This is a genomic window from Arthrobacter sp. Y3224198 (assembly GCF_059090025.1).
This window is the reverse complement of record NZ_JBNHFG010000006.1, coordinates 57672-114170: the sequence shown is the minus strand read 5'-3', so window position 1 is coordinate 114170 and position 56499 is coordinate 57672. Positions and strand designations below refer to the sequence as shown.

The window sequence follows — 56499 nt, the reverse complement described above, 5'->3', positions numbered from 1 at the left end:
GCCCTTGTGGCAACGGTGCAGGAACGACGGCGTGACCACCTGGACCGGTCCGAAACTCACCGGCACCTGGATGCACTGGAACCGACCCAGGCGGGATATCAGCCGCACTCCGCCCAGCGGCGCCAGGACCCGCAGCAGGGCCGTCAGCACGGTTCCGGCGGAACTGGCCGTGGGCCTGCCCAGGCGGCGCAGGGTGCGAAGCCGGCGCAGATCGGAGAAGGAGGCCACCAGCACACGGTCATGGGCCAGGTGTTTTTCAATCAGGGCGGCGAGCAGCTTCGATCCGGGAGCGTCCTTGACGTCCACGTTCAGCCGCATGTCGGGCCATTCCTTCAGCAGTTCCTCAAAGGTGGGGATCCGCTCCGAACCGGCCACCAGGACCTCATTCAGTTCCCGGCTGGAGAGTTGGCTGATTTTCCCCACGGTCCCGCCGGAAATCCGGTCCACCGTTTCGTCATGGAAAGCCATCAGGACGCCGTCGCGGCTGGTGCGGACGTCCGTTTCCAGATAGCTGATGCCCAGATCGGCTGCGGCGCGGAACGCGGCAAGCGTGTTTTCGTATCCGTCGGGGGAAAAGCCGCGGTGCGCCAGTGCGATCGGCTCGCCCCCTGCGCCGGACTGCGGATTGTCACGGGGCGCACGGAAATACGGATAGGTTGCGTTCACGCTGGTACTTTATCCAACCCGTGGCCTGCACTGCTCCCGCAAAGCGCCGCGGGCCGGGCCGGCGGTCCTAGAATGGCAGAACCCTGACCCGGCGGCTGCCGGTCTGATGGAGGTCCCGTGGCTGACGCTCTTCCCGCATCGCACCGCTTCGGACGGTTTGTCTACTGGCCGTTGCAGCGGTTGCGGGGCAGCGTCCGGCGATCGCCGGTTACGCTGCTTTTCGTCGTGTCTTTCTGGCTGGTCGGCGCCCTCACCTCGTCCTTGGTGACCGGTCCGGAGGGTCAACTGCAGGATTGGGCGACGGTTTCCGTCCATACCCTCGGGGTAAACCCTGCCGCCCTTGTCCTGTGCGGCCTCTGGGCCAGCGGGCCGGGCGGATATGTGGGCGGCACACTACTGGCCCTCCTGGCCGGGTTGTCCTGCGAGCGGTTGCTGGGCACGGGATGGTTCCTGTTGGCCGGTTTTGCCGGGCAAGTGGCAGGGGGGCTGCTGGCCATCGGCTTCGCGTCCCTGACCAGTGCCTCGATCGGCGACTGGTCCCGTGCCCTGGTGTCCGGGTCCTATGTTGGCCCCCTGGCCTTCATCGCCGCGGTCGTAGCCGCCGCCAGCGCCCGTGTCAGTACCCTGTGGCGCCGGCGCCTGCGGATCACCATGTTCACCCTGCTGGTATTGCTGGCCCTTTATGCCGGGAGCTTCACTGACCTGATGGTCTTGGGGGCGGCCATAACGGGTGCTTTCATGGGACCGTTCCTGGCCGGACGGCGGCCCACGCTCCCAGCACGGCTGGTTACCAGCCGGCGCGAAGCCGCTGTCCTCGTGGCGCTCGTGGTCCTTGCCTCCGCCGTCGGACCCGTTATTGCCGCGCTCAGCACCTCCGCAGTGGGTCCGCTCGCAGTGATGCGGTACCTGTTTACCAGTGTCCAGGTAAACACTTCGGATGAGTTGGCGCAGCTCTGCGACGGATCGGCAGCGGCTCGGGAGTGCACCGTGGCCCGGATCCAGCTACGCGCCGGGCCGGCCGGGTTCTTCCTGGCCGTCCTGCCGCAGGTCCTGTTGGCCACCTTCTCCGAGGGGCTGCGGCGCGGCCGCCGGTTCGCCTGGCTGGCAGCGCTGCTGTTGCAGGGCACCATGACGGTGCTTGCCACCGTCCGCATCGGCCGGGCCCTGGCCGAAGGTGAGCTTGCCCTGCTGCCCCCGGGACCGGGCATTATCGTTGCGTTGGTGCTGCCCATGCTGGTTCCCCTGGCAGTCTTTGTACTGCTGCTTTTCACCCGCAGGTTGTTCCCGGCGCGCACCCCGGACGGGACCTACCGGCGGGTGGCCGTGACTGTTGGTTCCGCCGCAGCGGTGCTGGCGTCGCTGTACCTCGGCGCCGGGCTGCTGAACCGCAACGGTTTCAGCCCGCCTGCCACCCTGGGGCTGCTCGTTGCGGACCTGCCCGGAAGGTTTCTCCCCATTTCCGAGGTGGCCTACAGCACACCTGCCCTCAACCCGGAGAATTTTCCCGCCGTCTTGGTCTACGAAGGTGTGGGCGTGCTGTTCTGGGTTCCAACCTGCCTTCTCCTGCTGCGCTCCTTCCTAGTGCCGCCGCGGAGCCTGACAGCCCGGGATGAAGAGCGGGCCCGTACGCTGTTGAAAGCCCATGGGGGAAGCACCATGGCCTGGATGACCCTCTGGCAGGGCAACACGTATTGGTTTTCCCCCACCGGCAATTCCTACGTCGCCTACCGGGTGGACAGCGGCGTGGCTGTCACAGTGGGCGACCCGGTGGGGCCGCCCGGTGAACTGCAGCAGACAGTGCAGGGTTTTGTCGAGTCCTGTACCAGCAACGGCATCACGCCCTGCTTCTACTCGGTGGGCGGAAAGGTGCGTGGATTGACCGCTGCCCTGGGTTTCTTTTCCCTGCAGGTGGCTGAGGAAACGGTGCTTCCGCTGGGCTCGCTCGCCTTCAAGGGCAAGAAATTCCAGGACATCCGCACGGCACTGAACGCTGCCCGCAAACAGGGCATCCGGGCGCAGTGGATCCGCTACCCCACCGCTCCCCCGGCCGTACGGGACCAATTGCGGGTCATTTCCGAAGAGTGGGTGGCGGACAAGAAAATGCCGGAGATGGGCTTCACCCTGGGTGGCCTGGAGGAGCTGGACGATCCCGAGGTGCGCTGCCTGCTGGCTGTTGATGACGACGGAACGGTTCATGCCGTGACGTCCTGGCTGCCCGTGTACCGGGACGGAAGGGTGACCGGTTGGACCTTGGATTTCATGCGCCGCCGCGGGTCAGGGTTCCGTCTCGGGATGGATTTCCTGATCGCGTCAGCGGCCCTGTCCCTGCAGGACGAAGGGAGCAGGTTCCTAAGCCTTTCCGGCGCACCTCTGGCCCGGACAATCAACCGGGAGACCGACGGCGGGGGTTCCCCCGTGATGGACCGGTTGCTGGATCTGCTGGGCGCCACTCTTGAGCCGGTGTACGGCTTCCGTTCGCTCCTGGCCTTCAAGTCCAAGTTCGCCCCGGAATACGTGCCCCTGTTTATGGCGTACCCGGATCCTGCGGCACTGCCGGCCATCGCCAACGCCCTGACCCGGGCATACCTTCCGGACTTGTCACTGGGACAGGGGCTTGTTCTGGCCCGCCGGATCGTGGAGCGGCCGGGATGATGTCCGTTTCGCTGGTGGACGGCGTACTTCCTGCCATCCTGCTGGTCCTGGGCGCCGTGTCCCTGGTTTGGCTGGGCGTCAACGGACGGAGCCTGGGCTGGAAGCGTTTTCTGGTCATAGTGCTGGTGGCCTGCGCCCTCACCGCACTGGTTTACCTGCTGGCGGAGTACATCTTTGATTGGTGGAACGCGTCCCTCCCCCGGCTGCTCTACCTCTTTACTGCCCTGACCATCCTGGGCCTGCAGCTGGCGCTGCTGCGCGTGCTGGCCCCCGGAATCCGGATCCGCCGGCGCGCAGCCGGCGCGGCAGCTGGAGTGCTGGTGCTGGCAGCCCTGGCCTGCACCGTGAACATTGCCTACCACCAGTACCCCACGGTGGATGCCCTGGTCAGCCCGCCCACAGCAGAGGAGGGGCCCCTGCCCATACCCACCGCGGTCCGCCCTGACCTCCCGGCGGCCTCCGAGCAGAACTGGTCGCCGCCGCCGGATATGCCGTCAAGCGGCAAGGTCTTTCAGCAGCACATTCCGGGAGGGGAATCCGGCTATGCCTCCAACCCGGCCCTGATCTACCTTCCCCCGGCCTACCTGGCCGATCCCGGTGCCGTGAACCTGCCGGTCCTGGTCCTGATCCACGGGCAGCCCGGTTCCCCCGAGGACTGGCTGGTCAGCGGCGGGCTGGCCGACATCCTCAACACGTTCGCGGCCCGCCACAACGGCCTGGCCCCCATCGTGGTGCTTCCGGACGCCAGCAACGCCGGAAACAGCAACTGGCCGCTGTGCATGGATACGGCGGTGAGCAATTCCGCCACTTACCTTGCCCGGGACCTGCCGGACTGGATCCGGGACAATCTGGGGGTGGGAACCGCGGACGCCCGGCAGTGGGCCATCGGCGGCTATTCCTACGGCGGCACCTGCGCCGTCCAGCTGGCCACCAACTACCCGGACGTGTATCCCACCTTCCTGGACATCGCCGGCGAGAACGAGCCGACCATCACTGGCGGGCACCAGAAGCTGCTGGACATCTACTTCGACGGGAACGAGGCCTCGTTCCAAAAGCAGAACGCCCTGGACCGGTTCAAGGCCATGCAGTTCCCCGGCACCGCCGGAATTGTGGTGGTCGGCCAGGACGACGATGTGTACGCCCCTGAAGGCAGGACGGTGTACGACGCCGCCAAAGCCGCCGGAGTGGACGTCCAGCTCCAGACCCTGCCGGGCGGACATTCCTGGCAGGTTTGGCGGGCCGGACTTGCCAACAACATGGACTGGCTCTGCACCCGGCTTGGGATACTGGGATCATGACCCCGGACCCCGCGCAACGCTCCGCCCCCACCGGCAGCCAACCGGGCAGCCGCCTCGTCAGCCTGCTGCATTGGATCAGCCGGACCACCTCCGCGCATGTCACGTTGCTGCTGCTACTGGCAGTGGGCCTGATTCCGGCCGTGGTGCTGACCGCGGTCTCCGCGGAGGTGTACGAATCCGTGGCAGAGGCGGACGGAATTGCCGGGCTGGACCGTCCGGTCCTGGAGTTTGCCCTGCAGTTACGCTCCCCCGGTGCAGACGCTGCCGTCACCGCGTTCACCAATCTGGCCGGCAGCATCGGGATGCCGGTCATCGCAGGGGTGGCAGTGGTGATTATGTGCCTGCGCTGGCGGTCCAGGACGCCGCTGGTCCTGACCGCGGCCGCCGCAGCAGGGTCCTTGCTGATGACAATCTCCGGGAAAGCGCTGATCGGGCGCACCCGCCCGGACCTGGCGGACGCGGTGCCGCCGTACGAGTCGTCCGCATCCTTCCCCAGCGGCCATACCCTGAATTCCATCGTGATTGCCGGGGTCCTTGCGTATCTGGTGATCCTGCACGTCCATACGCGCCGGGCCACGGCCGCCGCAGTGCTGGTCGCGGCCGCGTTCAGTCTGGCCGTCGGCCTGAGCCGGGTCTACCTGGGCCACCACTGGCTGACGGACGTGCTGGTGGCCTGGACGCTCGGGGCGGCCTGGCTGGCGGTCGTGATTACCGGGCACCAGCTTCTGAGGCGGCTGACCGGTCGAGCAGCTGTTCCAGGATCACCGCCACGCCGTCGTCGTTGAGACCGGGAGCGGTGCGGTCCGCCGCCGCCTGCGCGGCCGGGTGTCCTGAGGCCATGGCGTAGCCGCAGCCGGCCCATTCCAACATCTGGATGTCATTGGGCATGTCACCGAACGCCACCACCTCGTGAGCGGAAATGCCCTTCTGTGCGGCGTAGTCGGCGAGGGTGACCGCCTTGTTCAGCCCCGGCAGCGACATTTCCAGCAGCGGCATGCTGGGTGCCGAATGGGTGGCAGCCACCAGATCCGAGACCGCCGGTGCAACCTGGTGCAGGAAGGCATCGGGGGTGATGCCCGTGGCCCGCGCCAGGAACTTGGCCACGCCGGGATGCCCGGCCAGGGACTCGCGCAGGGATCGGGGCATTATGCCGCCGAGAATCTCGGCCGACCCGGTGTCCGCGAAACCGGGCTCGAGGTGGATGCCGTCCACGGTTTCGGCGGCAAACGTCACGGCCGGGAAGAGTCCGCGGATCACATCGGCTGCCGCAAACATCTGCTCCAGGGGCAGCAGGTTGCTGGCCAGGACTTCGTCTGAGGCAAGGTCATACGTAATTGCACCGTTGGAGCAGATGACAGTCCCCTCGTGGCCGATCCGCTTCCGCAGCGGGTCCAGCCAGCGAGGCGGGCGCCCGGTGACGAAAACAACGTCGATTCCTGCCGCCCGGCAGGCGTGGAAGGCACGCACCGTACGGTCGCTGATGCTGTTGCCGGCACCCACAATGGTGCCGTCCATGTCACTTGCTACCAGCCGCACCGGGCCACGCTGCTCCTGCATGCCTCCAGCTTACTTGGGGCCGGCGGCGGCCGGTCCGGAGCAGGTCCGGCCGCCGGCCGCCTAGTCTTCGGGGATCTCCGCCGTGCCCACCATCACGGCCCGGGCCAGTGTGTGGGTGAAGAGCGAGAAGCCGAGGGCGGCAGGGCTGGCATCGGGTGCAACGTCCAGTTCCGCCAGGTCCACGGCATGGACCACCACGTAGTAGCGGTGCTGGCCGTGTCCGGCGGGCGGTGCCGCACCCAGGAAGCCGGCAAAACCGCCGTCGTTGACCAGTTGCACCGTCCCCTTCGGCATCATGCCGGTGTTGGCCGCGTCTGCGGCCAGCCCGGTGACGGAAGCGGGGATGTTGAAAGCCGCCCAGTGCCAGAACCCGCTGGCCGTGGGCGCATCGGGGTCATACATGGTCACGGCAAAGCTGCGGGTTTCTTCCGGGAACCCGGACCAGGCCAGCTGCGGCGAGGCATCCTTGCCGCCGGGCACCCCCATTTTGCCGCTGTACTGGGCCGGCGCGAACGTCCCTCCGTTGGTGAACTCTTCACTGCTGACCGTGAATTCCGGCACCTGCGGAAGTGCGTCATAAGGGTTTCGGGTTTCCACTGCTTCTCCTCTCAGGGGGCGGGTTTCTAAACATCCCGGCCTGCGGCGGCGCCGCAGCCGGAAGCTTCAGGAGAGTTCGCTCCGGTACGGCGGGTTCGCCCCGGCGCGGGAGACGGTAACTGCGGCGGCACGGGCGGCGAAGGACAGCAGTTTCTCAACGTCGGCAACGCCGATCCGGGCCAGCTCGCTGCGCCGGGCACCGCCGTCGAGTTCGCGGTCCATCAGGCCCACCAGCAGCGCGGACATAAAAGAGTCCCCTGCCCCCACCGAATCCACCACGGTGACGGTGGGTGCGGGGACGGCGCATTCTCCGGCTGCCGCTACGGCCCAGGGGCCCTTGGAACCGTGGGTCACCACTACCAGTGACGGGCCGGAGGCGAGCCAGCGGCGGGCGGCGCTTTCGGGGGTCTCGTCGGGGTACAGCCACATCAGGTCCTCGTCGGAGGCCTTGACGACGTCGGCCAGGGCCACGAACTTCTCCGCCTGTTCCCGGGCGTAGGAAACGTCGGTGATGATCGACGGCCGGCAGTTCGGGTCGTAGGTAATGGTGGCGGAGGGCCGGGCCTGCTCCACCGCATGGAGCACATGGTCCGCGCCCGGGGACAGCATGGCCGCAATGGAACCGGTGTGCAGCATGGTGGTGCCGTCCAGCAGTGCGGGAAGGTCAAGGCCGGGCAGCTGCCATTCCAGGTCAAAGGTGTAGCGGGCACCGCCGGCCGGGTCCAGGACCGCGGTGGCGACACTGGTGGGCAGGTCATCCGCTTCGAACGCTGTGAGCACGGAGTTGGCGCGCAGGTGTTCGGCGATCATGGCACCGTAGCTGTCCGAGCCGAAACGGCCCACAAACTGCACCGGACGGCCCAGCCGGGCCACGCCCACGGCCACATTCAAGGGGCTGCCGCCCGGGTGCGAGCGCCGCGGCGCAGTGTCGCTGACCACTTCGTCCACAAGGGCTTCGCCGATAACTGTAAGCACGCTGCCAAACCTAACAGAGGGATCTGCGCGTTTCCTTAAGTAACCGGGATTCCGGCCGCTTCACAAAGCGCCTCGACGACGGCGTCCCAGGCGGCGGTGCCCGGGGTGATCATGGCGAAGTGGTCCCCCGGGATAAGGCGCAACTCCGCGGTACTGCCTGCCGCGCGGGCGGCGGCCGTCCAGCCGGCGGAGAAGGACGACGGGACGGTGGTGTCGGCGTCGCCGTGCAGCACCCACGCCGGAACCGGCAGCGGCAGCGCTGCCATGGGGTCCGCGTCCCGGTAGCGCTGCGGGTCCTGTTCCGGCGTGCAGCCGAGGAAATTCTCCACGGCATTGCTGCTCAGGCCCAGGCGGTGGGCTTCGGCCAGATCCAGTACACCGGACTGGCTCACGACACCGGTGACCGCCACGGCCGAAGGTTCAGCCTTGGCGGCCAGGACGGCGAGGTGGCCGCCCGCGGAGTGTCCCAGGAGGGTGACGCGGGACAGGTCAACGCCCTTATCCTGCGCCGCCGGGGCCAGCGCGTCGATGCCGGCCAGGACGTCCTCAAGGGAGTGCGGCCAGCCGCCACCGTTCCCGGCCCGGCGGTATTCAAGGTTCCAGCAGGCAAAGCCCCGGCCCGCGAGGTCTTCTGCCAGCGGACGGCCAAGCTCGGCGGTGTAGCCGGAGCGCCAGTATCCGCCGTGGATGATGATCACGGTTCCCCGGGACCCGATGCCCTCCGGAGGGGTCAGTTCGGCATATTGTTCGGGGTCCGGACCGTACGGAACGCGCATGGCTGGCTCTGGCATGGGGCATCCTTGCTGCTCAGGGGCTTAATCTGTTGGGGAGCCTACCGTCAGGTTTGACCTAACGGTGCCGCCAGCAAGGTGGCACCCACCGGCGGCAGGCAGGGGAAAGGGAAACAGCGTTGAGCGCGTGGGACACACTGGACGAGCGGCTGCGGCCCGCCGTCCAAGCCAGTACGGATGAATACGCCCGGGTCCGGCCCGGGCTCGAGGCCGTTACCGCAGAGATGGAAGCGCACCTGCGCAGCGTTTTTGCCGACAGCCCGGTCAAGCCGCTGTTCGTGGCTTCCCGCACCAAGACCGTGGAATCCTTCCGGGACAAAGCCTCCCGGATGCTGCCGCCGGAAAACCCGGGCGAACTGCCGTCCCTGCTGTTCCCGGACCCGCTGCGCAACCTCACGGACCTGGTGGGCGTCCGGGTGATCATGACACTGCCGCACGAGGTGGATGAGGCCGCCAACCTGATCAAGCGCCAGCGTGCCGAGTTCGACTGCCGCGGCGACCGCGAGAAGGACATCGGCTCCATTGAATCCGGCACCTACGGCTACTCCAGCCGGCACCTGATCCTGCGGACCATCCAAAATGAGACGGTCCGGGAGTTCCATAAACTGCTGGAACCGGACCAGCGGCCCAACGGCAGCTACCTGTTCGAAGTGCAGATCCGCACGGTGCTGGCCCACGCCTGGTCCGAGATTGAACATGACATCCGGTTCAAGGCCGGCGATCCGCGCGCGTGGAGCCCGTATTTCGACCGCCAGTTCACGGCCACTGCCGCCATGTTGGAGACCGTGGAGACGGCGTTTGCCGAACTGCACGAACGCTACGAAACGGTGACCGGGTTCTGGGACGAGGAGGGCGAAGGCAGTGCCCCGCTCACTCCGAACCGGATCCGGGACGTGTGGATGACCCTGCTGCCGCACGTGAACCGCAAGTCCGGCGATGACTGGGGGTGGGCGGCCGAACTGCTGGCTGCGCACGGCATGAAAACCACCATGGACCTGGCCGGGCTGCTGCAGGCCGACGCGATCACCAAGGTCAGGGCCGCCCTGGACCACCGGTACTCCCCCGGCCCGGACCGGCTCCTGGATGACCTGCTGCTGTGGCGCTTCGGCAAGGACCACATCGATCTCACAGCCGAGCCCGAAGATGCCCCGGTCAAACCCCGCCGCGAGTCCCTCGGCCGGCGCTACCGGCAGATGCAGATCTACCGGGCGCGGGAGGCAGAGGCCTAGCCCAGGGCTTTTGGCGGCGGTCCTTGCCCAAAGCGGCAAGGTGGGCAAGGCTGGGCGTCGTGGCTGGCCTTGACCTAACGGATGAGCAGGCGCGGCGTATCCGCCTGCGTTCGCATCTGCTGCAGCATTCCGACCTTGCTCCGGTCGACGTGGTGCGCCGTGCCGTGGCACTGCAGGGCCAGGACCTGCCTGCTGTCCTGCGCGCCATTGCCATCCGGTCCCGCCCCGGCACCACCGTGCAGGACGTCCGGGACGCCTTCGACCGGGGCGAGCTGGTGCGGGGGTGGCCAATGCGCGGTACCCTGTTCGCCACCACCCCGGACCATCTGACCGCCCTGTTGTTTTTCACGTCGGAACGCACGCGTTCCATGGCTGCCCGGCGGCGCAGCGAACTCGGCCTCGATGAGTCCGTGCTTCGCCGCAGCCGCTCGGTCCTGAGGGAGGCGCTGCGCGAGCGTCCGCTCCGGCGTGTGGAGGTGATGGAGCTGTGGTCCGGGGCAGGCATCAAGACCGCCGAGGGCCGCGGCTACCATCTGCTGATGCACCTGGCCGTCGAGGGCCTCGTCCACTGGGGCCGGTTTGCTCCGGCCGGTACCGAGCAGCTGCTGACCCTGACGGAAGGGCACCCGGCCGCCGACGGCGACCTGGCCGCCATCATCCGCGGCTTCGTGCTGGCGCGCGGTCCGGCCACTGAGACTGACCTGGCCTGGTGGACCAAACTGCCCAAAACCGTGGTGCGGCGGGCGGCCGCCGGCGTCGCGGACCTTGTCAAGGTGCAGGTGCAGGGACGGCCGGCGTGGCTGCTCGGGGACGCTTGGGTCAGGGACGTCCAGGCACCCTCAGGGGTGACCCTGGTGCCGGGCTTCGATGAGTGGATTCTCGGCTACGCGGACCGGTCCCTGGTGGCCGGCCCGGCTGCCTTGCAGGCGGTGGTGCCCGGCAGGAACGGCATCTTCCGGCCTGCGGTCCTCGTGGACGGCGTGGTGGTGGGCACCTGGCGCCTGGTCCGCAGCAAGGGCGCTGCGGAGCCGGTCATCGACCTGGTGCAACCGGTTCCCGCAGACACCCGCCACGCTATTGAGGACGCCGTCGGGGCCTGGCCGCACGGTTAGCCGGTCCCGGGGACGGAAATCAGGCGGAGGCGCGCAGCACCAGGCTGACCGCGGGCGGTCCGGCCTCCCCTTGAGCCTCCCCCGACGCCTCGCCGTCCGGGCCGGGCACCGGGGCGAGGGCGAGGCGCGCGAAATGCTCCCCCAACCGGCGGGCGTCCACGCTGACGGTGGTCAGCGGGGGTACGGCCAACCCCGCCAGCGGAATGTCCTCAGCGCCGATGACGGCCAGGTCGTGCGGTGCACGAAGTCCATGCACCGCCAGCCCGGACAGCACCGCGAAGGCATGGTCGTCGTCGAACGCGCAGACTGCGGTGACGGGCTGCGCCGCATCCCGCCAACCCGCGACGGCTGCCGCCGCCTCTGCCGCGTCCAGTCCCAGGTGTGCCACGGCCGGCGCGGGAAGGCCGTGCCGGGCACAGGCAGCGCTGATGGCCGCCAGACGTACCCGCACGCGCCAGGCGTACCCGGATTCGGGCGGTACGGCCACGCCGATCCGGCGGTGCCCCGCGGCCACCAGATGCTGCACCTGCAGCGTCCCGATGCCCAGGTCCGGGGCGAGCGGGTCGGCCAGCGCCTGCGGCAGGGAGGCTACCGTGATTCCGGAGCCCTGCAGGGTCTCCAGTTCACCTTCCTCGAGGGCAGTCACGAGGATCAGTGCCGCGGGGGCGAGGGACTGGACCAGGGAAACCGCCCCTCCGCGGGACGGCAGCCGGTGCGCCACCAGGCGCAGCCCGTGCTGTTCCACGTACTCCGAGGCGGCATCGATGATCATGGCCAGGGCGCGGCCCAGCGGTTCGGGCGGCAGCAGCATAAGCACCAGGTCGCTGCGCCCGCGGCGCAAGGTGCGGGCAGCGGTGGAGGGGATGTAGCCCAGGTCCCGGGCTGCCGTGAGCACGCGGTCCCGGGTGGCGGCGGAGATGCTTTGTCCGGCCCGCCCGTTCAGCACGTAGCTGACCGTGGCCCGGGAAACCCCCGCAGCCTTCGCTACGTCGCTGGAGGTGACCCTGCGTTCCACAGCACTCCTTTCCACCTTGCCCCGCCGGAGATCTCCGGTACTCTGACTTTACAGGCAACTTACACGTGTAACCCGCGAAGGGTAACGTGCGTAGACTGCCTGACATCCTGCGGTCGCGTGTACGGCCGCCTCGATCGAAAGGACCGGCCCATGGCAAACTCCGCCAACACCGCCAACTCCCCCATCACCGCCCAGAACACCGTCCAGCAGTGGCTCGACCACCCGGCCGGCGGCCCCGCCATCCGCGGCATGCTCGCCTCCGCCGGCAGCGACGAGTCCACTCTTGGCCCGGCGCTGTCCCTCAAGCTTCAGCAGCTGGTTGACCTCAGCCAGGGGCAGTTCCCCCAGGCCGCCGTGGATGAACTGGTCAAGGCTGCCAACGGCGGCGTTATGCCCGAAACCGAAGCAGCGGTCCTACCCACGGTGGCCGGCCGCTTCGAAGGCCGCACCATCATCGTGACCGGCGCCGGGTCCGGCATCGGCCGCGCCACCGCGTCCCGGATTGCCCGGGAGGGCGGCCGGGTGATCGCCGTCGACATGGCCGAAGCAAAGATCAACGAGCTTGCCGAGCAGACCGGCGAGTCCGTTGTGCCGGTCGCCGCAGACCTCACCGACGCCGCCGCTGTGGAGCGCATCATTGCCGCCACCGGCGGACAGATTGACGGACTGGCCAACGTCGCCGGGATCAATGACGATTTCTCCCCGCTGCACGAGGTCTCGGACGCCATGTGGCAGAAGATCTTCGCCGTGAACGTGGACGGCCTGATGCGCCTGACCCGCGCCGTACTGCCCACCATGCTCGAAGCCGGCAAGGGTTCGATCGTGAACATCACCTCCGAGGCCGGCCTGCGCGGCTCCGCTTCCGGTGTCGCCTACACCGCCTCCAAGCACGCCGTGGTGGGCATTACCCGCAGCACCGCTTTTATGTATGCCCGTGAAGGCATACGTGTCAACGCCGTGGCTCCGGGCGGCGTCGCCACCGGTATCCCGATGGGCGGAAAGACCTCCGAGTACGGCGAGGCCCGCCTGTCACCGGCCCGCGTGAACATCCCGGGCCTGGCTTCGGCCGAGGACCTCGCGGCCTCCATCACGTTCCTGCTCAGCGACGACGGCGTGAACATCAACGGCGCCATCCTGCCCTCCGACGGCGGCTGGTCCGCGGTCTAACCTCCGCTGCACAACGACGGCGGCGGGTGCCTTCCCCGCGGAAGGCACCGGCCGCCGTCGTTGTTTTCAGAACCGGTATACGGCCAGTTCTTCCGCCGCCTCAAACCCGTGCCGGGCGTAAAACCCCTTGGCAGCCGGGGACGGCGAGGTGACGATCCTGGCCGCGTTGATGCTCCGTGCAAACCCGACCGCTGCATCCAGCAGCGAGCCCCCAACCCCGTGGTTGCGGTGGGCGGGCAGGACGTACGCGTTGGCCAGGTAGACCCAAAGGGAGGCGGGTTTGCCGGGTTTGGGCATCCGCTCGAACACCGACAGGTTCAGCATGCCGACCAGCGTTTCATCCGCGTCGGCGACGAAGAATATCCGTGGGTTGGCGGCCAGCCAGGCGCGGAAGGCGTCCAGGAAATGCGGATCACCCGCGGTGTCCCCGCCGGCCTCGGCCGCCCACTCGGCGCGCAGCCGGGCGATGCCGGGGATGTCCGCCTGCGTGCTTTTCCGGACCGGCGCGCCCGCACTGAGGCTTACGTCCTCACTGACCATGGCGCCACCCTACAACGACGGCGGCCGGTCCCCATGAGGGGAACCGGCCGCCGTCGTCATTAAGGAACGCTAGGCTCCGGAAACCGCTGCCGCGAGCTTGTTCAGGGATTCCTCAAGGTCATCCTTGGACACCATCGGGAAGGAGACCTTCTTCAGGGTTTCCTTGTCCGTGACGTGGGACCAATCGTAGGTGAGGGTGACCTCGGTGGAGTCGGCGCCCTCGGGCTGGAGCTCCCAGACCCACTGCCAGCCCTTGGGCTCGGTGCCCGCCGGGGCCGTCTGCCAGGCCAGGATCTTGTTGTGGTCGTACCCGGTGACGTGGTTTTCCGTCTGGTAGTCGCCCATTTTCTCGTTGTGCATGTTCATGGTGAAGACCTGGCCCGAGGCCGTGATGCGGTCGGTCTTCTCATCCGAAACCACCATGCCGGAGCCGTCCAGCTCGTGGTGGCGCTCGGGGTTGGACAACAGGTTGAAAATGTCTGCTGCCGAGGCGTCGATGACCCGGGAAACTACAACACTCGTCTGATCAGTGGTCAATGAACTCTCCTTCGATGGATGGATCGTACTTTTCCACGGCGGCCGGCCGGTGAGCCGGCGCCGAAGCCTGTGCGTGCCGCGCCCGGCTGCTAGCCGGGCGTGTCCTGCTCTGCTTCCTGCAGGTTCCAGCCGGTGATGTACGGCGGATCCTGCCCCTCGTCGCGGGTGTACTGCCGGGCCCGTGCCCGCTCGTCCTGCAGATACTGCCGGAAGGACGCCTGCGTCGATCCCAGCGACGCTACCCGGTCCAGCACGTCGATGGCCAATTGGAACCGGTCAATCTGGTTCAGCATGGCCATGTCGAACGGCGTGGTGGTGGTGCCTTCCTCCTTGTAACCGCGCACATGCAGGTTGTCATGATTGGTGCGCCGGTAGGTCAACCGGTGGATCAGCCACGGATAGCCGTGATACGCAAAAATCACCGGCCGATCCTGCGTGAACAGGGTGTCGAAATCCCGGTCGGAGAGCCCGTGCGGATGCTCCCGCGGATCCTGCAGCACCATCAGGTCCACCACGTTCACCACCCGGATCTTCAGCTCGGGCAGCTGTTCCTTCAGGAGCGCCGCGGCGGCCACGGTTTCCAAGGTGGGGACGTCCCCCGCACAGGCCATCACGACGTCGGGGTCGGTCTTGGGACCCGGCCGGCCGTCTTCGCTGCCCGCGAAGTCCCAGATGCCGATGCCGCGCTCCACATGCAGCAGAGCCTGCTCCGGGTTCAGCCACACCGGAGCCGGCTGCTTGCCCGAAACCACCACGTTCACCCGGTCCCGGGTGTCCAGGATGTGTCCGGCCACGGCCAGCAGGGTGTTGGCGTCCGGCGGCAGATAGACCCGGATCACGTCGGCCTTTTTGTTCACCACGTGGTCGATGAAGCCCGGGTCCTGGTGCGAGAACCCGTTGTGGTCCTGCTGCCAGACGTGGCTGGAGAGCAGGTAGTTCAATGACGCGATGGGTTGCCGCCAGCTCAGGGACTGGCTGACCTTCAGCCACTTGGCGTGCTGGTTGAACATCGAGTCCACAATGTGCACAAACGCCTCGTAGCAGTTGAACACCCCGTGTCGGCCGGTCAGCAGGTAGCCCTCCAGCCACCCCTCGCAGAGGTGTTCGGAGAGGACTTCGGCTACGCGTCCGCTGCGGGCCAGGTGCTCGTCCAGCTCGTCGATCCGCTGCTGCCAGGTCTTGTCCGTCACGTCGTACACGGACTGCAGCCGGTTGGAGGCAGTCTCATCAGGGCCGAAAATCCGGAAATTGGCGGGGTTCTTCCGGATCACCTCCCGCAGATAGCCGCCCAGATTGAACATGGGGCTGACACGCTCCGAACCCGGGAAGTCGATCTTCACCGCATGGTCGGCGTAGTCCGGCAGGCGCAGGTCCTGCAGCAGCCGCCCGCCGTTGGCATACGGCGTCGCACTCATCCGCAGGTCACCCGGCGGGGCCAGCGCGGCCACCCCTGCCGCGAGCCGTCCCTCGGCGTCGAACAGTTCCTCCGGCCGGTAGGAACGCATCCACTCCTGCAGCTGGGACAGGTGTTCGGGTTTTTCGTGGATTTCAGCCAGCGGAACCTGGTGGGCGCGCCAGGTTCCCTCCACCGGCAGGCCGTCGACGACGCCGGGTCCGGTCCAGCCCTTGGGCGAGCGGAACACGATCATGGGCCAGCGCGGCGCGTGCTCCTCCTCGGTGTCCGCGCCGGGCACATCCGCCGCGGGGTGTTCCCCGTTGCGGTAAGGCGCCTGGATGGCGGTGATTTCGGCCAGGCAGGTCTCCAGCACGGCCGCAAAGTCCTCATGCGCCTGCTGTACCGCCGCAGGATCCTCCACGGTCACCACGTACGGCCGGTAGCCGTAGCCCTCGAGCAGTTTCAGCAACTGCTCCTCAGGCATCCGGGACAGGATGGTCGGGTTGGCGATCTTGTAGCCGTTCAGGTGCAGGATGGGCAGCACCGCCCCGTCGACTGCCGGATCCAGGAAGCTGTTGGAATGCCAGCTCGCGGCCAGCGGGCCGGTTTCCGCTTCACCGTCGCCGATCACGGTCGCGGCAATCAGGTCCGGATTGTCGAACACGGCGCCGTACGCATGCGCCAGCGAATATCCCAGCTCACCGCCCTCATGGATCGATCCCGGCGTTTCGGGAGCCGCATGGCTGGGGACCCCTCCCGGGTAGGAGAACTGGCGGAAGAGGGTCCGCAACCCGTCCTCGTCCTGGCCCACGTGGCTGTAGATCTCCGAGTAGGTCCCTTCCAGCCACGCATTGGCCACGTTCGCCGGTCCGCCGTGGCCGGGGCCGGTGATGAACAGGACCTTGCGCTGCTGTTCGCGGATCAGCCGGTTCAAGTGCGCGTAGATGAAGTTCAGGCCCGGTGTCGTACCCCAGTGGCCCAACAGCCGGGCCTTGACGTCCGAACCGTCCAGGTCCCGGCGCAGCAGCGGGTTGTCGCGCAGGTAGATCTGCCCCACGGAGAGGTAATTGGCCGCCCGCCACCAGGCGTCGACGCCGGAGAGGTCGCCGTCGGGGTGCGGTTCCGTGCCGGGGATTCGTTCGGTTCCGGCGGTGCTGCTTTCAGTCATCGTGCGGTCCTTTCACGGGTGCGGCGGCGCCGTGGCTACACGGTCTCCACCACGACGTCGGAGGGTTTCTTGTCCGGTCGGAGGCCGCGCCACACGGGGTGGCGCAGTTTTCCGCTGCCGGTGCGTTCGGAGAAGGTCACTTCGCCCACCAGCGCCGGCCGGACCCACTGGGCATCGGAGGCGTCGGCACTGGGCACATCGTTCAGCGGCGGGGTCTTGCGGGACATTTTCTTCAGCCGCGGGCCGATCAGCGCCAGGTCCTTTTCGCTCAGGCCCGACCCCACGCGGCCGATATACCTCAGGTCCACCCCGTCGGGGATGGCCACCAGGAGGGAACCCACCTTGTTCTGCCGGTTGCCCTGCCCGGGCCGCCAGCCCACCACCACCACTTCCTGGGTGAGCTGGTTCTTCAGTTTCAGCCAGTTCTTCGAGCGCCGGCCGGGGGAATAGGTGCTGGACCGCCGTTTGGCCATCACGCCTTCCAGGCCCAGTTCCTTGCTGGCCGCCACGGCCTCGTCCATGCCCATGTCCAGGGCCGGCGGTACCTGCAGGTGCCCGTCCGGGGTGGCTTCCACTGCGGCTTCGAGGATTTCGCGCCGCTGCTCGTAGGTGAGGTCCGCCAGGGAATTGCCGTCCAGCCAGAGCAGGTCAAAGACCATCAGGTGCACCGGGGTGCGCTGCGCGGCGGCGGCGATCTCGCGCGGCTTGGTCAGGTGCATCCTCGGCTGCAGCATCCCGAAGTCCGGCCGGCCCGCCTTGTTCAGTGCCACGATTTCCGCATCCAGCACGGCCCGTTCACCGTTCAGGTGGGCGCTGAGGTCCTGCAGTTCCGGATAGGCGGCGGTCATGTCGTTGCCGTTGCGGCTGATCAGCCGGGTGCCTTCTTCGGTGATGGTGACGACGGCGCGGACGCCGTCCCACTTCATCTCGAAGGCCCACTCGTCGTCGTTATTGATCTCCGCCCGCGTGCCCAGGGTGGCGAGCATCGGCTCCACGGCAGGCACGGAGGCATCATCCGGGTCGCCACCGGACGAAGCGTCCACTGCGGTGGCTGATGTGCGGGACGCAGCCGCTACGGCGGCTTGGGGGGTTGACGGCTTTTCCTGCGCCTTGCCTGAGCGTTTTCCATTTGCCCCGGCCGGAGCACCCGGTTCGTCCCCGGCATCCGGTGTGCCCTTTTCACCGGGTTTGGGCTGATCCTTCATCAGGTGGATCAGCCAGTTGTTGTTGCCCTTGTCGCCGCCGGAGCCGGTGTGGATCAGCGCGTAGCGCCGGTCCGCGGCGCCGTCCCGGGCCAGGCCGCCGTCGGGCTGGCCGTGCAGCACGGCGATGACTTCCTTGCCTTCACGCCATTTCTCCCGCTCGTAGGTGCCGTGGTCCCAGATGGTGACGCCGCCGCCGCCATATTCCCCTTTGGGAATATGTCCTTCGAATTTGCCGTACTCCAGCGGGTGGTCCTCGGTCTGCACGGCCAGGTTGTTTTTGCCGGAGGTCGACGGCGGCCCCTTGGGCAGCGCCCAGGAAACCAGCACGCCGTCGTGCTCCAGACGGAAGTCCCAGTGCAGCCGGCGGGCATGGTGTTCCTGGATGACAAAGGAATTGCCCTCGGACGGGACGGAGGGTTCCTCCGGCACCGGTTCGGGCGTTTTCCCGGCGTCGCGCATGCTCCGGTATTTGGTCAGCCGGTCGGCGGACGCATCCCCGGCGTCGGAGCCGCCGGTGTCTTCCATGGCTTCCTCCAGTGCTTCTTCCTCGAAGGCTCCGCTCTCCATGCCCGCCAGCGGGTCGGCCCCGCCGCGGACGCGTTCGAGGACCTGTTCATAGTCCAGCTGGGACAGGTCCGGGTCCTCCAGCTCCTCCCACGTCCGGGGGGCGGCCACCAAAGGGGTGAACCGGCCGCGCAGTGAATAGGGGCAGATGGTGGTTTTGTTGCCGTTGTTCTGGCTCCAGTCCACCAGGACCTTGCCCTTGCGGAGCGTTTTCTTCATGTCGCTGACCACCAGGTCGGGATGGTCGGCCTCCAGTGCACGGGCAAGCTCGTGGGCTACGGCGTTGATGTCGTCGGAACTCTGGCTGCCGTCCAGCGCCGCGTACAGGTGGATCCCCTTCGAGCCGCTGGTCACGGGCCGGGCGTCCAATCCCATGTCGCCCAGAATGGCACGGGCCAGGCGCGCAACCTCAGCGCACTGTGCCAGGCCCACGCCGTCGCCCGGGTCCAGGTCCAGCACCATCCGGTCCGCATTGCCGATTTTCCCGCGCGGGCCGAACTGCCACTGCGGTACGTGGATCTCCAGGGCGGCGGACTGCGCCAGCCAGGTCAGGGTGGCCAGATCATTGACCAGCGGGTAGATGTTGGTGCCGCTTTTGTGCTCGATGGGAAACCGCTTGACCCAGGACGGCGCGGAGTCCTCGATGTTCTTCTGGAAGAACACCTGCCCGGGATGCTCCGGCGTGCCGACGCCGTGCACCCAGCGTTTGCGGGTGGCCGCACGGTTGCGCGAGTGCGGCAGCATGTACTCGGCTACGGCGGCGTAATAGGAAATGACATCCGCCTTGGTGGTCCCGGTTTCCGGATACAGCACCTTGTCCAGATTGGTCAGGCGGAGCCGGTGACCCTCCACGCTGACCGTTTCCTGCTTTTTCCCTCCGCCTGTCGCCATGCCCCCTAGTCTTACCGGGATGCCGGGCAAATGCCAGTATTTCATCAGGGGGCTTATCATTCTTCGGCCGGTTCGGCCGGGTTTCGCGCAGAGCGTCCGGCAGCCCTGACCGCAGGCCGCCCCCCGTGTGTATGTTGGGAAAATGACTGATCGCCAGCATGTCCTGGTCACCGGCGCCACCGGCTATATCGGCGGCCGCCTGGTTCCGCTGCTGCTAGAGGACGGGCACCGGGTCCGGGTCCTGGCCCGGTCGCCGGAAAAGCTCTCCGACGTCCCGTGGGCGGGCGACGTCGAAGTGGTCAAGGGTGATCTGTCGGACCGGGATTCTGCGGCCGCTGCCTTCGAGGGCATCGACACCCTGTACTTCCTGGTGCATTCGATGGCCTCCGGCAAGGGCTTCAGCAACCAGGAATCTGCCATTGCGCACATCGTCGCGGACGCCGCGGCTGAGGCCGGCGTGCAGCGGATTGTCTATCTTGGCGGGCTGCACCCGGATGAAGGCGAGCTTTCGCCGCACATGAAGTCCCGGACCGAAGTGGGGCGGATCCTGCTGGAAGGCAAGGTGCCCGCCGTGGTCTTCCAGGCCGGCGTCGTCATCGGTTCCGGTTCCGCATCCTTCGAAATGATCCGGCACCTGACCGAGACACTGCCGGTGATGCCGGCGCCCAGCTGGGTGCGCCGCCGGATCGAACCGATCGCCGTGCGGGACGTACTGCATTACCTGGTCCGGGCCGTGGACATCCCGGCCGGCGTGAACCGTACCTTCGACATCGGTTCCCGTGAGGTGCTGACCTACGCGGACATCATGAACGGTTATGCCGAAGAAGCGGGGCTGCGGCGCCGGCGCATCTACGCCCTGCCACTTCCGGCACCCCGGCTGGCCGGCCTGTGGGTGGCCCTGGTGACGCCGATTCCCCGGTCCATGTCACTGCCCCTGGTCGAGTCCCTGCAGCACGACGCCGTGGCCAAGGAACACGATATTGACCGGTACGTGCCGCTGCCGGACGGCGGTCTGACGGGCTACCACGACGCCGTCCGGCGTGCCCTGGGCAAGGAAAAGCGCGGCGAGGTGGAAACCACGTGGGCCAACGCGTCGGCGTCGTCCGATCTGGCGTCGGACCCGTTGCCGAGCGACCCTGATTGGGCCGGCCAGACGGTGTACGTGGATTCCCGGCAGCGGCAGGCCGCCGTGGATCCGGCGGCGGTGTGGCAGGTGATTGAAGGCGTGGGCGGGCGCAACGGCTGGTATTCGCTGCCCATGGCCTGGGCCATCCGCGGAGTGCTGGACAAAACCGTGGGCGGGGCGGGCCTGACCCGCGGCCGCCGCAACCCCACCACACTGTTCACCGGAGACGTGGTGGACTGGTGGCGGGTGGAACTGCTGGAGCGCGGCACCCTGCTGCGGCTGCGGGCCGAGATGCGGGTGCCCGGCAAGGCCTGGCTGGAGATGCGGGTGGATCCCGACGGCCGGGGCGGCAGCCTCTACCGCCAGCGGGCCATTTACTTCCCCAAGGGGCTGCCCGGAAGAATGTACTGGTGGCTCATTGCACCCTTCCACGGGCTGATCTTCCCGTCCATGGCCAGGAACATCACCCGTCAGGCTGCACGGCTGGCCGGGCCGGCCTAGGTTCCGGCCCGGCTTTGGCCGCAGTTCCATAACGCAGGAACCTGCCGGGGGCGGCATCGAATATCATCGGTAGGACAATGGGCACCGGCGACGCCGGCCTGCTTGATTGGTGCCGCCGCTGCGTCCGGGCAGACTGACGGCTTTTACTATGAGGGGACCGCCACGTGCAGGATCGCGACGTGCAGGAAAAGAAGAGCCGTAAGTGGATGGTGGCCGTCGCGGTCGCCGGTGTGCTGGTAGTCGGAGGCGGCATTGGGGCGGCATATGCCGGCGGCCTGCTGGGCGGGGCAGACGCCGAAAGTCCTTCGGCGCCATCCGCATCCGCATCCCCTTCCGTGAGCGCGGCACCGGTTTCCATCACCGCGACGCCGGCTGACGGAGCCGTGGAGGTCAATCCCGCCGTGATGCCCACCGTGACGGCGACCAACGCCACCATCAAGTCCGTCAGCCTCGCACCGGCCACGGGCGGCGACGACGTGCCGGGCGTTTTCTCCGGCGACAAGACCACCTGGACCGCCGATGCGCCGCTGTCCTTCAACACGAGCTACGCCATGAAGGTGGTGCTCACCGACCAGGCGGGCAAGGAAACCACCAAGTCGCAGAGCTTTGACACGGTGAAGCCGGCCAACGAAGCCAATGCGTTTATGTACCCGCAGAACGCCGCCGTGGTGGGCGTGGGCCAGCCGATCGAAATCAACTTCAGCGAGCCGGTGACCAATAAGGACGCGGTGGAGCAGGCCATCAAGATCACCAGCACCTCCGGACAGACCGGTGCGTTCTACTGGGTCACCGACAACAAGGTCCGCTACCGCCCGGAGGCCTTCTGGGCACCCAACAGTGCCATCACCGTGGATATGCAGCTGTTCGGCGTGGACTTCGGCAACGGCATGATCGGCAACTTCAACGAAACGCGTACCTTCAACACCCACAACACCCGCCTGGCGGTGGTGGATAACATCACCAAGACCATGCAGGTGTTCATTGACGGCCAGCTGGTGCGGACGTTCCCCGTTACGCTCGGCGAACCCACCTGGCCCTCCCCCAGCGGCTACCAGGTAGTGGTCAGCCAGCATGAAAAGCTGCCGTTCCGTGCCGAAAGCATCGGCTTGAAGCCGGGCGACCCGGACTATTACGAACCGTTTGATGCCTCATGGGCCAGCCGCCTGACCAATAGCGGGGTGTTTGTCCACCAGGCGCTGGACGGTGCCGTGGGTGCCTTGGGCCGGATCAACGTCTCGCACGGCTGCGTTGGCATGTCCGCCGAGGGTGCCAAGTACTTCTTTGACACGTTCGAGCCCGGGGACGTGGTGCAGGTCCTGAACACCGAGGCCGGCCCCGTCCCGATTGATGACGGATTCAGCGACTGGAACATCCCCTGGGACCAGTACGCGGGTCAGCCCTAGGCTTCCACCCGCAGCCCCAGCTGGTCGGCCAGCAGCGGCGCCAGCTGGAGCAGCTGTCCTTCATCCACGGTGAAGCCTTTCAGCCCGGCCAAGCCGGTGATGCTGCGGAACTCCGATCCGCGCAGGTCCGCGTGCACGGCTGAACCGCCGTTGCCCAGCAGGAGGCTGCCGATCCGGCAGTCCCGGAAGGCCACACGGTTCAGCCGTGCACCGTCCAGGTCCAGTTCACCGATGATGCAGTTGGTGACCAGGACATTGGTCAGGGTGCAGCCCCGCAGGTTCAGGTAGTCAATCTTCCCGCCGTCCACCCGGACGGAGTTCCACCCGCCGCCGTACATCTCGGCCGAGCCGAGGCGCGGGTTGCTGAACTCCACGTCCCGGAAGGTGGTCCGCGGCGCACGGAACACCGGTGCGTAGAGGTTCTCCAACCGGGTTTCCAGGAAGCGGGCCGCCGTCAGGTCGGCATCGTCCAGGGATACCGATTCCAGGGAGCACTCGGAAAAGACGCTCCCATGCAGGTCAAAGCCGGCAAAGGATTCACCGGACCAGGCCATGGCTTCCTGGTGGCGTCCCGGAGCCGTTCCCGCGCCGTCGGCCAGGTCCTGCAGGCGCAACGTATCCACTACCGGCGCCTTGGTTCCCGTGCCGGTTTGTTGCCGTGGCACGTCTACGCCTTGCGCCGGCCGAAGAGGAAGTACGCAATGGGCCCGGCGAAGTTGATGCCGCAGGCCAGGGTCCACAGCCCGCGGCTCCCGTTGACCGAGTCGGCCGGACGCCGCCAGATGTCCCGCAGCGCCGCCCCGGCGAGCAGGAACTGGAGACCGGTCAGGACACCGAGGCCCTTTTTCTGACCGGTACTAAGGTCCTTCAGCTTCTTTTTCGCCATCGCCGTGCCTTCCGTCGAGCTTTTGGTTGGGCATTCAGCTTATTCCGGACTGCACTGTTGTTCCCTACCCGGACACGGAGCAGCGGCGCGCACTATCCCAGCAGTGAGTGCCGCCCCAGCCGGTGGTAGCTGCGGTTGTGGTACACCAGCGGTTCCTGGCCGGTGGTTCCCGGCAGGATTTCCAGCACGGATGCCGCGATCAGGATGGAGCCGCCCACCGGAATCCTGCCGTCGATCCGGCAGCGCAGGGCTACCGGCGCATCCTCCAGCACAGGTTCGCCGCCGGGCAGGGTCCGGGTGGGGGTGGAACCGAACCGGTCCGCACCCTGCCGCGCGAAGAGTGTGGCAAGTTCGGCGTTTTCGGCGCCGAGGAGGTGGACGACGACGGTCTCGGAGGCGGCGATGACACCTGCCGTGCCGTGCGTGGAGGCAAGGGAGAAGGAAAGGATGGGTGGTTCGGCGGAGACGGAGGAGACCGAGGAAGCGGTCAGCCCCACCGGACGGCTGCCGTCCTTGGCGGTGATGATTGCCACCCCTGCAGGGTGCGCCCTGAAGGCATCCTTGAATGCTTCCGTTACATTCCGCTCGCACAGAGCCGTATTCCGCGTCATTTGTGTCCTTCCGCAGACCAGCCCAGCGAGGGCATACCTCGACTGTAAAACCTCAACCATTGTTGAGGTCAAATCGTCAGACGTCGAAGGCCCGGGCTCCGGTGCCTTCATCGGCAGAGGCATCCTCCGGGTTCACGAAGCGGCACTCAGCCAGGGACAGGCAGCCGCAGCCGATGCAGCCGCCGAGCCGGTCACGGAGTGCCTGAAGGTGGCGGATCCGTGAGTCCAGCTCCTGGCGCCAGGCGGCGGACAAGCGCTGCCAGTCCGCCTGGTCCGGAACTCCGTCCGGGGGGAGTTCGGCGAAGGCCCGGTGGATGACCGCCAGTGGAATGCCCGCCTGCTGCGCGGCGCGGATGACGGCAACCCGGCGCAGCACCGAGCGGTCGAAGCGCCGCTGGTTGCCCTGCGTCCGGCGGCTGGAAAGCAGTCCCTGCCGTTCGTAGAAGTGCAGCGCCGAAACACTGACCCCGCTGCGTTCGGCAACCTGTCCCACGGTCAGTTCTGTGCGCTCACGGCTGCCCGGCGTAAATGCATCCCGCTCTTCCGCCGCACTGTCTTCCGGCGTGCCTTTCGCGGCTTTGTTTCTCACGGCTGGGCCTCCCTTAACTGCACCCATTATCCGTCGGCCGGCCGCCGCCGTCGTACCGTCCTGCTGCGAAGCAAAACGCTCCTCCCCTAGGACTGGCGTCCTGAGGTGGCGCATGTGAAAGTGTCCATACGCGCCGTCCCGGCCCCGTCCGGACGCCGCGGCAGAGGAGGATGCCGTGGAGCCTGTAGCCGTGGGACCGCCGGAGAAACCCGGCACCGTGGTTTTCCTGCCCGGAACCGGTCGCTCCAATCCGCAGTTGGCGGAAACGATCCGCGAACAGATCGCCGCAGTTCCCGGCCTTTCGCAATACACGGTGCTGGCCGTGGACTGGGCCGGGGAAGCAGCAGAGGACGTCAGTTCCGTTCCGGCGCTGCCGCCGCGCTACGCCGCGGAAGATCCGCCTGCCCGATCCGATGCCGCCCTGGCGCTGGCGCTGTTCGGCATGGATGTCACGGAAGGCAATCCTCTGCGGCAGGCGGCATCCGCCGGGGCCCCGCCGGCCGCACCGGAAGCCACCCTTCTGGCGCAGACCCTCCAGGACCTGGTGCTGGGCGCCCTCACCGATGCCGCTGTGCGCCACCGGATCCGCCTGACGGATGCCGCCGGGAGCTTCTTCGGCAAGATCGCGTTTTATCTGCGGCGGGGAGAATCCGCGCGTTCCGTTATCGCCGATGCACTTCCCGCTGTGGACCAGGACGCTCCCGTGGTGGTCATGGCCCACAGTCTCGGCTCGGTGGCGGCGGTTGACCTGCTGAGTTCTCCCGACGCCGGCGGCCCCCGGGTGGATCTGCTGGCCACGGTCGGCTCGCCGGCGCCCTGGTTTTATCTGCTGGATGCCCTTGCCTACCTGGGACCGGGCAGGGGCGGGGACGGCCCCAAGGTGCCCTGGCTGAACATCTGGGATGAACGGGACGTTTTTTCCTTTTGCGCTGAACGGGTCTTTGCCGGCCGCGGGGTCGCGGTCACCGACCGCGAAGCTGCCTCCAACTGTCCCTTTCCCGAGGCCCACAGCGCGTACTTCACCGACCCGCAGGTGTACCGGCTGGTCCGGGAGCATCTGCAGCAGGGGCAGCCCGGGTCTGGCAACGGCACCGAAGTTTAGTGTTCACTGGACTACATGAGAGCGATCTGGAAAGGCGCCATTGCGTTTGGGCTGGTCAACGTGCCGGTCAAGGTCTATGCCGCAACCGAGGACCACGATGTCAGCCTGCACCAGGTGCACGGCAAGGACGGCGGACGCATCCGCTACCAGCGCCGGTGCGAGATCTGCGGCGAGGTGGTGGAGTACAAGGACATCGCCAAGGCCTACGACGACGGCGAGCAGACCGTAGTGCTCACGGATGAGGATCTGGCCTCCCTTCCGGTGGAGAAAAGCCGCGAGATCGACGTGGTGGAATTCGTGCCGAGCGAGCAGGTCGATCCCATCCTGTTCGACCGCACGTACTACCTTGAGCCCGATTCCAAGTCGACCAAGTCCTACGTCCTGCTGCGCCGCACCCTTGAGGACACGGACCGAACGGCAATCGTGCAGTTCTCCCTTCGACAGAAGAGCCGGCTGGGCGCCCTGCGTGTCCGTGGCGATGTCCTGACCCTGCAGACACTGCTGTGGGAGGACGAGGTCCGGGAGGCTTCCTTCCCCTCGCTGGATGAGAAGGTCCGGATTTCCGCAAAGGAACTGGAGATGTCGTCAGCCCTGGTGGATTCCTTCAGTTCGGATTTTGATCCGTCCGGATTCACGGACGACTACCAGGAACAGCTCAAGACGCTGATCGAGGCAAAGCTGGAACAGGGCGATTCCCTCGACACCGAGGAGACATTCGGCGGAGAATCCGAGGACGAAGGCGGAAAGGTCCTGGATTTGATGGAGGCATTGCGCCGCAGCGTGGAAAAGAACCGGGACAAAAAGACCGGTTCGGGCGGCAGCTCCTCCGGAAGCGCATCGGGCAGCGCAAAATCGGGCAGCGCAAAGACCGGGACGGCGAAATCGGGCAGTGCAGACGGCGCCAAGAAGGCGCCGGCCAAATCGAAGACCTCAGCCACCAAGAGCTCCGCTAAAACCAGGAAAGGCGCCTGAAACCATGGCATCGCGCAATTTCTTCACGGATAAGTTCGGACGGCAGACCATTGTCAAAGTGCCCAACGCACCCCTGCTCGGCTGGGGAGTGTTCGGGTTGGCGTCATTGATGGCCATGAAGCCCAGGAACGCCGATCTGCTGAAAACCCTCAGCCGGAGCAGCCTGATTCTTTGGGCCTTGGGCGAAACGTTCCGCGGCGACAGCGGATTCCGTCGGAGTGTCGGCGCAGCCACCCTGCTCCGGCAGGTGACCGCCGCCTCCGGTCCGGATTCCGGATCGGCCCACGCGCACGCCCGTAAGGCGAAGGCCTAGCCCCCTTACTGGCGGTAGCCCTCTACTTCGTCCACCGGCCGCGCCTGCGCCTCGTCCGGGTCCTGCCCGGCGTCCAGTTTGGCCCGCCGCTGCCGGAGCAGGTCCCAGCACTGGTCAAGCTGTTCCTGGACCCGTTTCAGTGCAGCGGCATGATGTTCCGGGTCTGCCACCGGGTCACTGTCCCGCAGGGACTGCTCCTGCTCAACGAGTTGCTGGATCCGGTGCTGAATTTCCTCTGCGTCCATGCCCCTACGCTAACCGGGGCGGGCAGGGACTTCCAGCCCCACCGCCCGGCCCGGCCGGGTCAGGCGGACTCGTTGAAAAAGTCCTTGAGCTCCGCGTTGCTTTGCACCGGCTGGCGGTACTCGTCGGACAGCATCTGGAGGATGGCCTTTTCGTAGTCCTCATTCGTGGAAGCGAGTGCTTCCCGGGCAAACCGGACACGGAAGTTGTTGGCGAAGGCATCGGCGGCCGTTTGCGCCACGCAGTTGTGGGTGGCGACGCCGGCCAGCACCAGTGTGGAGACGTCCCAGTTCCGCAGGCGCAGCAGCACGTCGGTTCCCACGAAGGCGCTGTCCCGGGTTTTCACCAGCCGGGGCAGGTCCGCGTAGTCCAGGCCCGGAACGAATTCCGCCTGCTCGCTGCCGCTGAAAATAAAGCCCTGGTCATCATCCAGCATGCTCAGCGTCCACGTGGACTTGTCGCGCTCATGCTCGGTGCAGACCATCAGGACGGGAATGCCGGCGGACTTTGCCCAGTCGATGAGTTCATTGGTTTTTTCCACCAGGCGTTCCTGGTGCTTCTGCAGGGCTGGGCTCTCGAAATAGGCGTTCTGCATGTCTATGACCATGAGTGCAGTGGACAAACCGGGTTCCTTTCGGCGGGGCCGCCCGGTGCGGGCGGTGTCTGCAACCCAGTTTGCCAGCACCCTGCTGGCCGGGGTCAAACGGACGCCGCGCCGTCGGACCCCGCCAGGGCGGCGGCCGTGCCTAGTTCGGGATGGAACCCTCTCCGGGGTTGCCGCTGCTGCGGAACGTGCCCCGGTCCCGGTTGTCGGTCTGCCGGCCCAGGAAGATGCCCAGCAGGATCATCGCGACGGCCAGGATCACGTGAAGCCAGTTGTCCCAGGTGTTGAACGGGACAAAGTTGGCGGAGGAATCAAACGGAACCAGCAAACCGTAGAGGAAAAGCACGGCATAGAGAATGCCGGCGCCCAATAGGTAGAGCTTCGCGGAGGAATTTGTCCTGGCCATGGCCAGTCCGGCAAATCCCAGCAGCATATGGACCACGTTGTGCAGCACCGACACCTGGAACAGGCCCAGGAGCGCTGCTTCGGACGTGTACCCCGCGAAATACAGCTGCCCGTAGTTGACGGTCACCCCGGGGATGAACCCCAGGACGCCGATGGCCAGGAAGATAATCCCGAAGACAATAGCCGCTTTCTGCGCATTGGTCCGGCGTGACGAGAGTCCGCCGGAGGAGCTGTAACTGGGATAAGCCATGATTACTCCTCTGCTCCGCGGCACCGGAGACCTGGACCGCGGCGATTCGGTATCAGGACTTTAAACTGTCGCACAATTGGGGCAAGGTGGGAAGCATACTGTCTTTCCAACAGCATGAGGGGGTACCAATGAGCTTTGCGCCGAAAACGGCCATAGTGACCGGGTCCGATTCCGGTATAGGACGAGCCACCGCCGTCGCGCTGGCCAAGGCCGGGATGGATGTGGGAGTGACCTGGCATTCGGATGAGCAAGGAGCGGAGGACACCGCCCGGGAAGTACGCTCGCACGGCCGCAACGCTGTCGTGGCGCATCTGGACACTACCGATCTGCCGGGATGCGCCGGCGTGGTGGATGCCCTGGCGGAGCAGTTGGGCGGTCTGGACGTGTTCGTCAGCAACTCCGGCACCGGCGACGGGCAGAAGTTCCTTGAACTCTCCTACGATGCCTGGCGCACCACGCTGGACACCAACCTCAGCGGCGCGTTTGTGTGCCTGCAGCGGGCGGCGCAGCGCATGGTTGCCGCCGGCAACGGCGGCCGGCTGATTGCCGTCACCAGCGTCCACGAGGTCCAGCCCCGGGTCGGCGCAGCGGCCTATACCGCTTCCAAGCACGGACTCGGCGGCCTGATGAAGACCATTGCCCTGGAATTGGGCAGCTACGGGATCACCGCCAACTCCGTGGAACCGGGCGAGATCGCCACCCCCATGACAGGCCAGGAGGATTCCGACCCGCGCTCCGAAGACCGGCCCGGCATCCCGCTCGGCCGGCCAGGCAACGCCCACGAGATTGCCGACGTGGTGGCGTTCCTGGCCTCCCCGGCGTCGTCCTACGTCACCGGGGCGTCCTGGGCGGTCGACGGCGGCATGCTCCAGATGGGCCCGCAGGGCGGCTCACACATCACCTCATCTCACTGGCGGGAAGGCTGACCTTGAAATCTCTCTGGCTCGATTCCTCCCCCGTTATCCCCTCCGACCCGTTTGAACCCGGCAGCGCCTACGACACCGTGGTGGTCGGGGCCGGCCTGACCGGCCTCACCACGGCGGCGCTGCTGGCCCGCAGCGGCCAGAAGGTGGTGCTGCTGGAAGCCCGCACGGCAGGTGCCGTCACTACGGGCAACACCACGGCAAAACTCTCCCTGCTGCAGGGAACCATCCTTTCCGGCATTACGTCCCACCACAACGCGGAACTTGCCGGACAGTACGTCGAGGCCAACCGGCAGGGCCAAAGCTGGCTGCTGCGCTTCTGCGATGAGAACGGCATCGGTTATGAAACCCGCGACGCCTATACCTACGCCACCACCGAGCAGGGGCTCAAGAGCCTGCGCAAGGAACAGGAAGCGGCCAAGGCAGCGGGACTCGACGTCGAACTGACTTCCGATACCGAGCTGCCCTTCCCCGTCACCGGGGCCCTCCGGCTTGCCGGCCAGGCCCAGATCCACCCGATGCAGGTCCTGGCCGGTTTGGCCGCCGACTTCCGGTCCCACGGCGGAATCCTGGTCGAGGGCGTCCGGGTCACCGGGGCACGCCACGAGGAGGGCGCGGGTATCACGGTACTGACCGGTGCCGGTGAGGTGTCCGGCCGGAACCTCGTGCTGGCTACCGGGATTCCGATCCTTGACCGCGGTGGCTACTTCACGGTCCTGAAGCCTGAACGGTCCTATGCGGCGGCCCTGCCCGTCACCGGCGCGGTGCCGCAGGGTATGTACCTATCCGTGGACTCACCCTCCCGTTCACTGCGGACGGCGGAAGTGGACGGCATCGCCTACCTGCTTGCCGGGGGCAACGGGCACACGGTGGGACGAAAGAAGAACACCCAGGAACTGGTGGACGATCTGGTGGCGTGGACCGTGGACCACTTCGAGGTGGGCACCGCGGCCAGCCATGCCTGGTCGGCCCAGGACTACGCTCCGGCGCGGAGCCTCCCGTATGTGGGCCAGCTGCCGCTTATGGGCGCCAACATCTACGCAGCCACGGGCTACAACAAGTGGGGCATGACCAACGCGGTGGCAGCTTCGCTGGCCCTGAGCGCGGAAATCCTGGGCGGCGAGAACCCGTGGGCCCGTGAGCTGTACAAGCCACGGGTTGCCCCGCTGGATGCTGCTTCCACCCTGCGGGACAACGCCGAGGTGGGGCTGGAGATGCTCACCGGCTGGGCCTCCGGGCTGGCCAAGGGCACACAGGCGGCACCGCCGGAAGGGGAAGGCGTAGTCTCCCGCGAGAACGGCAAGCCGGTGGGCATCTGCACCGTCAACGGCAACACCAGCCGGGTTTCCGCTGTGTGCCCGCACCTCAAGGGTGTCCTGAACTGGAACGATGCCGAGCAGTCCTGGGACTGCCCGCTGCACGGTTCGCGCTTCAGCTCCACGGGGTCGCTGCTCGAGGGGCCGGCCGTCAAGGATTTGGATCCGGCCTGACGGGTCCGGTTCAGCGGACAAAAAGAAACTGCGGAGGCCGTGAGGCGTCCGCAGTTTCTTATTGTCGCCCGGTTGCGGGGCGGCCTTTTGCCGGCTAGAAACCGGCGCGGGGACCGCCGGATTCGGGATCGTCCATGGCGGGATCGGCTTCCGGCGCAGCGGCAAGGCGTTCGGTGCTTGTGGACGTGGCGGCCGCTCCGGCCGTCCCTCCGGGTCCGGTTGCGGCGTTGCCCGGCGCGTCCACATTGCCACGCCAGGAGCCCGTTTCCGAGCCGCGGCTTTCGATGAATTCCTTAAAGCGTGCCAGATCGGACTTTACCTGCCGGTCATCGGCTCCCACGGCTGAACCAATCTTTTCCACCAGGGTTTCCGGGTCCCAGTCCATCTGGACCGTCACCCGCGTCTGCGCGTCACCCAGCCGGTGGAAGGTCACCACGCCGGCGTGGGACTTGCCGTCGGTGCTCTTCCAGGCCACCCGCTCGTCCGGATGCTGCTCAGTGATTTCGGTGTCGAACTCCCGCTCAACGCCGCCGATCTTCGTCACCCAGTGGCTGGCCGTTTCGGACAGCTGGGTAATGGAGATAACGCCGTTCATGAAGTGCGGAAACGACTCGAACTGCGTCCACTGGTTGTAGGCGGTAGTAACCGGCACTGCTACATCGATTGACTCTTCTACGGTGGTCATTCTGTCCCTCCGGTAGTGCGAATCCTGCATCTGGCCGGACCCTTTACCAAGGGCCCCGATCTCCTCACCGTACACAGGGGTCACAGCCAGTTCAACTGGAAGGTAAGGTTGCTTATATTGGTATCTGCAGGCATCCGGAACCTCTGGTCCGGTCCAAGGGCCGGCGATAGGCTGAGGGGAGACCCACAGGCCGGCGCCGGCGGACCGGCGTCTGATCCCGGCGTCCCGGCAGGTGCTGTACGTACTCATTTTTCGTCACCATCGGAGGAAAACATGAAGGCATCCGAAGAGCTCACCACCAACCTGCAGTCCGTGCTGGTGGACATGATCGAACTGCACCTCCAGGGCAAGCAGGCCCACTGGAACGTGGTGGGAAAGAACTTCCGGGACCTGCACCTGCAGCTGGATGAAATCATTGACGACGCCCGCGCGTTTGCGGACGAACTGGCCGAACGCATGCGCGCCCTGCGGGCCGTTCCTGATGGCCGCAGCGTAGCCGTGGCCGAAGGAACCAGCCTGCCGCCCTTCCCCGCCGGCTTGGTGGATACCCGCGACACCGTTACCCACGTAGTGGCCATGCTCGATGCAGTCGTGAAGACCATGCGCGACGTGCACGACCAGGTGGACGAGGAGGATCCCACTACCGCGGACATCCTGCACGGCTTCATTGCGAAGCTGGAACAGTACGCCTGGATGGTGGATGCGGAAAACACCCCTGCCACTGCCAAAGTGGTCACCCCCGAGGACAGCAACCTGGAGCCCACCCGGTAGGGCTTTTCCACCAACCGGCGCCCCGCACACGCGGGGCGCCGGTCCTGTTTCTCCCGCGAATTCTCCGGCGACCGAGTGGTCTACACCGGGGCGGCTGCCCTGGGCAGCCGGTTTCCTCCCGGAGCCGGTTGCCCGGAAACAGCACGGCGCACCTCCTCGAGCAGCCCGGACATGTGTGCCAGGGCTGCCCCGTCATCGCCGGCGGCCACGGCCGCCGCAACCTGGGCATGTCCGTGCAGCGCCTCCTCTGTCGGGTGGGGCGGCATCATTCCCTGCCGGGTCCGGCCGGTAAGGACCTCCGCCACCACTTCCTGCAGGGAAGCGAACATGTCATTTCCGCTGGCCCGCAGCAGCAGCGTGTGGAATTCGATGTCAGCTTGCAGGAACGCGTCCAACTCCCCCGCTTCGCCAAGGGTCCGCAACTGTGCGGCCAGCACCACCAGCCGGGAACGTTCCTGCTCGGATGCATACCGGGCAGCTCCTGCGGCTGCCACCGGTTCCACGCCCACACGCAGTTCGGTCAGGGTCCGGAACTGTGCTCCCCGTCCGGGCCCCCGCAACCGCCATTTGATCAGCCGCGGATCAAAGACATTCCAGAACTCCGGCTCCTGCACCACAATGCCCACCCGGCGCTTGGAATACACCAGGTTCATTGCTTCCAGGATCCGCATGCAGTCCCGCACCACGGTGCGGGAGACGCCAAAGTCCTGCTGGAGCCCTTCCAAGGTCAGCCGGTCCCCCGGCAGCAGCACGCCCGACACTATGTCCTGCCCAAGCGTCTCGATAATCCGGGCGTTAAGAACTGCCGCTCCCTGCGGCGCGAATACCGCGTGTTCGCTCATATCTGCATCTTTCCCTGTTATATTCCCTGAACTGCATCAATCCGGGTCCGACCCTGAATCCGTGCCCCAGGGCCCGGTTCAGCCTAGCCGTCCATCGGGTATTACCGAAGCGCCGAAGCCCTTTGGTGATACCTTTGTGACGAATTGCTTTCGCACATCCCTCGACAACGGCGTCCTCCAAGGAGTTGGAAAATGACCACTGCTCAGCACCTCGTGATTATGGGTGTTTCCGGCTCCGGCAAAACGACCATTGCCAATCTCCTCTCGAAGCGGCTCGGATGGATTGCCGCTGAGGCGGATGAATTCCACCCCGCGGCTAATATCGCCAAAATGTCCGCCGGCACTCCGCTGGACGACGACGACCGCTGGCCGTGGCTGTATTCGATCCGGGATTGGATGGACACCCAGGCCGGCAACGGCCGGTGCACCATAGTCACGTGTTCGGCGTTAAAACGGACGTATCGTGACGTACTCGCGCAGGCCGCCGGGGATGTCCATTTCATTCATCTTGATGGCAGCAGCGAGGTTTTGGCCGAACGGATGAAAACCCGCAGCGGCCACTTTATGCCGCCGTCGCTGCTGCCGTCCCAGCTGAGCACCCTGGAACCGCTGGCACCGGATGAGGACGGCCTCCGCATTGACATCACCGATTTCCCGGCGGACATCGTGGACACGGTCCTGAAGCATTTGGGATTCGCGGTCGCCTGAATGCTCCTTCCGGGAGCTATGGACGGACCACCGGGGAAACCGTGGAAAAATAGATAGCTTCATATTTTTCTCCGGCGCCTGCACCGCCCTCTGGAAGGACTTTTCACACCATGATGGGTGGCCACCACGCCGCTAGCGGCGCCGCGGCATGGGTTGCCGTTGCTTCCACTGCCCCGCACGCCCTGGGCTGGTATCCGGTCACTCCGCTGGGCGTCGTCACCGGCGCCCTGCTGACTGCCGGAGCCGCCCTGCTGCCGGACCTGGACCACCACAGCGGCACCATTGCGCATTCGCTTCCGCCGATCACCAAGATCCTCGCGCGGCTGACCGAAACCATCAGCGGAGGCCATCGGCGCGGCACCCACTCCCTGCTGGGACTGGCCGTGTTTGTTGCCCTGGCCACGGCACTGGGCAGGGTGACGGCCGAAGTGCCGGTCTTCGGTTCAGTGGCCGTGGGTGCCGGACTCCTCTCCGTCCTGCTGATGGGGTTCGCGCTCAAGGCGCTGAAAATTGCCGGCGGCCCCGGACGCAGCTGGTTCCTGGCCCTGGCGTTCTCCGCCTTTATTGCCGTGTACGCACCCGAGAACAATGACTGGCTGCCCGTCGCCGTGGGCCTGGGTGTCGCCGTGCATATCCTGGGCGATCTCCTGACCCATCAGGGCGTTATGGTGCTCTGGCCGATCCGGATCAAGCGTCCGCGCTCCCTGGCCCGTTTCCCGGTGGTCAACAAGCTGTGGCGCAGCAGCGGCTGCTTCTCACTGCCCCTGATCGGAGCGGCGGGTTCCTGGCGCGAATGGGCCATCATGGTTCCCGTTACGGTCTACGCGATCTTCGGTGTCACCATAGCGGCGCTGAGCGCCCTGACGGGCTGGTCGCCCTACAGCTAGACCGCTGGAAATAGGGGCCCGTGCCGGCGGACTAGGGTTAAAAGTGTGGAACTGGCTCTATTTGCAGTAATCGGCGTCGCGGTAATCGTCACCGTTGCGGCGTTCTCCAAACGGCTCGGCATCGCTGCGCCCATCATCCTGGTGGTGGTGGGACTGGCACTGTCCTACACGCCAGGGGTACCCGCTTTCCCGATCCCGCATGAATGGATCCTGATGGGGGTGCTGCCGCCGCTGCTGTACGCGGCCGCCGTGAATGTCCCCGTAGTGGACTTCCGGCGCAACATCGGGGCCATTTCCTCCCTCTCGGTATTCCTCGTCCTTGTCTCGGCTTTTGCCACCGGTACGTTGCTTTACCTGCTGCTCCCGGACCTGAACTTCGCCGCGGCAGTGGCACTGGGCGCCGTCGTCAGCCCGCCCGACGCCGTTGCCGCCACCTCGATCGGCAAGCGCCTCGGGCTCCCGCCCCGGTTGGTCACCGTCCTCGAGGGCGAAGGGCTGGTCAACGATGCCACCGCCCTGGTGCTGCTTCGCTCGGCCGTGGCTGCCGCGGCCGGCGGTCTCTCCAGTATCTGGGCAGGAATCGGGGACTTCGGGTTTGCCGTTGTGATGGCCGTCGCCGTGGGCCTGTTTGTGGGAGCGGCCACCGTCTACGTCCGGTCCAAACTGCAGGATCCGGTGTTGGACACCGCCATCTCATTTGTGGTCCCGTTCCTGGCCTTCATTCCGGCCGAGGAGATCGGAGCCTCCGGCGTCCTGGCGGTGGTGGTTGCCGGGCTCTTCACCGGCCACCGCAGCGCCTCCGCGTTCACGGCCCAGGCGCGGATCAATGACAGCATCAACTGGCGCACCATCTCTTTCCTGCTGGAGAACGGGGTGTTCCTGCTGATGGGGCTGGAACTGCGCCATCTGGTGGAAAACGCAGACAGCGGCCTGCTGTCGGTGGGGGACACCGTGCTGATCGGACTGGTGGTCACTGTGCTGCTGATCCTGATCCGCTTCGCCTGGGTAACCCCGCTGATGTACCTGCTGCGGGCAAAGGTAAGTTACCAGGACCGCCGCACCCAGCGGATCAGGCTGGGACTGGACCGGCTCAAGGCCCGGGGACTGACGGACGAGCGGAAGCGGAAGCGGCACCGGCGGGCTGAGCTGCTGTATCTGCGGCGGCGGGCCGACATTGAGCAGCTGCGCCGCGAGGGGCTGGGGTGGCGCGGCGGCGTAGTGATCTCCTGGTCCGGGATGCGCGGCGTCGTCACCCTGGCCGCCGCGCAGTCCCTGCCCGGGCAGACCCCCTACCATGAGCAGCTGGTGCTGATTGCCTTTACCGTCGCGGTGGCCACCCTGCTGCTCCAGGGCGGCACCCTGCCCTGGCTGATCCGGATCCTGGGTGTCCAGGGCCGGGACGTGGCCGAGGACCAGCGAGAGTTGGCCAAACTGCTGGATGAGCTCAGCGGGGCGGGACTGAGCATCCTGGAACGGCCGGAGGAATGCCTCGGCTCACGGCAGAACGTGGATCCGGACGTAGTGGAGCGGGTCCGGCAGAGCACCTTCCTCCGCAGCGAGCTGGCCTGGGAACGGGTACGGGTCCTGGGGATGGACGAGGATCCCACGCCGCAGCTGCAGTACCGGCAGCTGCGCCGCGCCGTCGTGGACGCCGAGCGGGACCAGCTGCTGCTGGTCCGGCGCGAGGGCCGGTTCCCCTCCCGGACCCTGGCCGAAGCCCAGCGGCTGCTCGATCTGGAGGAATCCCGGCTGCGGCCGCGGCTTGGCGAACGCTAGGGAACGCTCCGGGCCGGCCCTGGCCTAGTCCTGGTGCAGCTGGAGGTAGTTGCCGCAGCTGTCGTCGAAAACGGCTTGGGCGCCCATCGCGTCCAGGGTCGGCTCGCCCAGGAACCTCACCCCCAGTGCAGACAGGCGTGCGTATTCCGCCTGTACATCCCGTACGCCAAGTACCAGCACGGGGAGCTGCTGGCTGTACAACCCGGACCGGTAGGCCTCCGCCACCGGATTGTCGCTCGGTTCCAGCAACAGTCCGGGGCCTCCGGGCTCTTCGGGCGAGCAGACAATGAACAGGTTGTACTCGGGCATGGCCATCAAGGGCTCCATCCCGAGGATCCCCGTGTAGAACTCATACGCCCGTGCGGGGTCCAGCACGTGGATACTGCTCATCTTGATACGCATCGGTGAAGATTACCGCCGATTCAGTCCGGCGTCTGCCGGCTGGCCCCTGGCAGGACGCGTCAGCGGCTGCGGCGCGGCTTGCCGCCCTTGCCGGTGCCTTTGCTGCCACCCTTTCCCTTAGCGGTGCCTTTGGCGGTGCTTTTGCCACCGGATCCTCCGGCCGTGCGCCGGGTCCCTGCCTGCGGTTCCCCGCTGCGGGACTGCCGCGCCTTCGTCCGCTGCCGGGCGGTGGTTTTCTGCTCCTCGAGCACCGAGGGCTGCCGTGAACTGTTGGCGGTGCGGCCGCGGACCACTCCGACAAACTCCTCGACGTCGTCGTCGTCATCGCGCAGCCAGGCAATGCCGATCTTCGTTGCCGGCACCCCGCTGACCGGCCGTGCCGTGACGTCCTTGCGTGAATACAGCCGGGCCACGGACATGGGCAGGATGACAACTCCGCTGCCCGCCGCCACCACTTCCAGCGCGACGGCGGCGCCGCCCATCTCCTCGATATCGAGGAGAGTTTCGCCGTCGAGGTCGGCGAGTTCAAGCGCATCAAAGGCAGCGAGGGGATGCTCCTTGGCGGCGGCTGCCACCGGCTGCTCCTCGTACAGCGGGATCAGGTTCAGCCCCTGGGGGCGGGTGAACCCGGACGCGGGCAGGCGGACAAAAACCAGGTCGGCCCGGCCGGATGAAAGTTCCCCGAGCGCGTCCTTCTCCTCGCATTGGAAGGTCCGCAATTCCCGGTCCTTGCGTTCCTGCCAGCGGGTAATCCATTTGCCCGGTGTTACGCCCGGTACGTAGGCAACGGTCAGAGGCCGCGGCGTCGCCCCGTTCTGAAGTGCTGAAGTGTCTGTGGGCATCAGAACACCTTAGCCCACCGGCCCGGGCCCCGGCGGCGGATACCCTTGGAATATGACCACCGAGAAATCCTCCCAGACCATGAAGCCTGCCACGGCAGCCAAGAAACTGGGCATTTACCTGCCCGCAGCGCCGCAGGACTTCCAGGACGGGCCTATTTCGCGGGCCCGGTTTGACGAACTGCAGTCCAACCCGCCGGAATGGCTGACCGAGCTGCGCCGCAACGGACCGCATCCCCGCCCCGTGGTGGCACAGAAGCTGAACATCTCCATTGGCGGCCTGACCCGCGGCGGGATGACGGAGCCGCTCACCACCGAGGAGATCAAGGCACTCCTGGCGCAGCCTCCGGCCTGGCTGGTGGAGGAGCGTGCCAGCTTTGCCGCCGTCCGTGCCGAGGCACAGCGGGTCAAGGATGCCCAGGCCAAGAAGGCTGACGGCGCCAAGTAGCCGGTTGCGGGCCCGGACGCCTTGTGCCCGGGACAAAGCCCGGAGCCAAAAGAGGGACCGCCTGTATCCAGGCGGTCCCTCTTGATTTGCCGGCTCCGCATGCGGGCCAACCGGGCATAAAAAATGACCCCGGCTGTAAGCCGGGGTCATTCCTATCTGTGCGCGAGGGGGGATTTGAACCCCCACGCCCTTTCGGACACTGGCACCTGAAGCCAGCGCGTCTGCCGTTCCGCCACTCGCGCTAAATGGTTTCCCTCGGATCAATGTGCGGATCATCTCAGATCCTGCATGTCCTGTTTCCTCGGGAACAGCAGAATCAAGCATACCGGCATTTTCGCAAAACACCTAAACGGGACTCACTGGCACTCAAAATCCGCGCCGTTGCAGGGAAGTTGCCGGGTGCAGGGATGGCGGGACGCCCATCTTCCCGTGCCCGCCGGATAGTGACCGCTGTTACTTGGTAAACGGATTCACGGGGCACTGGGCGCCGAAAGGACACGGGGCCCCGGAGGCGCGGTAAGACATTTATCTGCACACCCCAGTAGTATCGAAGTGGACGTATGTACCTGTGACCTGCCGGAACCAGTCCCTGACCAGCCCCGGCGGGCTCATCCGCCCGGCGCAGCAGTGCCGGGAACCGGGCTGCAGGCGTGGCTATTCATTGGACAGGACACGGAAGGAGACGGACATGGGCTTACTCGATAATGTCGAGCGCGGCATCGAAAAGATGGTCCGCGGCGCATTCGCGTCCGGCTCTTCGGGCCGTGTCGAACCACTGGAACTGGCCATCGCACTCCGCAAGGAACTGGACCAGCGCTCCATGGTCCTCGGCCAGGGGCGGACCCTGGCTCCGAACGTCTTCACCGTCCGCCTTTCCAGCTCGGACTTCACGCAGGCCCAGCAATGGGGTGCACCGCTGGCCGAAGAGCTCTGCGACGTTGTCATTAAGCACGCACGCAGCCAGTCCTACAGCCTGCAGGGACCGGTCCGGGTGTCTTTCACCCGCGACACGTCCCTCAAGGCGGGTGTGCTGGAAGTCGATTCCGCCACCGAAAAGTCTCCCTCCTCCACGCCCCGGGTTCCGCAGCCGCCGGCGCCGCGGCAGGGACCCACCGCCCGGATGCAGCCGGTCCTGGACATAGAGGGGCAGCGTTACTCCTTGAACGCCCCGTCGGTGGTCCTCGGACGCTCCTCCGAAGCGGACATCCTCGTTGATGACACCGGAGTTTCCCGGCGGCATCTGGAAATCCGTACCGGGAACGGTGCCAGCCGCGCCATTGACCTGGGCTCCACCAACGGAAGCTTTGTTAACGGCCAGAAAGTTCAGGGTGAAGCAGTGCTTACCGACGGATCCACTATCACCATGGGACGAACCCGGATAGTCTTCCGGCTGCTGCCCGCCCGGACCGGGGGACGTTAGTGCTCAGCGAACTGACCGAAACACTCCTGCGGTACGGCTTCCTCGTCATCCTGTGGATCATGGTGATCTCCGTGGTGGGCGCCATTCGCCGCGACCTCGCCGTCGGCAGCCGCAACCGGACCGGCACTCCCACCGCACGCCAGATCCGCAAAAATCCCGAGCTGGAGAAACGCCCGCCGGCCCCCGCCAAAGTCACCCCGCGCGAACTTGTGGTTACCGAAGGCCCCCTCCGCGGCACCACTCTGGACCTTTCCGCCAGCCCCATCCTGCTTGGCCGCGCCCAAGAGGCAACCCTCGTCCTCGAGGACGACTACGCCTCCGGACGCCATGCCCGGCTGTTCCCGCAGGGCAGCCGCTGGTTTATCGAGGATCTGGGCTCCACCAACGGCACCTACCTCGGCGGCAGCCAACTGACCCGCGCCTTGCCGGTAGAACCCGGCGTGCCCATCCGCATCGGTAAAACGGTCATTGAGTTGAGGCCCTGACCGTGGCTCTGGTCCTCAAATACGCAGCACGCTCCGACGTCGGAATGGTCCGCTTCAAGAATGACGATTCCGCCTATGTCGGGCGCTATCTCGCCGTGGTTGCGGACGGGATGGGCGGCCATGCGGGCGGCAACGTCGCCTCTGCTTCCACTGTGCTGGATTTGGTCCATCTGGACAGCGAGGTCCATGAAGACGAGCCGCTGACCGTCCTTGCCGACGAGATCCAGGCGGCCAACTCCCTGCTCTCCGAACTGGTGACCACCAGTCCGCAGCTTTCCGGCATGGGCACCACGGTCACCGCTCTGCTCCTGCACGGTAACCGTCTGGCCTTGGCCCATATCGGCGATTCCCGTGCCTACCGGCTCAAGGACGGCACCTTCAGCCAGATCAGCATCGACCACACCTTTGTGCAGAGGCTCATTGACGAAGGCCGGCTCCGGCCCGAAGAAGCTGAAGTGCATCCGCACAAGAATGTGCTGATGCGCGTACTGGGCGACGTCGATGCCAGCCCCGAACTGGACCTGGCAACTTTCGAGGTGGAACCAGGCGAACGCTGGCTGCTGTGCTCCGACGGCCTCACCGCCGTGCTGCGCGACTCCGACATCGAGGGTGTGCTGCGCGGAACCCCTGACCTGCAGAAATGCGTCGACACCCTGGTGGAGCTGACCCTTGCCGGCGGCTCTCCGGACAACGTCACCGTCGCAGTCATCGAGATCGAGGAAGATCCCGACGCCGGACCGGCACCATCCACAGCCACACTCACCGAATTGCCGGCCAGGGACAGCAACGCCCGCCGCGCTTCCGTTGCCAGCGCGACGGTCAGCATCCCGTCCGAGTCACCCGCCATGCGGGACGATGAGCCCGAGGACCAGGACGATGCCGAAGCCGAGCGTGAACGCGCCGAACTGATCCGGCAGGACCTTTCCTCCCGCCCCCACATCCTGGTCGGAGCGGCTTCCCTGGCCACGGAGACCGGCGAGATTCCCATCGTTACCAAGCGTTCGGCCGAGCGGCGAGCTGCACGCATGCTCACGCACAAGGCAGACACGGAAGAAACCCCGGAAAACCAGTCCGACGAGGTCAAGCGGCCGGGCTGGCGCCGGTGGCTGCTCCCGGCGTTCCTGACGGTCCTTGCCCTCCTGCTCGCGGCAGTGATGTGGCTCGGCTACACCTGGACCCAGACCCGCTACTACGTGGGTTCCTATGACAACCGTGTGGCCGTGTTCAACGGCGTCTCCCAGACCATCGGGCCCATCCATCTCTCCCATGTCACCGATATCTCCGACATTCCCGTGGACAGCCTCTCCGAATACCACCGCAACCGGGTGGAGGACACCCTCCCGGCGCGGGACCTCGAACACGCCGACCAGATTGTGCAGGACCTGCGGGACACCGCCAAGGCCGTCCTCTGCCCGCCTGCGGACCCCGGCTCCGGCACGGCCCCGACCCCTGCGCCCACCGGTACTGCCGCTCCCAGCCCCACGGCACAGCCACCGGCTGAAGCCGGCGACGCCTGCGGAGGTGGCCAGTAATGTCTGATCTCGCAACCGTGGCCAAGCCGCGCCGCAACATTGAAGCCCTGCTCCTCCTGGTGGCCCTGCTCGTGGGAGTGGGAGCCAACATGATCGTGGGCCTGGATGAAGACCGGGCCTTTGACTCCGATTTCTGGGTACAGGGCGGGACCCTTATGGCGCTGGTGGTCGTTTTCCACCTTGTCCTGCGGTTCCGCGCCAAATATGCCGACCCGGTAATACTTCCGATCGTCACCGCCCTGAACGGCATCGGGCTCGCCATGATCCACCGGTTGGACATCACCAACGGTGAAAATGCTGCCGACCGCCAGCTGCTGTGGAGCACCGTGGCAGTTGCCGCGGGTATTGCCGTGCTGTTCGTGATCAAGGACCACCGCATCCTGCGGCGCTACACCTACATTTCCCTGATTGTCAGCGCCATCCTCCTCCTGCTGCCGCTGACACCGTTGGGAACCACCATCAACGGTGCCCGGATCTGGATTAATGTGGGCGGCAGCTCCTTCCAGCCCGGAGAGATCGCCAAGATCACCCTGGCTATATTCTTTGCCGGGTATCTTTCCACCAACCGGGACCTCATTCTCCTGGCGGGCCGGAAGATTGGCCCGCTGCAGCTGCCCCGCATGCAGGACATGGGTCCCATGCTGGTTGCGTGGCTCGTCAGCATCGGGGTGCTGGTGTTCCAGCGGGACCTTGGTTCATCCATCCTCTTCTTCGGCCTGTTTATGGCCATGATCTACGTGGCCACCAGCCGCGTGAGTTGGGTGCTGATCGGAGTGGGCCTGCTCGCTTCGGGCGGATTCATTGCCCTGCAGCTGTTCAGCCACGTTCAGCAGCGCATCCACGGCTGGCTCAACGCTTTTGATCCCGAGGTCTATAACGGGGCCGGTGGAAGCTACCAGGTGGTGCAAGGGCTCTTTGGCCTGGCCAGCGGCGGCCTGGTGGGCACCGGCCTCGGCCAGGGCCGGCCCGATCTGGTGACCTTTGCCAACAGCGACATGATCATTGCCGCCTTAGGGGAGGAACTGGGCCTGATCGGTATCTTCGCCATTGTGCTGATGTACGTCCTGCTGGTCTCGCGCGGATTCCGCGCCGCACTGGGCACCAAGGACGGCTTCGGCAAGCTGCTGGCCTGCGGCCTGTCCTTCACCATTGCCCTGCAGTGCTTCGTGGTTATCGGCGGGGTGACCCGCCTGATCCCGCTAACCGGACTGACCACGCCGTTTATGTCGGCCGGAGGTTCCTCGCTGCTGGCCAACTGGATCATTGTTGCCTTGCTGCTGCTGATTTCCGATGCTTCCCGCCGCCCGGTAGCCACCGGTCCGGTCTCCACAGACATGGTCCCGGCCATGGCAGAATCCCCGATCGGTTCTCCCGCACGCAACCGCCGCACCCCTAAGGAAGGAGTCGAATGAACCAGGCCATCCGTAACAGCTGGGTAGTAGCCCTGGCCATGTTCGTGCTCATCCTCGGGTCGCTGACCTACGTGCAGTTCTTTGCCGCCGAGGAATTGAATGAGAACCCCAGCAACAGCCGCGCCATCTACCGGGACTTCGGCGAGAACCGCGGATCGATCCTGGTGGACGGCAAGGCCATTGCCGAATCCGTTCCGTCCAATGATGAGTTCAATTACCAGCGGGTCTACAACAACCCGGAGCTGTACTCGCACCTGACGGGGTTCTTCAACCTGAACAGCAACACGCAGCTGGAAATGACGATGAACGACGAACTGGCCGGCCAAAGCGACCGCCAGTTCTACGACAGGCTGGTCCAGGTGTTTTCCGGAGCCCAGAGCCAGGGCGCCTCGGTGGAACTGACCATCGACCCGGAACTGCAGAAGATGGCCTATGACCTGATTCCGGACGGCCAGAAGGGCTCCATCGTGATGATGGACCCCAAGACCGGGGACATTCTGGCCATGGTGTCCAAGCCGTCCTATGACACCAATGCCCTCGCGGTGCATGACACCGGTTTGCTGGCCAGCACCATGGACGAGCTGACGGCGGTCCCCGGCCTGTCCCCGTACATCAACCCGGCCACACAGTCCCTGCTCGCCCCCGGTTCCGTGTTCAAGCTGGTGGACACTGCGGCGGCTCTGGAGTCCGGGAAATTCGACGCCGACTCGGTCATCCCCAATCCGCAGTCCTTCATCCTGCCGGGAACCACCACACCGTTGCCGAACTACGTCAGCGGTGCGTGCTCCTCCCGTTCCGAAGCAGACTTCGCCTTCGCCCTCGCCCAGTCCTGCAACACCGTTTTTGCCCAGGTGGCCATTGAGCTGGGCCAGGACAACCTGGCCGCGCAGGCGGAGAAATTCGGCTTCGACCAGCGGCTGAGCATCCCCAACGAAGTTGTTCCCAGCCACTTCCCGGAAAACGAGGACCAGGCCCAGCTGGCCCTGTCCTCCATCGGTCAGGGAAGCGTCACCGCCACCCCGCTGCAGGTGGCCATGATCTCCTCCGCCATCGCCAACAACGGCGTGCAAATGACCCCTAACCTGGTCCGCAGCGTCCGCGCTCCGGATCTGTCCGTGATCGACGAACCCGAACCCAAGGTACTCAACACTTCCGTCAGTCCCGACACTGCCCGGCAGCTCACCGAATGGATGGTGGGGGTTGTTGACAACGGCACCGCCACTGCCGCCCGGATCCCGGGTGTCAAGGTGGCCGGCAAGACCGGCACTGCCGAGGTGGAGGGCCGTGGCGACAATGCCTGGTTCACCGGATTCGCACCGGCCGACGACCCCCAAGTGGTGATTTCCATCGTCATGGAAGACGTGGACCTGACCACCGGTGCCCAATTGACCACTCCAAGCGCGCAGAAACTCCTAGAGGCGGTGTTGAATCAGTGAGGCCTACATCGGGTATCACCTTAGGCGGCAGGTTCCAGCTGACCGACCGTATTGCCATTGGCGGTATGGGCGAGGTCTGGAAGGCACGGGACCTGGTCCTGGGCCGCATTGTCGCCATTAAGATCCTCAAGGAGGAGTACACCGGCGACCCCGGCTTCCTCAACAGGTTCCGTGCGGAGGCCCGCCACACTGCGCTGCTGAACCACCCCGGCATCGCCAACGTCTTCGACTACGGCGAAGAAGAGGGCTCTGCCTACCTGGTCATGGAGCTCGTCCCCGGACAGCCGCTCTCCGCCATCATCGAGCGGGACAAGGTGCTGTCCCCGGACCGGACCCTGTCCATCATCGGCCAGACCGCCACCGCCCTGGCCGTGGCCCACCACCAGGGACTCGTCCACCGCGACGTCAAGCCCGGCAACCTGCTGATCATGCCCGACGGCAAGGTGAAGATCACCGACTTCGGCATTGCCCGCATTGCCGATCAGGTCCCGCTGACGGCTACCGGCCAGGTGATGGGCACCGCCCAGTACCTGGCACCGGAGCAGGCCACCGGACAGCAGGCCACCGGCTCCAGCGACATTTACGCGCTCGGCGTCATCGGTTACGAACTGCTGGCCGGACGCCGCCCGTTCTCGGGTGAGTCGCAGATCGCCATTGCGCTGGCCCAGGTCAATGACACCCCGCCGCCGCTGCCCGCTTCCATCCCGGAGCCGGTCAGGGCCTTGGTCATGTCCATGCTCGCCAAGGATCCTGCCGACCGGCCTGCCGACGCCGAATCGCTCGCCCTGGCCGTTGCGGCCATCCGGCGCGGCGACATCAAGGCCGCCGAAACCGCCGTCCCCGGCATGCTCCTGTTCGCGTCCTCCACCGATGCCATGACCGCACCGGTCCCGACCGCCGGTACATCGGCCACGCGCGTGGTGGACACGGCACCGTCCACCTCCGCCCTGCCTACCGTGGCCGGGGCCACCGTGGCCGGCGACGCCTCTACCGGCCAGCTTGCCGCCTCCCGCGACTGGACGGATGACGACGCCGACGTGGACTACGACGGCGAGGACGACGGCACGGTCGAGGAGGAAAAGCGCCGCCGCAACCCTTGGACCATCCCGCTGATCGCCCTGCTGGTGCTGATCCTGGCCGGGGTAGTGGCGTTCTTCGCCCTGACCGGATCGGATTCGGAGAAGGATCCCAAGCCTGCGGCCAGCTCATCCGCGGCCAGCCCGTCGAAGAGTGCCTCCCCGTCCAAATCACCGTCGAAGTCGCCTTCGGCGACCCCGTCCGATGAAGGCATTGTCCTCGACTCCGCCCAGTATGCGGGCCGGCCCGTCAACGACGTCTACGCCGAGCTCCTGGACCTGGGCCTGCAGGTGAACCGTCTCCCGGTTGCCGATAATGAAGTGCCCGAAGGCATGGTCATTGAGGTCAACCCCTCCGGACGGCTGGATCCCGGATCAGCCGTGACCATCATCTACTCCTCCGGCCCCGAGTTGGTTTCCGTTCCGGCGCTGCAGGGACAGTCCGAAACAGCCGCACGCCAGCGGATTGTTGATGCCGGCCTGGTTCCGGTCAACGGCGGCGTTCAGAGGTCCAATGCTCCGGCAGGAACTGTCGTAGGCGTAAACCCGACCGAAGGCACCGCTGTACCCCAGGGTTCCTCCGTGACGTATTACATCGCGGAAGCCGCACCGGCCCCGCAGCCCACCCCTACCAGCACCCCCACCACAAACGGCGGCGCCAGCATGGGTAATAATTCAGTCCCCGACGGCACCTCTACCGGCAGCTAACAACCATGAGCGCAGACTTCCTCCGAGGGCAGCCCACCCTCAACACCGACAACGTCCTGAACGGACGTTATGAGGTTGGTGAACTGATCGGGCGCGGCGGCATGGCCGACGTCTACCTGGGCCGGGATATCCGGCTGGGACGGACGGTGGCCATCAAGGTGCTGCGCCCCGATTTGGCCCGGGATCCGTTGTTCCAGTCCCGGTTCCGGCGTGAAGCCCAGGCCGTTGCCGGGCTGAATCACCCCTCCGTTGTGTCCGTGTATGACACCGGTGACCAGGAGTCCGCCTCCACGCGCGACGATGTCCGGCTGCCCTACATCGTCATGGAATATGTACCCGGCCGCACCCTGCGCGATCTCCTCAAGGCCGGAGAACTGACCATCGAAAAGTCAGTGGATTATGTCCTGGGCGTCCTGGCTGCCCTGGACTACAGCCACCGCTCCGGCATCGTGCACCGGGACATCAAGCCGGCCAATGTCATGGTGACTGCCGACGGCGGCGTCAAAGTGATGGATTTCGGCATCGCCCGTGCCATGGCCGACTCCGCCGCCACCATGACCCAGACCCAGGCCGTGATCGGAACGGCCCAGTATCTTTCCCCGGAACAGGCCCGGGGAGAGACGGTGGACGCGCGCAGCGACCTTTATTCCGCGGCCTGCCTGCTCTTTGAACTGCTGACCGGACGGCCGCCGTTCACCGGGGAAAGCCCCGTGTCCGTCGCCTATCAGCACGTCCGTGAAATGCCGGTGGCCCCCAGCAGCCTCAACCCGGAGGTTCCCCCCGCCCTGGATGACGTGCTGGAGCGCGGCCTGGCCAAGGACCGCAACCACCGGTACCAGACGGCCCGGGAATTCCGTGAAGCCCTGCTCCCTGCCCGCGACGGCGGTCCCGCTACCGCTGCCACCCAGGCGATAGGCCTGCCTGCCGCAGAGGCACAGCCAGCCCCCGCCGAGGTACCTGCTGAAGAACCGCGCACCCGGGCCATGGCAAAGGTCCTGGCCGGCGGTTCACTGACCGTTGACGACGAACACGGTCCGGACGAGGAGCGCCTGGACATTGGGTCCACGGCGGAGCGGGACCCCCGGCAGAAGGCCCGCAGGAAGGCCTGGACCACAGTGTTCGCTGTCCTGCTGGTCCTGGTCCTGGGTGTGGCCGGTTTTGTCGGCTGGAACATGATCAACGCCAAACCCGCCGCGCCCACTACGGCTACGGTTCCCGTGGTGGAAGGCAAATCCCAAACCGATGCCTTCAACGCGATTGTGGAGGCAGGCTTCCCTGCGCCCACCATCACCGAGGAATACAGCGACAGCGTCGAGGACGGCCTTGCCATCCGCACAACGCCTGCCGCCGGCGCGGACGCGCCGCTGCAAGAGGACATCACCCTGTATATGTCCAAGGGACCCTCAACCGGTGTGATTCCCCAGAACCTGGTGGGAATGACTGAGTCAGGGGCCCGGGACGCCCTGCGGAGCGTGAAACTGGTGGGCGGCGTCACCAAGACCGAAAACAGTTCCACCATGCCGGAGGGACGGGTGCTGCGCACCGAACCTGCGGTGGGCGAAGCCGTTCCCGTTAACACGGAAGTCAACATCATCCTCTCGACCGGCAAGGTCACCGTGCCTGAATTGACAGGTCTTCCCCGAGACCAGGCCGAAGCCAAGCTGCTGGATCCGTCCGTGCTGCTCACCCCGAAAATGGTGGAAGTGGAGTCCGCCGATGTGGCCCCCGGGACGGTCATTTCCCAAAGCGTGGCACCGGGAACCGCTGTGGAACCCCGAACCAGCGTGGTGGTGACGGTGGCCAAGGAGCCGGCGGCACCCAGCCCCACGTCGTCGCCGTCGCCGACCGGCGCCGGCACCATGGGACGCCGCTAAGCGGCGTCCCTGCCCTGGCCGGCGCGGTGGCCGCTAGGCAGCGTGGTTGCCGTGCCCCGCGCGGTTGCCGCCGATCAGCGGGCTGAGCGTAGCGGCGTGGGCCGCGGCTCCGGCCAGCCCCGCGGACTCTAGCCAGTTACCCAGCATCTGGTACCCGCCTTCCGTGAGGACCGACTCAGGATGGAACTGCACACCTGAGAGCGGCGCAGCTGTATGCCGCAGGCCCATGATGATCCCGCTGGCGGTGCGTGCTGTCACTTCGAGCTCGGCGGGCACGCTGTCGGCTACGGCGGCCAGGGAGTGGTAACGGGTGGCGGTCAGGGGGCTGGGCAGCCCCGAAAAGACATCCTGGCCGCTGTGTTCCACCAGTGAGGTCTTGCCGTGCATAAGTTCCGGTGCGTGGGTTACCGTACCGCCGTATGCCTCTGCCAGCGCCTGGTGCCCAAGGCAGATGCCGAGCATGGGCGTCCCGGTAGTTCCGCACCAGCGAATCAGATCGATCGACACCCCTGCTTCGGCCGGGGTTCCGGGGCCGGGGGAGACCAGCACGCCGTTGTGCCCGGCGGCGAGTTCCACTGCCTGGGTGGTGCCCAGATCATCGTTGCGCACCACCGTGGTTTCCGCTCCGAGCTCGCGGAGGTACCCCACGAGCGTGTAGACAAAGCTGTCATAGTTGTCGATCACCAGGATGCGGGTGGTCATAGTGCTAGGAACCGCCAATCGTTGACTCCGTGAAGGATGGGAAAAGGCTGGTCTCGGCGAGCCATGGAAAGACATATTCCATCAGCACCAGCACCGCTGCGGCAATGAGCACCGCAGACAGGAGGATTCGGACCCACAGCGGACCGGGAAGGCGCCGAAAGAGCCATCCGTACATTTTAGCCACCTCCAGCCGCGTTGGCGGCTACGACGTCCGCAATCTCTGCCGGGGGCCCGGCGGAAAGAGGCTGCCAGGAGTCCATCAGTGCATAGGCAATGATCCGTTCCTGGGAACCGAAGCGCGGGTTGCAACTGGTCAGGGTCAGGAACCGTTCCGTGGGCACCACCTCAGGCCTGGCGGGTACGGCGGCCAGGACATCTACCCGGTCCGGAAGCACAATCTGCGTGTTCCGGTAGACGTAGCTGTAGTAGCCGTCCTTTGTCTGCACATAGATCCGGTCTCCCGGCACGAGGGTATGGATGGCGTCCAAGGCCTTCCCGTGGCTTTGCCGGTGTCCGGCTACCGCGAAATTACCCACCCCGCCCGGCATGGCGGTGCCCGTGTAATGTCCAAGGCCCAAAGTGTCCAGGACATCCGGTCCCACCCCGCTGCTCACCGGAACGGCATAGTCCGCACCGAACCGCGGCACGTAGACCACCGCGAAGGTGATGCCGTCCCCCTCGGGCGGAACCGCGACTACGGGGTCGCCGTTTGGGAAAGGTTCCGGCCCTCCCACCGGCGGCGGGTCAACATCCGCAAAGAACTCCTGAACCGCTTGCTGCTGTGACCTGTTGGCTTCCAGATTCGTCCACCAGAGCTGCCAGACCACAAAGAGGGCCAGGACAATGCCAAGGGTTATCAGGAGTTCCCCGGTGATCTGGACCAGCAGGCGCCAACCGGAGCGCGCCGGCCGGGGGCTGGCGTCGCGGCGCTGTTCTGCGCCGACAGCTGGGGAAACTGCCACTATCCTCCTACAGTGCGGGACCTGCGCGGGGACTGACCTATGGGCTTACCGAGCCTAGGATACTCTGCCCCCGGGATTCGCTAGGATGATCAGGAACGGATAGCCGCACCGCATTACGGTTGCCTGACACAGGATCAGTTGTAAAACGAGCTGTGTGTCGGGTTACGGCCCCATCCCGAGTCCGCCACTACAAACCAGCCGGCATTTCCAGAGCCGGTTCCGCCAGGAGGATCCGTGCCTGAGTCCAAGTCCCGCAAGAAGCCGGCCCGTCCGGCAGCCGACCCCCGTGCCAGCCAGGCCGCCAAGCCGAATCCTGTCTGGTACAAGCCCGTGATGTTCGGCCTGATGATCCTCGGCCTCCTGTGGATCATTACGTACTACATCACTCAGGGTGAATTCCCTGTCCCGTCCCTTGGCGCCGCCAACATCCTGGTTGGCTTCGGCATAGCCATTGTCGGCTTCCTGATGACCACACGCTGGCGCTGACCGCTCCGCGGTTTCCCTCCAAGGGGCTTTCCGATGTCCAAGGGCATCCCGGGAAGCCCCTTTTTGTTGTTCCCAGCCAGGCTATCCACCGTTTTCCCCTTGTTCACAGCTTGTGCACTGAGTTATCCACAGGTGTGGGTAACTCTGTGGGTTACATCGGCAACTTCCTTGCCAATAAAGGGATCCAGGTTATCCACACCTGTGGAATTACATGTGTGTAAGTCGCGAAAGCCTATGGATAACCCTGTGGACCACGGTTCCGCCCCGGAAACTACACTGATGTGAGTTATTAACACTGTGGGTATCCCTGTGGATAACTTTTCCGTCTTCTGGGGACAACAGCGCCACCTGCCTCCCGGTTAAAGCAGAGTGCCCGCTGTCAGGGACAGCGGGCACTTAGCAGGGGCGGCACGGATCAGACAGGGGACGGCCACAGGACGGCAGCCAGGACCAGCACCACCACAACTGCAGCCAGCCCCAGGAACTGGACCGTGGAGCGGTTCCTGCCCTTGGGTGCGTAGGCAATGATTGCGGCACAGGCAGCCCCGGTGACCAGGCCGCCTACGTGGGCCTGCCAGGCGATGCCCGGGAAGATGAACCCGATGGCCAGGTTCAGTACCAACAGGATGACCAGGGAACGGAGCTCACCCCGGCGCTGTCGGATCACCACGAACAGTGCGCCGAAGAGGCCGAAGATGGCCCCGGAGGCGCCCACTACGGCAATCCCCGGATCCGCCAGGAAAATGACTCCCACGGAGCCGCCCAGGGCGGAAATCAGGTAGAGCAGGACGAAGCGCGTGCGTCCGAAGAGCGGCTCCAAGCTGCGGCCGAGGAACCACAGGGCATATAGGTTGAAGATGATGTGGACGTAACTCTGCGTTGAGTGCAGGAAGGCGGACGTCAGAAGCCGCCACGGTTCGTAATCAGTGAAGTTGGGCGCGAACGAGAACTCCCGGGTGAACCCGGGAACCACCAGCTGGAGCAGGTACACGACGGCGCACACCACCATGATCGTGATGGTGGCGGCGGGCTTGCCGTTGCCGCTGCGGGCAGGAGTACGGCCGCCGTAAACGGTCCGGTATGCGGGCTGCGTTTTGCGCTGCTGGGCGAAGCAGTCAACGCACTGCACGCCTACGGCGGCATTGTGCTGGCATTCGGGGCAGGTGGGGCGTCCGCAGCGCTGGCACCGGATGTAGCTGACCCGGTCAGGATGGCGGGGACACACAGGAACCTGCGACGCCGGCATTCCGGCGGGCACTCCATAGGACATTGCTCAGAACTCCCGGATTGAGAAAAGGCCCCGGCCGGAGTTCCGGCCGGGGCACCTTCGAACAGGCTAGAGCTGTTCGACGGTAATGCTGTTGATGACCACGTCTTCGGTCGGCTTGTCGCGGCCGTCGGTCGGCACGGCGTTGAGCTGGTCCACGAGGGCACGGGACTCGTCGTCGGCAACCTCGCCGAAGATGGTGTGCTTTCCCTGCAGCCAGGTGGTCGGCACGGAGGTGATGAAGAACTGCGAGCCGTTGGTGCCGCGCCCCATCTGGATTCCGGCGTTGGCCATGGCCAGCTTGTACGGAGTGGCGAAATCAAGGTCGGGGTTGATCTCGTCGTCGAACTGGTAGCCCGGTCCGCCGGTGCCGCGGCCCAGGGGATCGCCGCCCTGGATCATGAAGTCCTTGATGATGCGGTGGAAGATGGTTCCGTCGTAGAGCGGGCGGCTGGTCTTTTCGCCCGTTGCCGGATCGGTCCACTCGATCTCGCCCGTGGCCAGGCCGACAAAGTTCTTGACCGTCTTCGGAGCGTGGTTTCCGAAGAGGTTGATGCGGATGTCGCCCATGGACGTGTGGATGGTTGCTTTTGCTGTAGGAATAGCAGTCATACAGACATTGTTCCACGGCGCTTCTCACGGCGGGCGGAAATGGCCGGGTTCAGCGCACAGTGAAAACCGCGCCCTGTCAGCGCCTCTGATAGCAGAGAACTGCGAGAACACGTAGGCTAAGGCTGAAACGACACTATCCCGGGAGGTAGTTTTGAAGAAGGACCGCATCACCCATGATCTTGAAGCCAACGTGGCCGCAGGCCTCGTAACGGCACGCGACTGGGCTTCGCCCAAGGTGGAGGCAGCCAAGGGCTGGGCCGTTCCGCGCATCGAGAAGGGGATTGAAACCGCATCCCCGAAGATCCAGGACGGTATCAAGCGCGCCGCTGACGAACTGGCACAGGGCGTTGCCACGGTAACGCCCCGCATCCAGGGCGGGCTTGAGAAGGTCGGGCCGCGGATCAGCCACGCAGTCGACGAAGCCGCTCCGCGCATCCAGAGCACCCTGGACCGCGCCACGCCGGCCCTGAACACCGCCAAGGACCGCGTAGTGGATGACTATCTTCCGGCCCTTTCCACCCGCATCGGGGTGGCGGCGGACAACGTTTCGCGCAGCCTGACGGCGGCCAACGTGCCTGTTCAGACCGCTGTTTCCAAGGTCACCGGCAACAAGAAGGCCCTGAAGCGTGCGCAGAAGGCGGCCGCACAGGCAGCCAAGCAGGCCCGCAAGAACCAGAAGAGCGGCGGCAAGGGCTGGCTGGTCTTCGGGATCATCGCCGCAGCCGTGACCGCCGGCGTAGCGGCCTGGCGGGCATCCCGTCCGGTCGAGGATCCGTGGAAGACACCGGCACCCAAGCCCGCAGCTGCCACTCCTGCCACTGCACCGGCCCCTGCCGCCGCGACGTCGGCCCCGGCAAAGCCTGCCGAACCCACTACTCCGGCTCCGGTCGAGGTGCCCAAGCCGAAGTCTGCTGCCGCACCCAAGCCCGCTGAAAAGGCGGGGGAGAACGTAAAGGCCGCTTCCTCCGAGACCAAGGAAACCGTTGCAAGCATCAAGGAAGCAGCTGAGCGTGCTGCTTCCCGCAGCGGCGAGAAGGTTTCCGAAGCCGGCAAGCACTCCAAGGAGGCTGCCAGCGGGGCAAAGGAAGCCGCAAAGCCCTCCGGCGCCCACTCGGAGAACAACACCGGCAAGAAGTAACACCTGCAACGGGTAATACCGTGCAGCAGCCGGTTTGGCGGTTAACGAACAGCCGTGAAACCCCTATAAGGAGGGTCCCGCCAAGCGGGGCCCTCCTTATGTTGTACCGGCGCTCGTCAGGCCTGGACGTCCCCTCCGAGTGCCGGCGGGGCCGGGGGAACCGGTTCGGTCCCCGAGCGGCGGCGCACCCGCCCCTGGCCGGCCACCACCACGGCCAGTCCCGCCAGGATGAGGCCCAGGCCGGCGTACGTACCCGCGGGCAGCTGCTCGTGCAGGAAAACGGCCGCCAGGACCGCTGCTCCGGGAATCTCCAGCAGGATGATCATGGAGACCACCAGCGGACTGATGACCGCCAGCAGGTGGTTGAAGACAGAGTGCCCGAGGATCTGTGCCACTACCGTCACCCCGAGGATTCCCAGCCAGGCGGCGGGCGGAAAACCGATGAGGGGCTGTCTGAAGGCCGCGCAGAGGACCAGCAGCAGCAGCGCGCAGGCCCCATAGCAGAGCGTGGTGTACGTGCCCGTGGACATGGACTCCCGCGCCTTCCCGCCGGCAATGGTGTAGACGCCGGCCAGAGCCCCGCCGGCAACTGCCAGGAGATCCCCGGTGAGGGCCTGGCCGGACAGGCCCAGGTCAAACCCGGAGATCACTACGACTCCCGCGAATGAGGCCGCCAGTCCGGCCAGCACCATCGGCGCGACCCGGATACCGCGAAGGACGTTGAACAGGGCGATCCACCCGGCCTGTAGGCAGACCAGCGCGGTGGCGGCAGCCACCGACGTCAGTTGCAGGGCAGTGATAAAACAGGCGAAGTGCAGGGCCAGCGCCACGGCCGCCACCGCGGTCCACTTATAGTCCCGGGCGCTCAGCCGGCTGAATTCCCGACGTCGGCCCAGGGCGGCCGGACCGCCCATGAGTACCGCCCCCAAAGCGTTGCGCCAGAAGGCTATGGCCAGGGCAGGGGCGGCCGTGGCCGCCATGATGGGGCCGGATGCGGAGACGCCCAGCACGCCCACTGCCGCCAGGAAAATATTCACAGGCCAACATTAGTGCAGCGTCAGCGGCCCGGGAGGCCACAAGGGCGGCAAACGCAGAAGGTCCCCGCTCCAGGAGAGCGGGGACCTTCTGTTCTTTCGGTGGAGGCACGGGGACTCGAACCCCGAACCCCCTGCTTGCAAAGCAGGTGCGCTACCAATTGCGCCATGCCCCCGAAAGGAGAACTTATCCAGTATAACCTACCGTTTCCGGTTCGGTTACCGGCCTTTGGAGTTAGCCGACCTTGTCGGTCGCGTCCTTCCAGACGGCCTTCTCTGTGGCAGTTTCCTGCCACTTTTTGTAGGCGAAGATTCCTGCAGCCGCCGCTGCCATAACTGTCAGCAACTTCTTCACGGAATTTCCTCCTGCCATTGTGGTCCACCTTTTGCAAGGTGTTCCGTGGGCGTACCAGGACTTGAACCTGGGACCTCTTCGTTATCAGCGAAGCGCTCTAACCGCCTGAGCTATACGCCCCGAACCTCTTCGGGCCGAGATAAGACTCTACCGCACCTTTTCTCCGGGGCCAAATCGGGAGGTTTTCCGGTTCCGGACGGGCTGTGGCAGCCCGTCCGGAACCGGAAGGATCAGTCGTCCGTCAGGGTGACGCCAATGCCGCCCACAAGGGTGGACGCGATGTTGTAAAGCACTGCCGCCAGCATGGACAGGGCGGTCAGCAGCAGGACGTTCACCACGGCGATGATGGTGGCAAAGGACACCACCTGGCCCAGGGACGCGAAGTCACGGAGGTCGAAGCCTCCGGACTCAGTGCCGGCAATCTCACCCAGCAGCGAGTTGACGCGGTCGAAGATACCGGTCAGGTCCAGCACCGTCCACAGCACGATGGCTGCCACCACGGTCACAACGCCAAGGGCGACGGACAGCAGGAAGGCCATCTTGAGGACGGACCAGGGATCGATTTTGCTGACCAGCAGGCGGGCCTTGCGTGCCTTGGCCTTGGGTGCGGGCTTCACCAGCGGCTGGCGGTTCCCCGAGGCGCTCTGACCGCTTCCAGGACGCTGGGCCGGCCGTGCCGGGGCCTTCACCCGCGGCCCGCCGCCCGAGGACGACCTAGGGCTTGAGTTGGTCGAGCTCACTCGCTACCTCCATCTTGTGCTGACTGTGCATCGGGCGCAGCCGTTTCGTCTGTAGACAACGGTACTTCATCGCCTGTGGCGGCCACAGGTTCGGTTCCGGCGGTGACCGGCGATGTTTCGTCTTCCCCGTCCTCTTCCACAGCCAGGTCCCGTTCGGAGTTCCGGGCAACGGCGATGATCCGGTCGTTCTTGTCCGGCTTGGCGAAGATTACGCCCATGGTGTCGCGGCCCTTGGCCGGCACACCGGTCACGGAGGAGCGGACTACCTTGCCGCCCTGCATTACCACCAGGACCTCGTCTTCCTCCTGCACCACCATGGCGCCTACCAGGTGGCCCCGTTCCTCGGCGAGCTTGCCCACCTTGATACCGAGTCCGCCACGGCCCTGGACGCGGTATTCGTCGGAACTGGTCCGCTTGGCGTAGCCGCCTTCGGTCACGGTGAAGACGAAGGAGTCTTCGGTCACGACGTCGGCGGCCAGGAGTTCGTCGTCCTCGCGGAACTTCATCCCGGTGACGCCCGAGGTGGCACGGCCCATGGGGCGCAGCGCGTCGTCGGTAGCCGTAAACCGCAGCGACTGGCCCATCTTGGAGACGAGCATCAGGTCATCGGTTTCGGAAACCAGCTGCGCGGACACCAGTTCGTCGCCGTCGCGCAGGTTGATGGCGATGACGCCGGCGGACCGGTTCGTGTCATAGTCCGCCAGCCGGGTCTTCTTCACCAGGCCGCGCTTGGTGGCGAGCACCAGGTACGGAGCCGTGTCGTAGTCCGGCAGGGCAAGCACCTGGGCAATGTGCTCGTCCGGCTGGAAGGCCAGCAGATTGGCCACGTGCTGGCCCTTGGCATCCCGGCCGCCTTCGGCCAGTTCGTAGGCCTTGGCCCGGTAAACGCGGCCCAGGTTCGTGAAGAACAGCAGCCAGTGGTGCGTGGTGGTGACGAAGAAGTGCTCGACGACGTCGTCACCGCGCAGCTGTGCGCCGCGGATTCCCTTGCCGCCTCGGGCCTGCTGGCGGTAGTTGTCGCTGCGGGTCCGCTTGACGTAGCCGCCGCGGGTAATGGTGACCACCATTTCCTCTTCGGGAATGAGGTCCTCCATGCTCATGTCGCCGTCGTAGCCCATGAGGAC

At 66.0% G+C, this 56499-nt stretch carries 55 protein-coding genes, 3 tRNA genes and 1 pseudogene (2 of these 59 running past the window's edge); 27 read left to right on the top strand and 32 right to left on the bottom strand.

Annotated elements, in window-relative coordinates; genetic code table 11:
* Positions 1–666 carry the 5' portion of a glycerophosphodiester phosphodiesterase family protein gene (locus AC5RUF_RS05370; RefSeq protein WP_494129937.1) on the bottom strand. 138 nt of this gene lie to the left of the window's left edge, so only the first 666 of its 804 coding nucleotides appear in the window; its start codon is at positions 664–666; the stop codon falls past the left edge of the window.
* A gap of 117 nt (positions 667–783) precedes the next feature.
* Between AC5RUF_RS05370 and AC5RUF_RS05365 the strand changes: the two genes are divergently transcribed.
* From AC5RUF_RS05365 to AC5RUF_RS05355, 3 genes are read left to right on the top strand one after another with little or no spacing between them, the layout of a single operon-like run.
* On the top strand, positions 784–3318 hold the full coding sequence (locus tag AC5RUF_RS05365; protein WP_494129936.1) for a bifunctional lysylphosphatidylglycerol flippase/synthetase MprF: 2535 nt from the start codon (positions 784–786) through the stop codon (positions 3316–3318).
* On the top strand, positions 3315–4616 hold the full coding sequence (locus tag AC5RUF_RS05360) for an alpha/beta hydrolase (protein ID WP_494129935.1): 1302 nt from the start codon (positions 3315–3317) through the stop codon (positions 4614–4616). Before AC5RUF_RS05365 ends, AC5RUF_RS05360 begins: the two co-directional genes overlap by 4 nt.
* The gene (locus tag AC5RUF_RS05355; protein WP_494129934.1) at positions 4613–5401 is read left to right on the top strand and encodes a phosphatase PAP2 family protein; all 789 of its coding nucleotides are present in this window, start codon (positions 4613–4615) and stop codon (positions 5399–5401) included. Before AC5RUF_RS05360 ends, AC5RUF_RS05355 begins: the two co-directional genes overlap by 4 nt.
* Here AC5RUF_RS05355 and AC5RUF_RS05350 read toward each other — a convergent pair.
* The 4 genes from AC5RUF_RS05350 to AC5RUF_RS05335 form a co-directional block, all read right to left on the bottom strand.
* Positions 5325–6173, bottom strand: a complete 849-nt coding sequence (locus AC5RUF_RS05350) for an HAD family hydrolase (RefSeq protein WP_493996105.1) — start codon at positions 6171–6173, stop codon at positions 5325–5327. The genes AC5RUF_RS05355 and AC5RUF_RS05350 overlap by 77 nt on opposite strands.
* Before the next feature lie 60 nt (positions 6174–6233).
* Positions 6234–6770, bottom strand: coding sequence for a YbhB/YbcL family Raf kinase inhibitor-like protein (locus AC5RUF_RS05345; RefSeq protein WP_493996106.1), 537 nt, complete (start codon positions 6768–6770; stop codon positions 6234–6236).
* A gap of 66 nt (positions 6771–6836) precedes the next feature.
* Entirely contained in the window at positions 6837–7745 is a 909-nt protein-coding gene (locus AC5RUF_RS05340; protein WP_494129933.1) for a carbohydrate kinase family protein, read from the bottom strand.
* A gap of 35 nt (positions 7746–7780) precedes the next feature.
* Positions 7781–8536: an alpha/beta hydrolase gene (locus tag AC5RUF_RS05335; protein WP_494129932.1), complete on the bottom strand. Its 756-nt coding sequence runs from the start codon at positions 8534–8536 to the stop codon at positions 7781–7783.
* A 119-nt stretch (positions 8537–8655) separates the two neighbouring features.
* Here AC5RUF_RS05335 and AC5RUF_RS05330 point away from each other — a divergent pair, with 119 nt between their 5' ends.
* Together AC5RUF_RS05330 and AC5RUF_RS05325 are read left to right on the top strand one after the other, a co-directional pair.
* Positions 8656–9765, top strand: coding sequence for a GTP pyrophosphokinase (locus AC5RUF_RS05330; protein WP_493998223.1), 1110 nt, complete (start codon positions 8656–8658; stop codon positions 9763–9765).
* A 59-nt stretch (positions 9766–9824) separates the two neighbouring features.
* Entirely contained in the window at positions 9825–10877 is a 1053-nt protein-coding gene (locus AC5RUF_RS05325) for a winged helix DNA-binding domain-containing protein (RefSeq protein ID WP_493998224.1), read from the top strand.
* Between the two features lie 19 nt (positions 10878–10896).
* Here the strand turns inward: AC5RUF_RS05325 and AC5RUF_RS05320 are convergent, their stop codons facing one another.
* Complete coding sequence (locus tag AC5RUF_RS05320) at positions 10897–11892, bottom strand: LacI family DNA-binding transcriptional regulator (protein ID WP_494129931.1); 996 nt, start codon at positions 11890–11892, stop codon at positions 10897–10899.
* 150 nt (positions 11893–12042) lie between these two features.
* On the opposite strand from AC5RUF_RS05320, the gene AC5RUF_RS05315 reads away from it, so the two are divergent.
* Positions 12043–13059 (top strand): SDR family NAD(P)-dependent oxidoreductase, encoded by a 1017-nt coding sequence (locus AC5RUF_RS05315; RefSeq protein ID WP_494129930.1) that lies wholly within the window; start codon positions 12043–12045, stop codon positions 13057–13059.
* 66 nt (positions 13060–13125) lie between these two features.
* On the opposite strand, the gene AC5RUF_RS05310 is transcribed toward AC5RUF_RS05315, so the two are convergent.
* The 4 genes from AC5RUF_RS05310 to AC5RUF_RS05295 all read right to left on the bottom strand — a co-directional run bounded on the left by AC5RUF_RS05310 (position 13126) and on the right by AC5RUF_RS05295 (position 19360).
* Positions 13126–13599, bottom strand: coding sequence for a GNAT family N-acetyltransferase (locus tag AC5RUF_RS05310; RefSeq protein WP_494129929.1), 474 nt, complete (start codon positions 13597–13599; stop codon positions 13126–13128).
* Between the two features lie 69 nt (positions 13600–13668).
* Positions 13669–14136, bottom strand: coding sequence for an SRPBCC family protein (locus AC5RUF_RS05305; protein ID WP_493995991.1), 468 nt, complete (start codon positions 14134–14136; stop codon positions 13669–13671).
* Between the two features lie 89 nt (positions 14137–14225).
* Positions 14226–16700: a phosphoketolase family protein gene (locus AC5RUF_RS05300; RefSeq protein WP_493995992.1), complete on the bottom strand. Its 2475-nt coding sequence runs from the start codon at positions 16698–16700 to the stop codon at positions 14226–14228.
* Positions 16701–16735: 35 nt separating this feature from the next.
* Entirely contained in the window at positions 16736–19360 is a 2625-nt protein-coding gene (locus AC5RUF_RS05295; RefSeq protein WP_494129928.1) for an ATP-dependent DNA ligase, read from the bottom strand.
* A gap of 142 nt (positions 19361–19502) precedes the next feature.
* Here AC5RUF_RS05295 and AC5RUF_RS05290 point away from each other — a divergent pair, with 142 nt between their 5' ends.
* Positions 19503–20987 (top strand): SDR family oxidoreductase, encoded by a 1485-nt coding sequence (locus AC5RUF_RS05290; RefSeq protein ID WP_494129927.1) that lies wholly within the window; start codon positions 19503–19505, stop codon positions 20985–20987.
* Positions 20988–21166: 179 nt separating this feature from the next.
* Positions 21167–22390, top strand: coding sequence for a L,D-transpeptidase (locus AC5RUF_RS05285; RefSeq protein WP_494129926.1), 1224 nt, complete (start codon positions 21167–21169; stop codon positions 22388–22390).
* On the opposite strand, the gene AC5RUF_RS05280 is transcribed toward AC5RUF_RS05285, so the two are convergent.
* From AC5RUF_RS05280 to soxR, 4 genes are all read right to left on the bottom strand, one after another.
* Positions 22387–23055 carry a pentapeptide repeat-containing protein gene (locus tag AC5RUF_RS05280; protein ID WP_493995996.1) on the bottom strand — a complete coding sequence of 223 codons (669 nt, stop codon included), beginning with the start codon at positions 23053–23055 and terminating at the stop codon, positions 22387–22389. The genes AC5RUF_RS05285 and AC5RUF_RS05280 overlap by 4 nt on opposite strands.
* A gap of 2 nt (positions 23056–23057) precedes the next feature.
* A complete protein-coding gene (locus AC5RUF_RS05275; RefSeq protein ID WP_493995997.1) occupies positions 23058–23276 on the bottom strand; it encodes a PLD nuclease N-terminal domain-containing protein in 219 nt (72 codons plus the stop codon).
* Positions 23277–23368: 92 nt separating this feature from the next.
* Entirely contained in the window at positions 23369–23887 is a 519-nt protein-coding gene (locus tag AC5RUF_RS05270) for a flavin reductase family protein (protein WP_493995998.1), read from the bottom strand.
* A gap of 76 nt (positions 23888–23963) precedes the next feature.
* Complete coding sequence (gene soxR / locus AC5RUF_RS05265; protein ID WP_494129925.1) at positions 23964–24476, bottom strand: redox-sensitive transcriptional activator SoxR; 513 nt, start codon at positions 24474–24476, stop codon at positions 23964–23966.
* Positions 24477–24651: 175 nt separating this feature from the next.
* On the opposite strand from soxR, the gene AC5RUF_RS05260 reads away from it, so the two are divergent.
* The 3 genes from AC5RUF_RS05260 to AC5RUF_RS05250 are packed head-to-tail and all read left to right on the top strand — an operon-like array spanning position 24652 to position 26863.
* Positions 24652–25578 (top strand): hypothetical protein, encoded by a 927-nt coding sequence (locus AC5RUF_RS05260; RefSeq protein WP_494129924.1) that lies wholly within the window; start codon positions 24652–24654, stop codon positions 25576–25578.
* A 15-nt stretch (positions 25579–25593) separates the two neighbouring features.
* Entirely contained in the window at positions 25594–26550 is a 957-nt protein-coding gene (gene ku, locus AC5RUF_RS05255; protein ID WP_494129923.1) for a non-homologous end joining protein Ku, read from the top strand.
* A 4-nt stretch (positions 26551–26554) separates the two neighbouring features.
* Complete coding sequence (locus AC5RUF_RS05250) at positions 26555–26863, top strand: hypothetical protein (RefSeq protein ID WP_493996002.1); 309 nt, start codon at positions 26555–26557, stop codon at positions 26861–26863.
* Positions 26864–26868: 5 nt separating this feature from the next.
* Here the strand turns inward: AC5RUF_RS05250 and AC5RUF_RS05245 are convergent, their stop codons facing one another.
* The 3 genes from AC5RUF_RS05245 to AC5RUF_RS05235 form a co-directional block, all read right to left on the bottom strand.
* Positions 26869–27108, bottom strand: coding sequence for a DUF2630 family protein (locus AC5RUF_RS05245; protein ID WP_494129922.1), 240 nt, complete (start codon positions 27106–27108; stop codon positions 26869–26871).
* 59 nt (positions 27109–27167) lie between these two features.
* On the bottom strand, positions 27168–27728 hold the full coding sequence (locus AC5RUF_RS05240) for a cysteine hydrolase family protein (RefSeq protein WP_493996004.1): 561 nt from the start codon (positions 27726–27728) through the stop codon (positions 27168–27170).
* A 124-nt stretch (positions 27729–27852) separates the two neighbouring features.
* Entirely contained in the window at positions 27853–28365 is a 513-nt protein-coding gene (locus AC5RUF_RS05235) for a DUF4383 domain-containing protein (RefSeq protein WP_493996005.1), read from the bottom strand.
* 128 nt (positions 28366–28493) lie between these two features.
* Here AC5RUF_RS05235 and AC5RUF_RS05230 point away from each other — a divergent pair, with 128 nt between their 5' ends.
* Together AC5RUF_RS05230 and AC5RUF_RS05225 are read left to right on the top strand one after the other, a co-directional pair.
* On the top strand, positions 28494–29291 hold the full coding sequence (locus tag AC5RUF_RS05230; protein ID WP_493996006.1) for an SDR family oxidoreductase: 798 nt from the start codon (positions 28494–28496) through the stop codon (positions 29289–29291).
* Positions 29292–29293: 2 nt separating this feature from the next.
* Positions 29294–30778, top strand: a complete 1485-nt coding sequence (locus AC5RUF_RS05225; protein WP_493996007.1) for an FAD-dependent oxidoreductase — start codon at positions 29294–29296, stop codon at positions 30776–30778.
* Positions 30779–31013: 235 nt separating this feature from the next.
* Here the strand turns inward: AC5RUF_RS05225 and AC5RUF_RS05220 are convergent.
* Positions 31014–31463, bottom strand: a pseudogene (locus AC5RUF_RS05220) (SRPBCC family protein); the annotation flags it as partial.
* 273 nt (positions 31464–31736) lie between these two features.
* Between AC5RUF_RS05220 and AC5RUF_RS05215 the strand changes: the two are divergent.
* On the top strand, positions 31737–32234 hold the full coding sequence (locus tag AC5RUF_RS05215; protein WP_493996008.1) for a Dps family protein: 498 nt from the start codon (positions 31737–31739) through the stop codon (positions 32232–32234).
* Between the two features lie 80 nt (positions 32235–32314).
* On the opposite strand, the gene AC5RUF_RS05210 is transcribed toward AC5RUF_RS05215, so the two are convergent.
* The gene (locus AC5RUF_RS05210; RefSeq protein WP_494129921.1) at positions 32315–33076 is read right to left on the bottom strand and encodes a FadR/GntR family transcriptional regulator; all 762 of its coding nucleotides are present in this window, start codon (positions 33074–33076) and stop codon (positions 32315–32317) included.
* Positions 33077–33268: 192 nt separating this feature from the next.
* Between AC5RUF_RS05210 and AC5RUF_RS05205 the strand changes: the two genes are divergently transcribed.
* The 3 genes from AC5RUF_RS05205 to AC5RUF_RS05195 all read left to right on the top strand — a co-directional run bounded on the left by AC5RUF_RS05205 (position 33269) and on the right by AC5RUF_RS05195 (position 36447).
* Complete coding sequence (locus AC5RUF_RS05205) at positions 33269–33784, top strand: gluconokinase (RefSeq protein WP_493996010.1); 516 nt, start codon at positions 33269–33271, stop codon at positions 33782–33784.
* A gap of 110 nt (positions 33785–33894) precedes the next feature.
* The gene (locus AC5RUF_RS05200; protein WP_493996011.1) at positions 33895–34671 is read left to right on the top strand and encodes a metal-dependent hydrolase; all 777 of its coding nucleotides are present in this window, start codon (positions 33895–33897) and stop codon (positions 34669–34671) included.
* A 45-nt stretch (positions 34672–34716) separates the two neighbouring features.
* A complete protein-coding gene (locus AC5RUF_RS05195; RefSeq protein ID WP_494129920.1) occupies positions 34717–36447 on the top strand; it encodes a cation:proton antiporter in 1731 nt (576 codons plus the stop codon).
* A gap of 24 nt (positions 36448–36471) precedes the next feature.
* Here AC5RUF_RS05195 and AC5RUF_RS05190 read toward each other — a convergent pair whose 3' ends face one another.
* Positions 36472–36849: a VOC family protein gene (locus tag AC5RUF_RS05190; protein ID WP_494129919.1), complete on the bottom strand. Its 378-nt coding sequence runs from the start codon at positions 36847–36849 to the stop codon at positions 36472–36474.
* A 59-nt stretch (positions 36850–36908) separates the two neighbouring features.
* Positions 36909–37691 (bottom strand): LysR family transcriptional regulator substrate-binding protein, encoded by a 783-nt coding sequence (locus tag AC5RUF_RS05185; RefSeq protein ID WP_494129918.1) that lies wholly within the window; start codon positions 37689–37691, stop codon positions 36909–36911.
* Positions 37692–37770: 79 nt separating this feature from the next.
* Between AC5RUF_RS05185 and AC5RUF_RS05180 the strand changes: the two genes are divergently transcribed.
* A complete protein-coding gene (locus AC5RUF_RS05180; RefSeq protein ID WP_494129961.1) occupies positions 37771–38136 on the top strand; it encodes a DUF5997 family protein in 366 nt (121 codons plus the stop codon).
* A gap of 159 nt (positions 38137–38295) precedes the next feature.
* Here AC5RUF_RS05180 and AC5RUF_RS05175 read toward each other — a convergent pair.
* Positions 38296–38378 (bottom strand) — tRNA-Leu (locus tag AC5RUF_RS05175).
* Positions 38379–38824: 446 nt separating this feature from the next.
* On the opposite strand from AC5RUF_RS05175, the gene AC5RUF_RS05170 reads away from it, so the two are divergent.
* The 7 genes from AC5RUF_RS05170 to pknB are packed head-to-tail and all read left to right on the top strand — an operon-like array spanning position 38825 to position 48079.
* On the top strand, positions 38825–39556 hold the full coding sequence (locus tag AC5RUF_RS05170; RefSeq protein ID WP_493996419.1) for an FHA domain-containing protein: 732 nt from the start codon (positions 38825–38827) through the stop codon (positions 39554–39556).
* Positions 39556–40041: an FHA domain-containing protein FhaB/FipA gene (locus AC5RUF_RS05165; RefSeq protein ID WP_493996420.1), complete on the top strand. Its 486-nt coding sequence runs from the start codon at positions 39556–39558 to the stop codon at positions 40039–40041. Before AC5RUF_RS05170 ends, AC5RUF_RS05165 begins: the two co-directional genes overlap by 1 nt.
* Before the next feature lie 44 nt (positions 40042–40085).
* A complete protein-coding gene (locus AC5RUF_RS05160; protein ID WP_493996426.1) occupies positions 40086–41573 on the top strand; it encodes a PP2C family protein-serine/threonine phosphatase in 1488 nt (495 codons plus the stop codon).
* The gene (locus tag AC5RUF_RS05155; RefSeq protein ID WP_494129917.1) at positions 41573–42985 is read left to right on the top strand and encodes an FtsW/RodA/SpoVE family cell cycle protein; all 1413 of its coding nucleotides are present in this window, start codon (positions 41573–41575) and stop codon (positions 42983–42985) included. Before AC5RUF_RS05160 ends, AC5RUF_RS05155 begins: the two co-directional genes overlap by 1 nt.
* Positions 42982–44421: a peptidoglycan D,D-transpeptidase FtsI family protein gene (locus AC5RUF_RS05150; protein WP_494129916.1), complete on the top strand. Its 1440-nt coding sequence runs from the start codon at positions 42982–42984 to the stop codon at positions 44419–44421. The genes AC5RUF_RS05155 and AC5RUF_RS05150 overlap by 4 nt, the downstream gene beginning before the upstream one ends.
* Complete coding sequence (locus AC5RUF_RS05145; protein WP_494129915.1) at positions 44418–46205, top strand: protein kinase domain-containing protein; 1788 nt, start codon at positions 44418–44420, stop codon at positions 46203–46205. The genes AC5RUF_RS05150 and AC5RUF_RS05145 overlap by 4 nt, the downstream gene beginning before the upstream one ends.
* A gap of 5 nt (positions 46206–46210) precedes the next feature.
* Positions 46211–48079, top strand: coding sequence for a Stk1 family PASTA domain-containing Ser/Thr kinase (gene pknB, locus AC5RUF_RS05140; RefSeq protein ID WP_494129914.1), 1869 nt, complete (start codon positions 46211–46213; stop codon positions 48077–48079).
* A gap of 33 nt (positions 48080–48112) precedes the next feature.
* On the opposite strand, the gene AC5RUF_RS05135 is transcribed toward pknB, so the two are convergent.
* On the bottom strand, positions 48113–48781 hold the full coding sequence (locus AC5RUF_RS05135) for an aminodeoxychorismate/anthranilate synthase component II (protein WP_494129913.1): 669 nt from the start codon (positions 48779–48781) through the stop codon (positions 48113–48115).
* Positions 48782–48957: 176 nt separating this feature from the next.
* Positions 48958–49743 carry a class E sortase gene (locus tag AC5RUF_RS05130; RefSeq protein ID WP_493997406.1) on the bottom strand — a complete coding sequence of 262 codons (786 nt, stop codon included), beginning with the start codon at positions 49741–49743 and terminating at the stop codon, positions 48958–48960.
* A 234-nt stretch (positions 49744–49977) separates the two neighbouring features.
* Between AC5RUF_RS05130 and AC5RUF_RS05125 the strand changes: the two genes are divergently transcribed.
* Positions 49978–50229, top strand: a complete 252-nt coding sequence (locus AC5RUF_RS05125; protein WP_493997407.1) for a cell division protein CrgA — start codon at positions 49978–49980, stop codon at positions 50227–50229.
* Positions 50230–50644: 415 nt separating this feature from the next.
* Here AC5RUF_RS05125 and AC5RUF_RS05120 read toward each other — a convergent pair whose 3' ends face one another.
* Positions 50645–51358, bottom strand: coding sequence for a rhomboid family intramembrane serine protease (locus AC5RUF_RS05120; RefSeq protein WP_493997408.1), 714 nt, complete (start codon positions 51356–51358; stop codon positions 50645–50647).
* 207 nt (positions 51359–51565) lie between these two features.
* Positions 51566–52108, bottom strand: a complete 543-nt coding sequence (locus AC5RUF_RS05115; protein ID WP_493997409.1) for a peptidylprolyl isomerase — start codon at positions 52106–52108, stop codon at positions 51566–51568.
* Positions 52109–52259: 151 nt separating this feature from the next.
* Here AC5RUF_RS05115 and AC5RUF_RS05110 point away from each other — a divergent pair, with 151 nt between their 5' ends.
* Positions 52260–53246, top strand: a complete 987-nt coding sequence (locus tag AC5RUF_RS05110) for a hypothetical protein (protein WP_493997410.1) — start codon at positions 52260–52262, stop codon at positions 53244–53246.
* Between the two features lie 116 nt (positions 53247–53362).
* Here the strand turns inward: AC5RUF_RS05110 and AC5RUF_RS05105 are convergent, their stop codons facing one another.
* From AC5RUF_RS05105 to gyrA, 6 genes are all read right to left on the bottom strand, one after another.
* Positions 53363–54283, bottom strand: a complete 921-nt coding sequence (locus AC5RUF_RS05105) for a DMT family transporter (RefSeq protein WP_494129912.1) — start codon at positions 54281–54283, stop codon at positions 53363–53365.
* Between the two features lie 100 nt (positions 54284–54383).
* Positions 54384–54456, bottom strand: a tRNA-Ala gene (locus tag AC5RUF_RS05100).
* Between the two features lie 59 nt (positions 54457–54515).
* Positions 54516–54635, bottom strand: coding sequence for a DLW-39 family protein (locus tag AC5RUF_RS05095; RefSeq protein WP_494129911.1), 120 nt, complete (start codon positions 54633–54635; stop codon positions 54516–54518).
* Between the two features lie 46 nt (positions 54636–54681).
* Positions 54682–54755: transfer RNA gene (locus AC5RUF_RS05090), tRNA-Ile, on the bottom strand.
* Positions 54756–54865: 110 nt separating this feature from the next.
* Positions 54866–55375, bottom strand: coding sequence for a DUF3566 domain-containing protein (locus tag AC5RUF_RS05085; protein WP_493997007.1), 510 nt, complete (start codon positions 55373–55375; stop codon positions 54866–54868).
* Positions 55372–56499, bottom strand: partial view of a DNA gyrase subunit A gene (gene gyrA, locus AC5RUF_RS05080; RefSeq protein WP_493997008.1) — the final stretch only. It continues 1515 nt past the right edge of the window; only the last 1128 of its 2643 coding nucleotides appear in the window; its start codon lies off the right edge, out of view; the stop codon is at positions 55372–55374. The genes AC5RUF_RS05085 and gyrA overlap by 4 nt, the downstream gene beginning before the upstream one ends.

Coding starts and splice junctions, on each gene's coding strand:
- AC5RUF_RS05360 (WP_494129935.1), top strand. CDS start 3,315: ATGATGTCCGTTTCGCTGGTGGACGGCGTACTTCCTGCCATCCTGCTG.
- AC5RUF_RS05355 (WP_494129934.1), top strand. CDS start 4,613: ATGACCCCGGACCCCGCGCAACGCTCCGCCCCCACCGGCAGCCAACCG.
- AC5RUF_RS05350 (WP_493996105.1), bottom strand. CDS start 6,173: ATGCAGGAGCAGCGTGGCCCGGTGCGGCTGGTAGCAAGTGACATGGAC.
- AC5RUF_RS05335 (WP_494129932.1), bottom strand. CDS start 8,536: ATGCCAGAGCCAGCCATGCGCGTTCCGTACGGTCCGGACCCCGAACAA.
- AC5RUF_RS05315 (WP_494129930.1), top strand. CDS start 12,043: ATGGCAAACTCCGCCAACACCGCCAACTCCCCCATCACCGCCCAGAAC.
- AC5RUF_RS05310 (WP_494129929.1), bottom strand. CDS start 13,599: ATGGTCAGTGAGGACGTAAGCCTCAGTGCGGGCGCGCCGGTCCGGAAA.
- AC5RUF_RS05300 (WP_493995992.1), bottom strand. CDS start 16,700: ATGACTGAAAGCAGCACCGCCGGAACCGAACGAATCCCCGGCACGGAA.
- AC5RUF_RS05295 (WP_494129928.1), bottom strand. CDS start 19,360: ATGGCGACAGGCGGAGGGAAAAAGCAGGAAACGGTCAGCGTGGAGGGT.
- AC5RUF_RS05290 (WP_494129927.1), top strand. CDS start 19,503: ATGACTGATCGCCAGCATGTCCTGGTCACCGGCGCCACCGGCTATATC.
- AC5RUF_RS05275 (WP_493995997.1), bottom strand. CDS start 23,276: ATGGCGAAAAAGAAGCTGAAGGACCTTAGTACCGGTCAGAAAAAGGGC.
- AC5RUF_RS05270 (WP_493995998.1), bottom strand. CDS start 23,887: ATGACGCGGAATACGGCTCTGTGCGAGCGGAATGTAACGGAAGCATTC.
- ku (WP_494129923.1), top strand. CDS start 25,594: ATGAGAGCGATCTGGAAAGGCGCCATTGCGTTTGGGCTGGTCAACGTG.
- AC5RUF_RS05250 (WP_493996002.1), top strand. CDS start 26,555: ATGGCATCGCGCAATTTCTTCACGGATAAGTTCGGACGGCAGACCATT.
- AC5RUF_RS05245 (WP_494129922.1), bottom strand. CDS start 27,108: ATGGACGCAGAGGAAATTCAGCACCGGATCCAGCAACTCGTTGAGCAG.
- AC5RUF_RS05235 (WP_493996005.1), bottom strand. CDS start 28,365: ATGGCTTATCCCAGTTACAGCTCCTCCGGCGGACTCTCGTCACGCCGG.
- AC5RUF_RS05230 (WP_493996006.1), top strand. CDS start 28,494: ATGAGCTTTGCGCCGAAAACGGCCATAGTGACCGGGTCCGATTCCGGT.
- AC5RUF_RS05215 (WP_493996008.1), top strand. CDS start 31,737: ATGAAGGCATCCGAAGAGCTCACCACCAACCTGCAGTCCGTGCTGGTG.
- AC5RUF_RS05210 (WP_494129921.1), bottom strand. CDS start 33,076: ATGAGCGAACACGCGGTATTCGCGCCGCAGGGAGCGGCAGTTCTTAAC.
- AC5RUF_RS05205 (WP_493996010.1), top strand. CDS start 33,269: ATGACCACTGCTCAGCACCTCGTGATTATGGGTGTTTCCGGCTCCGGC.
- AC5RUF_RS05200 (WP_493996011.1), top strand. CDS start 33,895: ATGATGGGTGGCCACCACGCCGCTAGCGGCGCCGCGGCATGGGTTGCC.
- AC5RUF_RS05190 (WP_494129919.1), bottom strand. CDS start 36,849: ATGCGTATCAAGATGAGCAGTATCCACGTGCTGGACCCCGCACGGGCG.
- AC5RUF_RS05185 (WP_494129918.1), bottom strand. CDS start 37,691: ATGCCCACAGACACTTCAGCACTTCAGAACGGGGCGACGCCGCGGCCT.
- AC5RUF_RS05180 (WP_494129961.1), top strand. CDS start 37,771: ATGAAGCCTGCCACGGCAGCCAAGAAACTGGGCATTTACCTGCCCGCA.
- AC5RUF_RS05170 (WP_493996419.1), top strand. CDS start 38,825: ATGGGCTTACTCGATAATGTCGAGCGCGGCATCGAAAAGATGGTCCGC.
- AC5RUF_RS05160 (WP_493996426.1), top strand. CDS start 40,086: ATGGTCCGCTTCAAGAATGACGATTCCGCCTATGTCGGGCGCTATCTC.
- AC5RUF_RS05155 (WP_494129917.1), top strand. CDS start 41,573: ATGTCTGATCTCGCAACCGTGGCCAAGCCGCGCCGCAACATTGAAGCC.
- AC5RUF_RS05150 (WP_494129916.1), top strand. CDS start 42,982: ATGAACCAGGCCATCCGTAACAGCTGGGTAGTAGCCCTGGCCATGTTC.
- pknB (WP_494129914.1), top strand. CDS start 46,211: ATGAGCGCAGACTTCCTCCGAGGGCAGCCCACCCTCAACACCGACAAC.
- AC5RUF_RS05135 (WP_494129913.1), bottom strand. CDS start 48,781: ATGACCACCCGCATCCTGGTGATCGACAACTATGACAGCTTTGTCTAC.
- AC5RUF_RS05115 (WP_493997409.1), bottom strand. CDS start 52,108: ATGACTGCTATTCCTACAGCAAAAGCAACCATCCACACGTCCATGGGC.